Raw genomic sequence first — 57,424 nt, forward strand, 5'->3', positions numbered from 1 at the left:
GCGGGGTGCTTGATTTGTGGACCACATTGCAGTATCAGATGATTAGGCCCCCAGTTCTGGATAAAGTTTTTTATATCGACCACTGCCTGGTAAAAACGGCTGCCGGTTGGAACGGGTGGGTCGGTAGCAGGATGAGTACTGAGCGCAGAACCGGAGGCAACGGTGGACAGGAGAAAAGGTTTTAAATTGATCTGTTCATTCTTTGCAGAGGTTAGATTAATCGCTAACTGCGATATCGCAGGATGGTCAGAGCTAACAGGCGAACTCTGCACCACTGCGGTACTAAAAGAATCGATAATTGACATAAAAAGCTCCCGATTTATAACCTCAATAGACAGCTTCCTTTCTTATTGTTAGCGGAAAGCAGCCGACTATTGTTAACAATAAATAGTAATTTATCATTTAGTAGATATAAAACTCCTCTTGAATTATTTTATTGAATATAATTTTATATTTAATAAAGTCATTGAGCTATCATATTTCGCTCAGTTTTAATTAAGAGGTGGAGCAGCAACAAGAAAATGTCGATAAAAAAGCCCCTGCAAATTAACAGCCGTTAAGAAAATCAATTTGCAGGAGGAGACGACAGAGTGGCTATGAGTTAATCAATAACAGCAAGAACTCATTCAGTCGAATAATGGCATCCAGTAGACAGATTTTTTAGGCAGCGATTTTTGTGGCATATTCTGTAAACGCTTAAGCGTTTTTAGCGTATCGCCTCCCTGCTTGACCATCACCGCAGCATAGCAACAGCCGACAAAGGCACAAGAATCGCGGTAATGCTGCACTTCAAGTATGCAGGCTACCGCTTTATCCATCTGCTCTGTACGAGAAAAAAGAATCGCCAGCAGGCAATTAATAATGATGTCGCATGAACTATCGCGACCTTTCATTTCAGTCGCATAGGCAATAGCAGCAGCGGCATCTCCACTCAGAGTCAGAATCACTGCATACAAAATTTTAGCTGCGAAGAAATCAGGATTCAGAGAAAGTGCGACACCCGTCATAATCTGAGCTTTATCATATTCCTGATTCTGAACCAAACAGCAGGAGTAGTAGTAATAGACCTCGGCGCTTAAGGGCGAAAGAATAATTGCCAGTTGAAAATCTGACTCTTTCTGCTTAGTGTAATTATCGCGGCAAATCAGGGTTTTCATCGAAATAGCAAGGGCATTGCAAGGCTCCTCGACCAGCACTTTATCAGTGATAACGTTGATTATCTCCTCAGCTTTTTCATACTTCATCAGTCCCAAACTGGCCAGTGAAAAGTAGCACCCGGCAAGGTGGCACAGGGTCACAGTATCGTAGTTATCAAGCAGCAAAGAGTGTGAGTCGACGTTTTTGTACGACTCAAACAAAAAGAAAGAATAATTATTATAATTATTTTTTATCTGACAGAGTTTGTTATTGGCTGAAACTAAAGCTTTAGCAAACTCTTTCTTTTCACAATGTGATATTTTATGCAAAAGTAGAGAAATAATATTATTAAACCTGACCAGATTAAGTGAGTTATCGTCAGAAAGCACCACTGAATCACGAAAAACCACCGTCAGTAAAGCACTGTCAATCAGCTCAACTTTTATCACCGTATCTGAGCCAGTTTTGAGTTCTATCCCGGTAAGAAAATAGCGTACCCCGGTCGCTCTTAAATTATTAAAGCTATCTGTCAGATTATTGCTGTTGACCGTTAATGCCGCCGGTAAAAAGCGAAAACCTTTTTCTTCGAAAATAGCACTATGATTAATGATAAAATCAAAGATTATCATCGACAACGTTTTGTCCTGCATGACAAAGGGGAAGATAGCCAGCGTATCTTTCTGCTCAGGAGGCTCTTTAGCTGACTGCCGCGTTACCCTGGTCACATTCATGACAAAAAGATAACCTTTGCCATAGACCGTATTAATATAACGATATGTCGAACTTTCTCCCAATAATTTCCTCAACACATAAATACAGCGCGAGAGAGATTCATCTGATACCTCACCACCTTTCCACACCTCCCGAATGATATGATCTTTAGTAATCACCTCTCCCGCATGTTTAACCAATAATAGCAATACAGCCATTTCCTTGGGGGGAACAGTGACAATCCTGTCTTTGTGATACAGTACTTGATCACCGCAAAGTGTAAAGTCACTGAAACGATAATTTTCCATGTCAATTTATCCATTTTTTGTTAAACAAATTTTTCTAACAAATGTTATCAACTGTTATATACACTCTTCTTAAGAAGATGACGTGATATACAGATGCTCGACTGTAAAAAAGATAACATAACGGCATCAGTTAAAATGTGAAATCATACGGTGATTATCGATTTATGGGGGTGCCAATCAAGAACAATCTTAATATATTCAAAATATAATATTATTGAAGTATAAAAAGTAGTAAATTTATCGAATTTTAAGAAGGGAAGCAGAGAAATATTTTCAGGTAACTTCTCTGACTATTATGCAGGATTCAGAATACCGTTTCTGGCTCACAGTGCAGATAACCATTTTTCGCCTTGTGCCAAAGAATTTTAGAGCGATGATTACTCTCTGATATTTCCAGCAGCTGACAAAGTTGTTGTAATTTTTCATCATCACGCAGTGTGACATTAAGTTTATCCCAGAAAACTTTCCTTTCTTTATCGTTTAACTTGCCTAACTGTTTACGCAGTTCAGTCTGATGACGCTGTTTACTGGCAGCCCCTGGACTGGCCAAATAATCGCGCCAGGTTTGTACCCCAGCAATAGCATAATGTGATGAAGCATTCGCATAATGCTTCATTCTGATACAGTTAATCATATATTCATAGTGTCTTTCAGCCGTAATGGTACCGACAGTTTCAGGTGAGATATCAACGCACTCCCCCTTGTTGCGATCGGCCATTGCTGAAGGATTAGCTATCCCGCAGCCTGCCGTGAGAATCAGCAGCAGAGTCAATATTAACCAGTTAATAAAAAATTTATTACCGACTACCACTCGATTTTACTCTCTTCGCTTACTCCACCTTCCGATAACAGAATTTCACTGCGCCAGCGGTCTATCATTCCTTGCATCATCAAATCCATAATCGTCTGCTCTGGAGTGCTGACCGGCAGATCTTCCATTACATCAATATGACTGGTTAGATTACTGATTAAAATATCCATTTTTTTCCGTATTATTATAGTAAAAGAGATTTAAGCAGTTCACGCGAACTGGCGCTTATGTTACTAATTCTGTTGCGAATATCATCATTTTCGTAAACCAGATGTTTAATAAGAGCGGATGTAAATTCCTCTGAGTTAAATTCAATAATCTGATCGCCTGTTTTCACCTGGTAAAAATCATAAGCATGGAACGCAACTTTTGGCTCAATCAAGATCTGAGGTCGTAATCGTTCACAGAGTTGTGCTGCCAATTTTTTATGGCCCAGCGGCATAGTCAGCAATATCTCATCATGTCCCGATATTTTATTTCTTTCATACCAGTCGATAACGATACTCAGAAATAAATCATTATCTCTGAATGTTGCCTGCAACATGGAGATGATTCTTTCTGCAAGTACCGATTCGAGTCTCTTTTGCTCTTGATTTATCGCATTAAAATGGGCGACAATATGACTAATGCAGTGAATAAACCCAGCCTCGAAGCCTTGGTTAAAAGATTCCTTTTTTATTTCGTCACTTTGTTGCCATGCCTGATTGATAATTTTCTTCGCTTGTTCTCTGGCTACAGCATCAATATTATTCGTTCGTTTTCTGGCAGCAAGATAGTCACGGGTGAGTAATGTATCCTCAATCGCCGCCAGTTCAAAGTGTGACTGTAAATTTTTTTGCATGCTGAACCGCCATCAAAAACAAAACAGAATCAAACTCTGACTGTCTTTCCACTGAAACATCACTTATGCCTTCAGGAAACAATAATCTGATGCGTTTGATTAGCGCGTCAGGTAATAAGGTATTAAGAGGCGTCAGTTCTGCATAAGCCAGTTGCCATATTTTTATTTCCTCAACTTTTTCTTTGCGAGGTAAACCAGCCGGTACAATGTTGAGCATCATAAAAGATCGCGCTTTTGGCGTCAGAAAATCCTGAGCCTTATTTTGTAAAATCCATGCCCGATATCGCTGACAAGCCATACTCCATGCGGCCTCACGCAACAGATACCAGTTATCGACAACCACCTGAATGATACCCACGCCACTCTCAAGACGGTGAATTTCATCAAGTGAAAACTGACGTACTATTGTTTTATTAATAATTCCACGAGGAATACCTTCACAGCATAAATCCGGTAATCCAGTTCTTGAAGAGTGAATCCATGACACTGGATCAGAAATAATTCTTTCAGAGCAAATCGAATATTTCATAGCACACTACACTTTCTTATTTATCTTGATTTTTCTGATTAGACCATTTTTATCTAAAATATAAAAAATGATGAACATCGTTAAAATCACGCCTAAAAATAACACTACCATCTTAAATTGTACGTTATCTTTTTTCGTCTGTACCGGAGGCAGTTGATACGCATCCGGTGCCGGCGTCATCACCACCGAAATGTTATCATAATCAACATTCGAAAAACTGTTCTTTAGTAACCGAGTTGCATCGGCAATCAAATTTGCTGGCGCGTTATTAGCGGTGTCATAACGTAATAAAACGGCTACATGCATTGGTTTGCCTTTTTTCTCTGCGTCGGTGTTACTGATATCATAACTGACATGGACGCGCGATGAGACAACACCACTTATCTGGTTAAGCGTCTGCTCTAGCCGCTGCTCAATGGCAGAATAAATCCTTGCCACTTCAGCACGAGGCGAAGAGATCAATGCATCACTCGGAAACATCTCTGCTATTTCCACTCGTGGTTTTGATGGTAAATTATATATCGTTGTCAGGTCTACCGCTGCCGAAAAATCTCGTAAACCAACATAGACACTGTATCCGGACTTGGCAATATTTCGTTTTCTGGCTTCGATATTATTTTTCTGCAATAGTGCGACAACTTCATTAGCCTGGTTTTGATTCAGACCATTTAGCAAGGCTTCTTCTTTACATCCACTTATAAGCAGCAATGTGGCAAGTAAAGTCACTTTTAGCATCCTCATAATTAAGCACGAATTAACGTATCGACAGCCGTGACTGCTTTTCTTGTCAAAATTGAGTAAAGCGAAAGTTTAATATTATATTCTGATGTTTTTAGCTGATACTGATATATTTCATCAATATCTGTTGATTTAACCGGATCGTTAGCACTGGTCAGCACGGCCATTTTATCCTGATATTCCACTGCAACATGCTGGGTATAGGCTTGCCTGAGTAATCCTTCAAGTGACTCGGTTGCCACATCATTACTCAAATTTTGCGTCAATCCGACTTTTTCAAGGGCGATAGTTAGCATGATTCATTCCAGAAACTCAGATCTTATCTGAAGTTAGCAATAATCGAGGTTGCGACATCCTTGTAGCTTTTTACCACTCCGGATTGTGTTTGCCGATATACCTGATAGTCTGATGCCAGTGATTGATATTTTGCCAGAATCTTTGGATCGGATGAGTCCTTTTTCAACTCTTCCAATGCTGCTTGCAGCTCCAGGTTTAAACTTGCCACTTTTTCATCGAACTCTGCTGACATCTCGGTCAGAAATCCTTTCCAGGATTCGGTAACTTCATTATTACCAGACATAAGTTTACTCCATTAAATTTTCTCGGGAAAATACCATTGCTCGGCAGCTATTTTAATATAACCACCCGCACCATATCGATAAGACTTACCTTTTAGCCGATCCTCTTCCAGCTTGATATCAAACTGAATATATCCACTACTCCACTGACTTCTGAAGTCATTGATAAAATTCTTAATTGCGTTGAGCTCGCTATCATTAAGATTTCCCACGACTGAAAACGTGACGCTATCAATGTTATTTCTTTTATTGAAAAAAGGCGTAATACTCAGTATCCCCTGTTCAGCATTATCAGCAATGCTGCGATCGCTGAGATAACTAAATCTGAAGGTATGAGCCCAGGTAAATAATAACGAAAGCTCTGCCGAGATACTCTCCAGTTGGGATTTCGTCATCAGTTTTGCCCGTTCCTGGCTCAGAATGATTTCAGGTTTAGCGGGGTCATCAAAACGTACGTCATGAAACTTAACCTGTGGCCAGCGTGCCATTATCTCCCGGAAAATTTTCTCTTGTTCTTTTTTAGCGGAAAGAACGGTGACATCACTACCAATATTGTTCTTAATCAGCGATTGCAAAGCGCGGTTACTGCTTTTTGTCGTACGCGCAAAAATATACACTCGGCCATCACCGCCCATAAAGCTGTTAAGCTCTTGCGATTCTCCTCCTAACGCCAGGTTAACAGAAATTATCTCATCTTCTTCACGCGGGTACAGAAGACAGAAAGCACTCAATCCGATCAAACCCATCAACACTAACGGCAGCAACAGCATTTTTCTCCACGGCTTGCGTGGCGCTTTGGCTGGTGCAGAAGCGATGCTGGAGCTGACCTCCTGCGTGCTACTGACTTCATCTACTGGCTGTTGCCACTCGCTGTGCTCCGGCCGCAACACAAAGTGAACATCGTCGACGTTTATCAGTTGATGAAAGTTAACCGAACTCGTTGTAGCCTGGCTTTCGTTCTCTGTTATCAGCTGCGGCTGCGACATCGCGGCGGTAAACAGGATAACGAACCGGGTATTGATCCTGTCATCCAGCACATAAATAGTGGCAGGATCGTCGGTATGCTGTTGTTCAGACTCAAGGGTATGGCGGTCAGCAACGATATAAGTGGTTCTTTCCTCACTGATAACGTATTCGCATCCCATCAGCAATGTATTCATGAAACGTATCACATAGTGATGTCTCACATCGTCATTATACATTCCCATCATCCGTTGCTTACCAAACGTCCTTAAGATTATGACGCCAGGTTACCATGTCAAAATTATCGATACTTGACAGAATAATGATGAATTTCCATCTAATCTTTCGCCGCTAATTTTCCTGACGTCAAGGTTGATAGTGACTTTAATCGAGAGCATTTCGCAACAATTCAGTTGATTTTAAGGCTATAATTTCAACCTTACGTCATTGTTATTATTCAGATATAACTTAAACCGATTCGAATTACATTGACCGAATGAAACATGAAAAACATTACGCTTTAAATTCAACTTTTATCAAATTCATCATAGTTAACCTGCAAAAATAAACTTTCTCTGAAATTAGGATTCTGTCCTCGCTAATTTACTTTCTACCAGTCGATAAAAATCAGTGACATCTTCAACTATCGCCATCTCACTTTCTGTAATAGCGATACTAAAAGCAGATTCGGCTTCATAAACGATGTCGGTCAAAATCAGAGAGTCAATATAGAGATCCATCGCCAGTAACGATGAGTCAGTGATTAACTGACTGTCGCAATCGCTGCAACGGGCAATAATCTGTTTAATATGCTGCCGACGTGCCATCGTCAGCTGTGCAAGCTCATCATCAGTAACGTCTCCACTGCGAATCATCGCTGCCGCCCCTTACTTAAGATTTTGTATAACCATCATTCTGGACTGAGCCTCCTGCTCGGTGAACTTGCTCAGTATCAGCACTCGCTGGTCGAATGCAGAGTTGGCGTTGGTCATTTTTTGCGTTAAAAGGTTCGCGAGGGTCTGAAAACCTTCAGCATGTGAGTTAAATCCGCTTTCCCATGCATTATAAATCGCAGCATTAAGGATAATGGCTCCGTAATTACGGCTTCCCTGTAGGTTAAGCAGTGTCTGAACGATGTTGTTTAAGGGTTTCAAATCGATCTGTACCCAGAAGCCACTTTTTTCATCACCTTTCAGGCAGTCAGCTGGTAGCCCCAAATTTGCTATCCATTTTTTTGCGATATCTTCCGTGGTGGTGCCGTACTTCCCGTCGGCATCAGGCTGCGGGAAAAGCTGCCCATTCGTGCCACTGAATTTATTGATCAGCTCCTGCACCTTTTGAGCAAAATTATGTGCCTGGAAGAGTATCTGCCCCTCTTTATCACTGGGCAGCAGATGACTCGACAGCGTTGCTTTGAGCTCAACAAAAGCTTTATAAAATGCACTCATCTGATCGAACGCGTGCAGAAATACCTGCAAATATTCAGTTTCCATCTCGCCGATGGTTTCCAGATGCTTATCGATTAAATCATTGCCACTGATCACCTCACCGGGCGGTGGCGTGTCGCCAGCCGTATTCCTCTCCTGCATCGTCAGCCGAAGAAGATGGTACTCAAGCTCTTCATTGGCACCTTCAGCATTGACCAACCAATCCGCATCGCCACGGGAAAGTTTATCTTGTAACGGTGTCAGATAGCGACGAAATGCCAGCCAGGCCTGCTCGGCGCTAACGTCAGCTGACGTGCGGGTGATACCCACTTGTTGCTCATCCCGCACCAGCGAAGGGTTATCTTCAACCGGCTGCTTTGCAGCAGCCAGAGGCAGGAAGTTTTGGAGGGTGGGTAATGAACTGATATTAAATGTCATCGTTATCTCACTTTAAAAGGAAGCTATACCACGCATGGTCAGGCACGCACCGTCAGCAAACTAATGGTGGTGCTTATTCGCGCATTATTGGCGTTAATCAGATCGCCCACGATTTTAATAATCATCTCTTTAAGAGCATCAGCTTTGCGTTTGTGATCCTCTTCCGTTGCGGCCGTCTGTTGAAAAACGCGTGAATTCTCTTCAAGTAACTTTGCCTGCGCGCTGTTAGCGGCAGCCTGTCGCTGTCCTTCTGCCTCAGCGATAGCAGAAACTGGGCGTTGCATCTGAATTAGCAATGCACTTTCAGCCTGCAATTTTTGTAACTTGTGCTGTGACGTACTGAGATCGTGGTTAAGCTTCTCCAGCTGAACATGAATTTCATCATTGCTGGCATTAAGTTTGTGAATCTCTTTCTCCAGTGCTTCCCTCTGCTTATTACGCTCAATATCCATCCTGACCAGCTGTTTTATTTCTGCTTCCTTCGCCGTTATGATCTTTGTATTCTCTTTCAGCCGCGCATTCAGTTCGTCACCTTCTCTGGTTAAACCGGTAACGGAAAGACTATCGCCGTCAGCACCGGCTTTTTGTATTTCTCGCTCATTGGCTGAAAGTTTCGCCTTAATGGCATCGTTCTGGATGTTTAACGTTTTGATCTCTTCGTCTATAGCATGCTGTTTTTTGCTACTGCTTATACTGGCAGTTTCCAGCTTTTTCATTGAGGCCGTTTTATCGATGATCAGTGCCTTATTATCGCGAACTGAGTCATGTAACTTTCCTTTATCAGACACCACTGAGGCTTCAGTTTTCATATGTAGCGCGGTGCTCTTTACCGTTTTCCAGGTGCCAGCACCCGCAAAGGCCAGACCGAACATTCCTGAGTTAATTGCTCCAAGTAAACTATCTTCTCCTGCCAGTTTGGTCTTTTCAGCGCTGGCGAACGATGCTTTAAATTGATTGATGGTATTAGCTGCCCTGAGTTCATTATCTGCCTTCGAGAGCAACACTAATATTTCCACCAGTTGATCCAGCATATTCACCATTCGCGATGACCAGTTATTGTAGTTGGACCAATCTGTCTTTCCGGATTGTGGCTTATCTGTTGGGGTATCCGTTTCGATTACTTCCAATATATTGTTAAGAAAAGTACCAAGCAGCGCACTGAGATTGTCCCGTCTTTCTCTCAGCGGCGGACGCAACTCTGCCAGCATTTCAAAAGCCGTGATGAAACTGATATTGCTCATCAATTCGGTTAAGCTAACCGGCAATGTTGCCGATGTTTTTACTGCTGGCTTAAGCGATATTTCCGACAAACCATTCTCCGCCACTGTCGTTTGCCAGCAGGAAGTCAATGAAGTTAACCTTTCCATAAATTTATCCTTAGATAGCTCTTACGATAGAGACTCTGGCCTGATGACTGGATTGAATTAATTCGCTGATTTTTTCGCCGCGCGCCTTAGTTTCTGCATCATCTTTCTTCAATGTTCCCAGCAGGGCGTTAAGTTTTTTCGTCAAATGATCCAACAGCTCACGACTGATTTGATAATTAGCCAAAGCATCGTGGGCCTGTTTATTATGCTGGCCAATAATAATGCTATTAGCCAGTCTGTTGGTTGTATCACCGAGGGTGACAACTTCGCCCGCGATAGTGGCGATCCGCCCGGCCACTATCCGGTTAGCAGGAGAGAAATGCAGTTTTTCCAGTGATTTTGTTGCCAGCTCATCCAGCATTTGTTTGGTCTGCTGTGCGAAATTTTTAATCGATTTACCGGCATTTTTTAACAGCTTCGGCATCTGTTCCAGTGCCGATTTAATCGCCGTTTTAACATAGGACCCCACGGCCCTCGCCAGCGATTTACCGAGGGTTTTGTACAGCACTTTGCCGGCACTTTTCAGGATAAAAGCCGCAGCCACAATAATCGCTACCGTAGCCGCTGCCGCCACCGCGGTGTGGATAGTGTTCATCATATTGGCACCGGTTTTTTGATCGATATAGTTCAGCAGCGCGCCTATGGGGGTGTGATCGAAAATATCGCTGACCACATCTTTGATGGCATTCATCAGTGGCATAAAGACATGATCCATTAACGGCCCCATCACCTTCTCGGTGATTGAAAAACCGAACAATTTTTCAGTAACGGTATCCGCGACCAGCAAACCAAGGCCCAGTGCCATCAGTGGTGCGCCTGCACCGCCAAACACCATGGTCATGGCTCCCAGTGCCGTCGCGATGCCACCAAAAATTTTGGTGCACTTACTCATCTTTTCAGCAGCTTCTCTCGCCTTTGCCTGTTGCTCATCAAATTGTCGGGCTTTTTCTGTCAGACTGGTGCGCGTCGCCTCCATCAGCTTTGCACTTAATTCCCGGTCGTTTTTCAATTTATTCAGATTGTTTTCATGAACAATGCCCTGCATCTGCGCCATGCGCAAAGTCACCATCGCCTGAAACGATAAATTCTTCTTCTCCTCGGTAATTAACTGCTGATGATTACTCACCACTACGCCAGCAGTGTTACAGCTCAATATCGTCAGTTGCCTGATTAAATCGCCATGCTGAATAATCAGCGCCTGTGACATATCCAGTTTTTTTAGCATCTCCGCTTCAGCGGCAATTACCGTCTGTGAGGCGGAATTAATGGCATTTTTGGCCTGCTCAATTTTCTGTTTAAGCGCAATATAGCGTGGCGCGTTCTTCTCTCCGCTCTCCAGCGACAGTTCGCCCAGCTCACCCTGTAAGGCAGTATGTTGCTGCTTGAGCTCTTTTAATATGGCAGTGTTGTTATCCAGCGAGCCGATTGCCGCATCCAGCTCAAGGGTTGCGGCCTGCAACTGCCCGGTAGCCCTATCCATGGCTTGCGAGAGCTCGGTTGCTTGCTTTTGATGCTTAGCTGCGCGATTGAGCAGACTTGAAATCACTTCGCGCCGTTTTTTACGTAACTCTTCTGCGCTGCTTTGCTCAGATGCAGGGTTAGTCGCCTCTACAGCATGGTTTTCATCCGTTGCGGACAAGCGAAGCAGAATATTGCTCTCTTTATCGAACTTTGACGTTGACGCCACGTTGCGCAGCACGCGATTACTGTCCGTGCCATTATCAACGTTGTCCTCGATCACTTGCTCGGCAATATCATGAATAAAGCGAGCATTTGCTTCAGATACCTTGTTAATATCGTTAAAGCGGTTAGCAACTCTGCCAGCTGCAGCAAGATCGTTATTTTTCTGATGAAGATTATTGCTGTAAAAATTAGCAAATGTTCCATTTATTGATAAATCTGTCAGATTAGACATGACTAACTCTCCTTAGCAGACTCGGTGGTTTCTTTATCTTTATTTAGCATCTTTCGATTTTTTTTGATGGTTTCAAAATAAACCTGAGCTTTTTTTACCAGATGTTCATTCGGACATTTTTTTATCACTACTTCAAAACATTTCAGAGCTTTAATCACATCTCCCATCAGTAGCTGACATTGGCCGCTATAAAATACCGGGCTGTAATCGTCTTTCGAGAAAATATACGCCAGAGAATAGAGATCGCAGGCTTTCTGGTACTTCTTCTGCAACTGATTTACGGCTCCCAGTCCAATAAAATAATCCGGGTTATTTAAATCATACATGCAGAGCAGACTAAAATAATGTTCTGCCTCATCCAGACGCCCCTGATAATAAAAATGGTGAGCATGGGCATAAATATCTTCCATGGTATCATCCGGGATACCCTGTAAGTCCTTCAGTAATATACCTTGCTGAACATACTCCATTAGCATGGAACACATTTCAGCTTCATGGATTTTCTCGTTTTCCTGAGTCATCTCTCTTCCTTAGTTAAACCATCCATGATGAATGGTGTTATTAGAACAAAGTTGTATTTTTTTTACTCACAAAGAACGCTCATCAGCAGCAGGGTTTTCTGTGCCTTGTGAAGCGGATGTAGATTCATCGACAACGGTTTCTGACGGATTATTTTCGGCGTGTTCAGCCATCCAGTTGTTCTCAACCTGCTCAAGCCAAAAAAGAATATCCATCACTTCGGTAAACATTTTCAGGCTAACAAACGCATGTTTTTTATGGGTACGAAACAGCTCTCTTGCCAGCGGAATATTTTCAACCACCGGCACACCGACTTGTTCCGCATAGCGACGTACCGCGAGAGCACGCTGATTCTTTTCAATGAATGAAATAAACGGTATGGGTGTAATCGCCAGATTACGATAGATTCCTATCGCAATATGTTTAGGGTTGGCGATAACAACACTGGATTTTTTGATGTCTTTTTTGAATTCTTCAGAAAGTAACTCCTGATTAAGAGCCTTTCTTTTTTTCTTTATCTCGGGATTACCATTAATCTCTTTGGTTTCATTATCAACTTCTTTCTTGTCCATTTTCAGATCTTTGATATACAGCAAATACTCTGCCACGCAGTCGATAAGAATAATAATGAAAATACAGGCAATAAAGATCACCAGCAGTGAATGTACCAGCTGCCCCCACACTTTCAGCATGACACCCGGCTCTGACCAGACCAGACTGATAATCAGTGCGCGATTTTCTTGCCAGAAGAACAGAGTCGCCAGCACAAAGCAGCCGAGGTAAAGCACTGACTTAAGCAGATCCTTTAACGTTCTCAGGTTAAATATTTTTTTAATACCCTTAAGAGGATTAATTGCCGAAAGGTTTAGTTTTAATGCCTTAGTCGCCAGCTGCATACCGGTCTGCAGCAGGCCCGGTAACAGCGAGGCGGCAATGCAAATTATGGCAATTGGCAGTAATATTTTTATGCCAAACCAGACGCATTGCAGAATATATCCCTGCAATGAGTAGTCGTACTGACGCGCAACAATGCTGTGCAGAATGTCTGAAAACTCGCGCAGAGAGGTGAAATTGAGCACCATCTCGACTCCGACCAGCGTCAGGCAGGTGGTGACTAAATCCTTGCCTTTAAATGTCTGTCCTTTTTTGGCCGCATCACGCTTTTTTTTGTCGGTCGGCTTTTCAGTTTTATTGCCCGCCATGCTGGTGTTCTCCCGGCCTCCGCAGCTTAAGTCAGCTAAGTGGAAAAAAGATCTTTTCCAGTCCGATTACCTCAGAGGGCAGTACTGGAGAAAAATAGAGCAACAGCACCATAAACCCGATGAGAGTTTTGACGGTTAACGCCATGGAGAAAGCATTCATCTGGGGGGTATAGCGCGCCAACAGGCCAAGAAAAAGTTCAGTAATCAGAAAGATGGAGATCACTGGCGCAGAGAGCCTGACGGCATGCTTCATCAATTCACCGAGAAATCTAATCACATTCTCCCAGCCGGGCATCGCCGCCGACAATGGCGGCCACAGCTGATAACTCTGCTGCATTACCTGCAGAAAGGTCAGCATTCCCCCTGCCTCCAGAATAATCACCACGGCGATCAGATTGAATAAATTCGCCAGTTCAGAGGTATCAATGCCACTCAGCGGATTTAGCGTGCTGCTCAGCGTCGCTCCACGCTGGTTATCTATCAGGCTACCTGCCGCATGCAGGGTCCAGAAAGGCAGGCAAATAAAGATGGCAATAATTAGCCCGATGACGATTTCTTTGATCATTAAAGCACTAAATTCCAGCACGCCGAGTTGATATATCAGCACTCCCTGCGCATCCCACAGCGAAGCACCCAGCAAAAATGCCAATGGAAACTTAAATAATCCGGTAAGCGTTGAATTGCTGAGATAAGGCAACAGCATAAATGCCGGGAACAGACGCGCTGAGCTTAACAGCACCATAAAAAGCCAGTTATTTAACTCAAAATAGAGCTCGGTTTGTATGTTTTCCATTATCGTTTTAGTGCGAAATAAATCACTTCCTTACCGTAGGCTAATAATGTTTCGCCATACCATCCGGATAATAAAAATAAACAGATACAGACACCCAGCAGCTTGATGCCAAAAGGCAGGGTTTGTTCCTGTAATTGCGTTACCGTCTGAAACAGCCCGACCAGTAAACCAATGACGGTTGCCACCACTACCGGCACGGCAGACAAAATCAGTACCAGCCAGATGGCTTTATTTCCTGCCAGAATCACTTCATCCATCAGAAAGTTGCCCCTGAGGCGCTAAGATCCAGATACTGATTAAGTAAACCCTTTGAAATCAATGTCCAGCCATCCATCACCACAAACAGCAGCAGCTTGATCGGCACGGATATAGTCACCGGACTCATCATCATCATGCCCAGCGTCAGCAGGATGCTGGAGATCAATAAGTCGATAACCACAAAGGGCAGATAAATGTAGAAACCGATTTTAAAAGCATCTTTTATTTCGGTTAAGGCGTAAGCCGGCAGCAGGGCAAACAAAGAGGGTTCGGGCGGATTTTCAGCATCGTCTGGCTCGCCATCACGCTGTCGCTGGGCTTGCTCAAAGAACGCCGCTAAATCTCGATCGGCATACTTACGCAGGTAAGCCTTATAGCCATCAAAACCACTGTCGATCCAGGATTCGATTGCTTCGGCACTGCTTAAATCGATCGGCTGCTGTTTGAAATGGTTATATCCCTCTTTCATTACCGGCATCATGACAAATACCGACAACACAAAGGCGATACCATTCAGGGTAATATTGGAGGGAATTTGCTGTAATCCAATGGCGTTTCTGACCATCACAAACACGATGGAAAATTTGATATAGCTGGTGCCACAGGCAATCAGAAACGGAGCCAGTGATGAGAGAGCCAGCACGGCAATCAGCGAAATATCATTTTCCATACTGTGCCTCATGACACAGCGTCTGAATTTCTACTCCCAGCCGTTCATCAGCCATCACCAACTCACCCTTTGCCAACAGCGATCCATTGGCACAAATAGTGATACTGTTTTCCCCTTCGGTTCCCACGGCTATCACATCACCGATATGCAGAACCGATAATTCATCCAGCGTCAGGGTCATTTGATTAATAATAAAGGTGAGTTGCACCGGTATATTATTGATGCCAATACGCTGCGCCTGAAGATTCTGGTGCGGGTGCAGCGGCTGATAATGCTCGTGTTGTTCCTCGTCGTCGTAGATATCTTCCAGCATTAAATAGTCCTCCTGTTGCCGGTATTTAGCTAACGTTCTGTTGCCTGTCACTACCGTCTCCAGTAGCTGATTCACCAGCAGCACATCGCCCGGCTGTAACTTTTTCAGGTGGCGATAACTCAGCGCACTGCTGCCAAGCATTAAGTCCAGATGGAATGGAATCGTGCCATGCAGTAGCGACGGTAACACCTGGCATATATGGCTCCGATAATGGGTGTTCACTGCCGTGAGCCAACCAGGACCGCAGCTGGTGTTAACCCTCGGCATCGCTTTATCGCGATACTCTTCCACCGCGACAGGTGCCAACACCGTCAGTGGCTCTTCAGCTTCGCCCGGCAAATGCAGCGTAAGCAGCGCGCCGCTGTAGTGAAAGAGATCCCTGATTTCATCAGGCGTGATCAAATCGGCTCGTAATCCGCTTTTTTCCGGCAGACTTTTACCAAACCAGGCCCGCACATCGACCAGCAATTCAACGCCGGTTATTTGTGCCGTTGCCCTGGCAAGCACCGCTCCGGGCGGCGGCGTGGTCATCAGCACGGGCTGGTGATGCATTTCCAGATAGCGAAAAAACAGCTTCAACGCGCTGGATTGCGCATCGTAACGTCGTATCGCCAGCGCTTTCATTCCTCATCCACCATCGATTGCTGCTTATCACGCTGCTGCTGCCCATCACCTCGCTCTTCTCGCAGGGCAATTGCCGTAACCGGCGGGTGGGCGCTGATGGCATACTGTAAACGGTGGCTGACCAGCGCATCAGAGGGAGTCATCATCACCGCCAGCTGTTGGCTGCTGTCACGCACGGTGGTCAGCACTACCCGGTGTTCTCTGCCCCATGAGCTAAAGGAGTAGCTGATTTTATTTTGTCCCTCGGCTGACGGCGCTGATTTAGCTGGCCGGACAGAAGCCTGTGCGAAAAGCTGATGCGATTCACTTTTTGCCGCGACGGGTCGACTTTTTGCTACCGCTTCCCCATTGCCTGGCAGCGGTGGCGGCAAGGCAGGCAACGGGGCGGCACTGTTTTCTTCGCGGCGTGATTTATCCAGTGGGCGATCCGCTGGCGTGTTATCACTGAGTGCGACCGCACTACCCGGAGGCGTCAGACTCTCACGCACAACAGAGCGGTGGCTATTATGTGCTGCCGAAAGCGGGCGACTGCCGCGGGGCATTGATGGCGTGTCACGGCTGGGCGTCGTGAAAGATTTGGTAGTGGCGCTCTGCGGCAGCGATCTGTCCTCGGTCAACGGCTCAGCCGCCAGCATCGTAGTTTGAGGCGTTGCCGTCGCGTATCGCGGAGGATGTTGCCAATTACCCATCTGATAGTCGGCTTTAACCGTCAGTGCCGTATACCGGGCAAAATCCGTTACGGCAGGCGGCGGTTCCGAAAACATCCGGAGCAGTGGCGGTATCAGGCCGACCGGTGGCATCGCCTCTGCACCCTGCTCCTTTTTCGCTTTTTTCAGCCGTTCGTCCAGCTCGGTGGGGTAACCGGCATCACTGCTGCTGCCTGCCTGGGTAAAGTGGGGGGAAACGGGTCCGGTTATCTTTGCCAATTCAGCTGCTCCTCGGTTTCGGTCTCGTGCTGACGCTGTCTGCATTGCAGCTGCTGCTTTTGACGCTGTCGCAAATGAGCAGCCAATTTTTCTGACTTGCGCTGCATCTGAATGCGTTCGGCTTTCAGGCTGGCGTGCTGCTGGCACTGCTGTTGCAGTTGATGATGTTTATCCGCCAGCATCAGCTCCATTTCCGCAACTTTGCGTTGCAGCGATCCCTGCCGCGCTTTGTTATCCAGAATGGCTTCAAGGCTGGTATTACCGGCAATAATCAGTGAGGACAGGTGCCTGAGCAGCAGATCGCGTTGTTGGTCGCCGGCGGTAATTTCTGACTGGATGTGATGAATGGTGAGCTGGACTTGTTGCAGCGCACTCTCTTTGCTTACCGTGCGCTGTTCAATCCGACGAATAACAACTGGAATGTTATTTAACAAGGTATTGCATCCTTATTAGCGTGTCGGCAAGCGCGCATTGCTGCTCTACTGGCTGACAGAGAAAGCGTTGAATTTCAGCGCTGGCGTTAAAGGTCATATCATTGTCAGGGTTCACGCCCGGCTGGTACTCGCCGAAGTCGACCAGCACCTGCAATTCCTCCATTCTGGCGAGCAAATTACGCAGGTTACTGGCGTGAGCCTGGTGACTATCGCTGGTCACTCGCTGGCAGACACGACTGACGCTGCGCAATACATCAATAGCCGGGTAATGATTTTTACTGGCAAGTTTGCGACTCAGCCAGATATGGCCGTCAAGGATCGAGCGAATCTCTTCCGCGACCGGATCGGACTCCTCCTCATTTTCCAACAGGATGGTAAAAAAGGCGCTGATACTGCCACGCTGCGTTTTGCCGGGCCTTTCCAGCAGGGCGGGAAGTTTTTCGAATACCGAGGCCGGATAGCCACGACGCGCCGGCGGTTCACCGGCAGCCAATGCCACGTCGCGCAGCGCGCGGGCATAACGCGTTATCGAATCAAGAAACAGCAGAACGTTCAGCCCGCAGTCACGGAAATATTCGGCGATAGTCATCGCCACCGAGGCCGCATTGGCGCGGTCCAGCGCCGGATAGTCAGAAGTGGCGTACACCACCACACAGCGTGATCTTCGATCCATTTGCCGCAATGCCTCGACAAACTCCGTCACTTCGCGGCCACGCTCGCCAATCAACGCCACGACAAATATCTCCGCATCCGCATTGTTGATCAGCATCTGCATCAGGGTCGTTTTGCCACATCCGGCGGCGGCGAAAATACCCATTCTTTGCCCAATGCCGCAGGTCAGCAGGCCGTCTATCGCCCGAATGCCGGTGACTAACAGCTCGCTGATGCCACAGCGCTGATCCCAGGCCGGCGGTGGCGCATTGACCGGGCGGCTCTCCACCAACGCGCCTTCAGCCGCGGGCGAGAAACGCTCAGTTACCTTGCCTGAAGGAGTGAGAACCGCACCAGCCAGCATGGCTGACACTTCCATCATCAAACCGTGACCGGTAGGACTGATCACCATGTCGCGTGACAAGCCCTCGGCCGAGCCAATCAGGCTGAGTATGGTTGAATCTCTTTCAAAACCGAGCACCTGCGCTCTGGCGACCAGCGTTTTGTCGCTGTCACTTCTCAGCACATTACACACTTCGCCAATCGTGACCCCCTTCAGTCGGGCTTCAAGGATCGGGCCGGTGACACGCACAGGATGCGCCTGATAGCGCACCAGTGTCGGCCATGGCATTAGCGCAATACCTCACAATATTTGCGCAGGCTCAGATAAAAGGTTTCGAGTGCATCACCGAACATGGCTTCATTCAGGCAACTCTCTTCCAGCACACACTTCAATACCGTCGCATTATCTTCTTTGGCGATCTGCAGCTGACCGGTTACCGAATATTTTGCCGGTTCAAGCAGCAGCTCAAGTATCCGGTCGGCGACCTGAGAAAGGACATGAACGTTGTGATCGCAGAGCTGAGACCAGAGCACCACCTGTTTATCAACCACGCTGACTAAAATGCCGGGCATATCGTCAAAATCTAACAAAATGGTAGAGTGGCCATCAAAATTGTTGAGCAGCGAAGCATCGCAACCGCCAGAGCGGAGTGATTCTCGTACCAGAGAGGCAATATCAATATCCATCTGAAAGTCCCTTATTATTGAATTGATTTGATTACATCAATTGAAATGCCTTCTGAAATTTCGCCAAAAGAAAGCACCTCAAGATTTTTAAATTTATTTTCCAGAAAGCGTTTCACAAAGCGTCGGATATCGACTGACGCCAGAATGACGTAGTCCTTCTGCGACATCAGGATGTCGCTTAAGCCGAGGGTAAAAGTGTCCATTAACTTTTCAGAAGCCGCTGGTTCCAGATTAAGAAAAGTTCCGGCGGCGGTACTGCGAATTCCCTGACGCAAGGTCTCTTCCATCTCAGCGGAAATTAATACCGCCTTCAGGGAATTACCGACGGCAAATTTATGACTGATATAACGACAGAGAGAAGTGCGCACGTGTTCCACCAGGGTAATGACATCTTTTTCTCGTGGTGCCCAGACGGAGAGAGACTCCATGATCAACTTGGTGTTTCGCACCGAGATTTTCTCGCCGAGTAGTCGCTGCATCACTTCCGATGCCCGTTGCACCGTGGTGTGGCGCATCACTTCTTTAATCAGATCGGGATAGTCTTTCTCCAGCTTATCGATATGTGCTTTGGTCTCCTGCACACCAAAAAACTCACTCACATTGCGCACCAGCGAGTTAGCAATGCAGTAATAGAGCTCGTCAACCGGTGTCCGGGTGTGAAAACCCAGCTCGGTAAGCAGCGACCGCTGTTCAGCGGCAACCCACACTACACCGCCATAGTTGACCGGTTGAATACCAAGATGCTCAAGCTCATCAGAGACGTTCACCACGGTAATTTGTCCGAGCAAAATATCGAACTGTTCAGCCTGAATTTCATTAATCAGCAAAGCGACTTTGTTCTGCTGCTGATTTTCAGTCGAACGAATGACAATCGCTGGCAGATGGATGCCGTAATCGACAAAAAACTGGCTGCGAAACCGTTCGGCGGCATCCAGCTGGGTCAGATAATCACCGGCCGACGGGTTAACCCGCAGAATAAGCGGAATGGTCGTCGGGGTAACCTGGTCAAGATTTTCAATTAATCCCAGCTGGGTATCGGCATCAGCAGCAACCGGGCTCGCCTCATTCACTGCATCGTTGTTTTGCTTCACGCTACCCGGCTTGCCGCCCGCCGATTTATTGTTCGCTTCACGCCACTTTAAGAAAAACAATCCTCCAGGAATCAGCGCCAATAGCAGAAAAATAAACAGCGGAAAGCCAGGTAAAAAACCGATGGCGACGGCAATGATCGCCGCGATAATCAGGACAAACTGATTATTCATCAGCTGTGACATCATGGTGATACCCATATTGTCACCCTCGCCACTGACCCGGGTGACAATAAATCCGGCACTGATGGCAATCAGCAACGAAGGAATTTGCGCAACCAGCCCGTCACCAATGGTCAGCATGGTGTAGGTGGACAGCGCCGTGGACATATCCATGCCGTGCTGATTCACACCCACGCTGATGCCGCCAATAAAGTTGACAAAAATAACCAGAATACCGGCGATGGCATCCCCTTTAATAAACTTCATCGCGCCGTCAAAAGAGCCGTATAACTGGCTCTCTTTCTCCAGAATGCTGCGCCGCTGGGTGGCTTGTTCCGCATCAATCGAACTGGCACGCAGATCGGCATCAATACTCATCTGTTTGCCGGGCATGCCATCCAGCGAGAAGCGTGCCGCCACTTCCGCCACGCGCTCCGCACCTTTAGTGATCACCATAAATTGCACGATTGTGACAATTGAAAAAATTACGAACCCCACCACCAGATTGTCACCAATAACAAACAGACCAAAAGTGGCAATAATTTCTCCGGCATCGGCATCATTCAATATCAGCCTGCTGGTGCTAATCGATAATGCCAGTCTGAATAGCGTAGTAATCAGCAATACCGCTGGAAACGACGAAAAACTCAGAATACGATCAATATAAAAAGAAGAAAGAAACACCAGCGCCGAAATAACAATATTCAGCCCAATCAGGAAATCGACCAGATAGGTTGGTAAGGGAATAACCAACATGGCGATAATCATAACGACCAATAACAGAATAAATAATTCCGGATGCTTCCTCAAATTGATGAAAAAGTCATTAATCATGCTCAGTACCTGATATACCAACGAGGATGAATATTAATAAGTTCTGCTCTCTGCCAGTTCAGCTTGATAGCCGTGGCCGATCAACGATATAAAGTGTTGATACAACAATTGCTGCTGGTCAAAACTGTCAAAAATTCCCGATGGGAATTCGCGGACAAAGTGATATATCTTCTGGATAAAACACACTTTTTCTCTTGGTGACATCCGACTTAAGACATTGTTTCCCAACTGTCTCAACTGATCGTAGAGCAGCCCGGCATCATGTAAAATGGATAATATAAACAGTAGCCAGTCATCTTCAGAAAAATTAAAGCGTTTAAGAAAACTATCTTTACTGGCACGCTGGATAAATAAATCCTCGCTTGAACGAATCAACTTTATTTGTGTCAGACGCCCCAGTAAATTACCAAATTCAATATCGGTACATCCCGGATCGCTGGCATTCATATCTGCCAGCAACGCAGCCTCCATAAAGTTGATCAGCATGCGACGTCTGTCCCCGCCAAACATTAATACCCATCCCTGATATATTTTTCGCTCATTCTCGTTACTTTCAATAAAATTACGATAGCTTTCACGAATAACAGCCGGTGACAGTTTTAATTGCTTACTCATTAACCGCGCTTTAAGCGCAACATTAATTCCTGACTTTAGCCGCGTCGGGCAGGCATCATCTTCGGCAATCGCCAGCGCCTGCTCTATAATTTCACGTTCAATTTCTAAGATATTGCGATGTTTCAGCATCTCTCGCAGGGCAACCACCCGATTACTTTCATCGGGAAACAGACTTCTTGCCTCGTGCAGTAATAGCGCGGCAGATTTTGTTTGCTGCGTTTTTATCACCCGCCACAGTGCGGCAATCTTTGCTTCGGCATCATCATCCAGTAGCTCGTAGATCTCTGCCGCAGCAGAAAAATCACAGCGCCCGGCAATATCCCTTAGCCTGCGTACCTGGCTGATAAAAACAGAAAACTCATCAACGGATTTCAGAAAGTTTTCCGCGCTGACAATCAGACCATCGTTATCAACCGCCCCACCGGGATGACCGGCAGAATTTGCCAGCGGCTTGCTCAACTGGTCACTCAGTATTGTGCGCGGTTCTGGCAACAATTGCCCAGACAGCAGCGGTCGGGTCAGCGCAGCAATTGGGCTGGTCACCGTTGCGCATCCAGAAAATTGTTCATCCAGTCAAATAGCGGAGCCTCAGCAGGCTTATTGCGTAGCCCGGCAACCAGCCGCGTACTGTCGCGTGATTCACGGCCATCGATCTCTTTAGGCTGAATCAGAAAGACGCGTACCATATTGGCATTGCGGCTCTGACGATAACTGAACAGGCCGCCAATCAGCGGCAAATCTCTTAGCCACGGAATTCCCTGGCGTAAATTACTGTTTTCATCGCGGGTATAGCCCCCGATCAGCAGGCTTTTGCCTTTCGGCACGCGGGCCACCGTGCTGATATTGGTTCGGCCAACTTCCGGCAGGCTGCTCTCTTTATCATTTTCCTGACGATACTGATTGCCATCTTCAACGCTCAGCATCATTTCTATTTCTTCCGCATCGGTAAATCGCGGTAAAACACTGAGCGATGTTCCATAGGTCACATGCTCAAGGCTGGTGCTGCGTTCGCCAATCAGTTTGGTATAGAACGTGCGGCTGTTGTCGAAAATTGCCGGGACGTTCTCCTGCGTCAGCAACATTGGGCGTGAAACCACATTGGCGCGATTTTGCTGCGACAGAGCCATAATCGCCGTCATAAAGCTGGCTCCATCAACAGTGCTGGAGATACCCCCATTAAACGAGGCGCCAAACTGATCGGTTAAATTAAGCGTACCGCGCCAGGTCACGCCCAACTGCTCCAGTTCATCTTTCTGCAGATCGATAATCCACACCGACATTTCTATATGCCGTTTTGGTACATCCAGCAAATTCACCAGCCGCTTAATATTACTCAGCTGCTCAGCGGATCCTTTAATTAGCAGGCTGTTGTTATCGGGATTAGCAATGACCACCATCTCGCTTTCAATCGCAGTGCGCACTGCCGGTTGCAGCGCTTTTTCTGCCACTTCATCACCGAGGGCTGGTGCTTCTGTATCCTCTTCCGCGCCGCTCTGCAGTTCGGTTGTTGGTCGGTTTTCTACCTGAGTGGTCGCGATACCGTTAAAAGTTAACGCCCGAATCACCGAAGCCACGCCGGGAATGGTAATCACTTCATCACGAAATTTATATTTTCGATCTTCCACGAAACTGTTGTACAACGGGATCGCCGACAGGCTGGTTGCTTCAACATCTGTTACCGCCAGCTGATCAAGATAAGCAGCCGTCTGCATGACCAGCATAAAATAGACCGGCGGCCCGGCGAGATAAAAAGTCTGGCTGCCGGGTTCAGTTCGCAGCGGATAGCGATCATCATAAAGATCGGAAGCCAGCAGAAACTTTTGCAGTTCCGCTACCGAGCTGTTTTTCAGCCGAACAACGCCATTTTTTAATTCGCTGGCGTCATAAATATAAATAGTATTCCCGTCGTAATACCAGACCAATCCCATATTGTTGGTGATATTATCCAGCAATGCCTGCGGAGCGGAAAAATCAAAGTTACCGCTGATTCTTTTCTTTGCCGCCAGGTTACTGACAATAAAGGGTGTTTTCATTCTGGCGGAAAGCGCATCAAAAAACTGTTTAACACCGTCTTTTGCGGTAACGTAGCCTTGGGCAGGCATTTTTTCTTCAACCGGTGTAACGGCAATTGCCAGACAGCAGTACATAAAAGAAACCGCCAAAAAAAGTAGCATAAGCGATGACCGTTTCATTTAAGTAACTCACAATTGATCATTTTTTTTAAATCCCGTGGCGGAATACCGAATCTGTTTTTAACATCTCCGGAGAAATGCGATAACGAGGCATAACCATGCTTCATCGCGATGGCCGTCAGATTGTGCTCATCATCCATAATATCGAGAATGGCACGAATCAGACGCCAGTCACACATTTCCACTTTTGCCGTATTTCCCAACGCTGATTTACTTAAACGACGAAAATGTGAAACGGAAAGTCCGTAACGACCACCAATTTCCCGCAAAGATTTATATTCGTCCGATCGGGTCAGTAAATAATTAACTATCCAGTAGCATTCATTATCTCGAATCAACTGGACGATATTATCCATACCCTGACACTGCTTAACACTCTGGCTAATTAACCAGTATTCAAACTTTTTACGCGACAGCTCTTCAGGACGTCGGTAGCGGCTGAAACCAAATAACGTCTCCTTTTTTTTGGTCTGCCCGGCCGTGCGGCTGCCGGCATCAATAAAAGCCTGCAATTTTGCCATTGCAATAACCTTTAATTCGACTCCCTGCACGCTACCGGATTCGATCAGCACTTTTCTACTTTTTACCGCAAACATGCCCGCTTCACCGGCAGCCAGATGTAAACGAGCACAGCAATCATTCTGGCTGACGATGATTTCGCACCCTTCCATTACTCCGGCTTCAAACCAGAATAAACGCGTCGCGATAGCTGAAAGTTCATCGCCTGCGGCATAACTCACCGGAGATAAGAAATCGCCCGCATACATCGTATTTAAGTCCTTTTAGTCTGACGTCCGCTGAGAATCGACCGTTCACTCACCGCGAGAAAAGTGAATGGCGCATCTGCGCACCGATTTTACTCTGGCGCTGATTATGTCTGGTTAGTACAGGGCAAGCCTGATGAATGTTTGATTAAATATCGGCTAAGCGGGCTGGAGCGGAAGAGAAAAGGGCCAGCAAGTGTGGCCCTGAAGAGTCAATTGTGGAGTAGTGCAGGCCGTTACGAGATAGATTTACGAATATAGCACCACCAGGTAATCACGCCGCAAATCGCATAGAACAGCAGAAACAGTTTTAAAGCCCCTTCTGCCGATCCGCTCAGCGCCAGTGAAGTACCAAACGCTTTTGGAATAAAGAAGCCCCCGGCGGCACCAATAGCAGAAATAAATCCCAGCGCGGCCGAAGAGTCTGTGGCGGCTTCCTGCGCTGCCTGTTTTTCGCTGCCTCCGGCCTGTTTAACCCGACGCAGCGTATCGGCGCGAATAATCACCGAGATCATCTGGAAGGTGGAACCACTGCCCAATCCGGCGGTAAGGAACAGACCAAGGAATACCACAAAGAAAGCGCCAAATGTGCCCTGATGTCCTTCACCCGGCAGCGTAAAGAAAATCAGCGTGGCGAAAATCACCATCATCACAAAATTGATTAAGGTGACTTTCGAACCACCAAAGCGATCGGAAAGCGCGCCACCGACCGGACGAGCCAGCGCGCCAATTAATGGCCCCCAGAAGGCGTAATGCAGAATGACCACATTTGGAAATTGAGTCTTGGTCAGCATGGCGAAACCGGCAGAGAAGCCGATAAAAGAGCCAAACGTAGCCAGATACAATAACGCCATAATCCACATGTGCGGACGTTTCAATACCGGCAGCTGTTGAGCCAGTGACGCTTTCGCAGTGGCGATATCATTCATCAGAAACCAGGCGGCAACGGCGAAAATCACCAGCGGCGGCACCCAGATAAATGCCGCATGTTCAATCCAGCGTACATCACCGGACGGGCTAACCTGACCGGCACCGGAAAACGAGCCAAAAATCGCAACGCTCATCACCAACGGCGCAACCAGTTGCATCACGCTGACGCCAAGATTGCCGAGGCCGCCATTTAGTCCCAGTGCGCCACCCTGCAAATGTTTTGGATAGAAAAAGCTGATATTTCCCATACTGGATGCAAAATTACCGCCAGCCACGCCACATAATAAAGCGATAATGACAAATACCCAATAAGGGGTAGTTGGTTGTTGCACCGCAAAACCTAACCAGATAGCTGGCACCACCAGAATAATAGTGCTGAAAGCTGTCCAGCGGCGACCGCCAAATATAGGAATTACAAAGGAATAGGGCACGCGCATAATTGCGCCTGCCAGCGCAGGAAGCGCCGTCAGCATAAATAACTGGTCGGTGGTGAAACTAAATCCGGCTCCGGGTAAGTAAAGCGCAACGGTACTGAATAACATCCAGACGCAGAACGACAGGAGTAAACAGGGAATTGAAATCCAGAGATTTCTGGCGGCAATTTTCTTTCCACTTCGCTCCCAAAAATTTTTATCTTCGGGGGTCCATGTAGCCAGCACACCGCGGGTGCTTTCGGCTTTAATGTCATTTTTATACGACACAGATCAATATCCTCTCAATGTTTTCTGACATGCTATTGGGAAAATTTGACCAGCTTTGAGACATCACTTTTGCCGAGTGAATTGAATTCTGGTTGATCGCAGGTGAGTTTGTAAAGTGTTCTGTGAAATTAATTTCTACTCACTTCGGGTTAGAGAGACAGTAATTTCATTATGTCGCCGACCCTTATTGAATAGTCAGCTTACGAACTGAAATTTTATTAACTGATCATGCCAAAAAAACGCGTTTTATTCGCGAATGATAATAAATCGTTTTTGCAGTTATTTGATCTGTGAGGAGTGTGTCGAATGAGTAAGTTTCTGGATCGGTTCCGATATTTCAAGGAACTGGCAGAACCCTTTGCCGATGGTTATGGTCAGACGCTGGCAACCAACCGGGACTGGGAAGACAGTTATCGTCAACGCTGGCAGCATGACAAAATCGTTCGCTCCACACACGGTGTGAACTGTACGGGATCATGCAGCTGGAAGATTTATGTTAAAAACGGCCTGGTCACCTGGGAAACTCAGCAAACCGATTATCCAGAAACTCGCCCCGACCTGCCGAATCACGAACCGCGTGGCTGCCCGCGTGGTGCCAGTTATTCATGGTATATCTACAGCGCCAACCGCCTGAAATATCCTCAAATTCGCCAGCAGCTGCTGGAAATGTGGCGTGAAGCACGCCAGCAGCATCAGGATCCGGTAGATGCCTGGGCAAGCATTATTAACGATCCTGAAAAATCAAAACGTTACAAACAAGCGCGCGGGCGCGGCGGGCTGGTGCGCTCCAGCTGGGCGGAAATGAACGAGCTGATCGCCGCCGCTAACGTCTATACCGCGAAAACCTTCGGCCCTGACCGCATTGCCGGCTTTTCGCCGATTCCGGCGATGTCGATGGTTTCTTATGCCGCCGGTGCGCGCTATCTGTCATTAATCGGTGCCACCTGCCTGAGCTTCTATGACTGGTACTGCGATTTGCCGCCAGCATCACCGATGACCTGGGGTGAGCAGACCGACGTGCCGGAATCCGCCGACTGGTATAACTCGTCTTATCTGATTGCCTGGGGTTCAAACGTCGCGCAGACCCGTACTCCGGATGCCCATTTCTTTACCGAAGTGCGCTACAAAGGCACCAAAACCGTCGCAGTGACGCCTGATTATGCCGATGTCGTGAAGCTGTGCGATCAGTGGCTGGCACCAAAACAGGGTACCGACAGCGCAATGGCACTTGCGATGGGCCACGTGATTCTGAAAGAGTTTTATCTGCAAAAGCCGAGCAGTTATTTCCTGGATTACGCCCGCCGCTACAGTGATTTACCGATGCTGGTCATGCTGGATCAACGCGAGGATGGCTTTTATGTCGCCGGACGTCAGCTGCGCGCCGCCGATCTGCTCGGCGCTCTCGGTGAAAACAACAATCCGGAATGGAAAACTATCGCCGTCGATCAACAAGGCGATCTGGTTGCGCCACAAGGCTCAATTGGATTCCGCTGGGGTGAGCAAGGCAAATGGAATCTTGAACAGCGCGCGGGCAATGATGGCCGTGACGTCACGCTGCAACTGTCGCTGCTCGGCCAGCATGACGAAATCGCCAATACGCTGTTCCCTTACTTTGGCGGAATTGAAAGCGAACACTTCCGCCCGGTGGCACTGTCAGATGTCATTTCACATCCGATCGCCGCGAAACGTATAACGCTGGCTGATGGCAGCAGCGCGCTGGTTGCCAGCGTATTTGATTTAACGCTGGCAAATTACGGTATTGCCCGCGACTGGGGCGATGCAAAAGTCGACGACAGCCAGAGCGCCAGCGATTACAGTGAAATTAAAGCCTATACGCCAGGTTGGGCAGAAAAAATTACCGGTGTGCCGCAGCAGGATATGATCCGCATTGCGCGCGAGTTTGCCGATAATGCTGATAAAACCCATGGTCGTTCGATGATTATCGTCGGTGCCGGTATCAACCACTGGTTCCATATGGATATGAACTACCGTGGCATCATCAACCTGCTGGTGTTCTGTGGCTGCGTCGGTCAAACCGGCGGTGGCTGGGCGCACTATGTCGGCCAGGAAAAACTGCGTCCGCAGACCGGCTGGCTGCCACTGGCGTTCGCCCTTGACTGGACGCGTCCGCCGCGCCAGATGAACGGCACCTCATTTTTCTACAATCACTCCAGTCAGTGGCGCTATGAGACCCTGAGTACGGAAGAGATCCTTTCCCCGCTGGCGGATAAAAAACGCTACAGCGGCAGCCTGATTGACTTCAACGTGCGCGCCGAGCGTATGGGCTGGCTGCCTTCGGCACCGCAGCTGGATACTAACCCGCTTGGGCTGGCGAAAGCCGCCGCCGCCGCCGGTCAGACGCCGAAAGAATATCTGGTGAATGCACTGAAATCCGGCGATATCCGCTTTGCCGCTGAACAACCGGACGCGCCGCAGAACTCACCGCGTAACCTGTTTGTCTGGCGATCAAACGTGCTTGGCTCTTCCGGTAAAGGCCATGAATACATGCTGAAATACCTGTTGGGTACCGAGCATGGCATTCAGCAAACCGACCTCGGTGAACAAGGGCGTCAGCGTCCGGAAGAGGTCGAGTGGCTGGAACAAGGCCGCGAAGGCAAGCTGGATCTGGTGGTTACACTGGATTTCCGTATGTCGACCACCTGTCTCTATTCCGACATCGTGCTGCCTACCGCCACCTGGTATGAAAAAGACGATATGAATACCTCGGATATGCATCCGTTTATTCACCCACTGTCGGCGGCAGTTGATCCCTGCTGGGATTCACGCAGCGACTGGGAAATTTATAAAGGGATAGCGAAAGCCTTCTCGCAAGTTTGCGTCGGCCATTTGGGAGTGGAAACCGATGTGGTTACCGTTCCGTTGCAGCACGATTCCGCCGAAGAGCTGGGGCAAACCGGTGATATTAAAGAGTGGAAAAAAGGCGAGTGCGATCTGATTCCAGGTAAAACCGCGCCGAATATCGCGGTAGTCGAGCGTAATTATCCGGAAACCTATGAGCGCTTTACCTCGCTTGGTCCGCTGATGGATAAGCTTGGCAACGGCAGCAAAGGCATTTTCTGGAATACCGAAGAAGAAGTGGAGCTGCTGGGCCGGCTGAATCGCCGCCATGAAAGCGGCAGCGCGCAAGGACGTCCGGTGATCAACACCGCCAAAGATGCGGCTGAAGTGATTCTGACGCTGGCACCGGAAACCAATGGTGAAGTCGCGGTAAAAGCCTGGCAGTCACTGGGCAAATTTACCGGCCGCGACCATGCCCATCTGGCACTGCCAAAGCGTGAAGTAAAAATTCGCTTCCGCGATTTACAGGCGCAACCGCGCAAAATCATCTCCAGCCCGACCTGGTCAGGCCTTGAAGATGAACACGTTTCTTATAACGCCGGTTATACCAACGTGCACGAGCTAATTCCGTGGCGCACCCTGAGTGGCCGTCAGCAGCTGTATCAGGATCACCCGTGGATGCTGGCGTTTGGTGAAAACCTGATGGTGTATCGCCCACCAATCGATACCCGCAGCGCGCAGCCGTTGCTTAACCGTAAGTCGAATGGCAACCCGGAAAAAGCGCTGAACTTTATCACCCCGCACCAGAAATGGGGTATTCACTCTACCTACAGCGACAACCTGTTGATGCTGACGCTGGCGCGCGGCGGCCCGATTGTCTGGCTGAGTGAAGACGACGCCCGCGATTTGGGGATTGAAGATAACGACTGGATCGAAGCGTTTAATACCCACGGTGCGCTGTCGGCACGCGCCATCGTCAGCCAGCGCATTAAACCTGGCATGGTGATGATGTATCACGCGCAGGAACGACTGGTGAATATTCCTGGCTCCGAAATTACCGGCCAGCGCGGGGGAATTCACAACTCGGTGACCCGTATCAGTCCGAAACCGACCCATATGATTGGCGGTTATGCCCAGCAAGCCTACGGCTTTAACTACTACGGCACCGTCGGTTCAAACCGCGATGAGTTTGTCGTGGTGCGCAAAATGCGCCGTGTCGACTGGCTGGATGATGAAAACAGTGACAGTGAACAAGCGGCAGTGGCCAAGGGGACAGTGAAATGAAAATCCGCTCACAAGTTGGCATGGTGATGAATCTGGATAAGTGCATTGGCTGCCACACTTGCTCAGTCACCTGTAAAAACGTCTGGACCAGCCGCGAAGGCATGGAATATGCCTGGTTTAATAACGTCGAGACCAAACCCGGCCTCGGCTACCCGATTGACTGGGAAAATCAGGAAAAATGGAAAGGTGGCTGGATTCGCAAGATCAGCGGCAAATTGCAGCCGCGTCAGGGCGGACGACTCAGCATTTTGGCCAATCTGTTTGCTAACCCGCATATGCCGCAGATCGATGATTACTACGAGCCATTCGATTTCGATTATCAGCATCTGCACACCGCGAAGCCCGGTAAAGCACAGCCGATTGCGCGGCCGCGCTCGCTGCTGACCGGCAAACGGATGGATAAAATCCATCGCAGCGCTAACTGGGAAGACGATCTCGGCGGCGAGTTTGCCAAACGCTCAAAGGATCAAAACTTTGAGCATATCCAGAAAGAGATGTACGGCCAGTTTGAAAGCACTTTTATGATGTATCTGCCGCGTCTGTGCGAGCACTGTCTGAACCCAGCCTGTGCCGCCAGCTGCCCAAGTGGTGCCATCTATAAACGTGAAGAAGATGGCATCGTGCTGATCGATGAGGATAAATGCCGTGGCTGGCGCATGTGCGTCAGCGGCTGCCCGTACAAAAAAATCTACTTCAACTGGAAGAGCGGCAAGTCTGAGAAGTGCATTTTCTGTTACCCGCGCATTGAATCAGGCATGCCAACCGTCTGTTCCGAAACCTGTGTCGGACGTATTCGCTACCTCGGTGTGGTGCTGTACGATGCCGATGCCATCGAGCAAGCCGCCTCGACTGAGAATACGCAGGATCTGTATGAGCGCCAGCTGTCGGTATTCCTCAACCCTCATGATCCGGCGGTGATTGCACAGGCAGAGAAAGATGGTGTTCCGATGAGCGTTATTGAAGCTGCACAGCGCTCGCCGGTGTACAAAATGGCGATGGAATGGAAGCTGGCACTGCCGCTCCATCCGGAATATCGCACCCTGCCGATGGTATGGTATGTGCCGCCGCTGTCGCCAATTCAGTCTGCCGCCGATGCTGGCGTGCTGGAACAAAACGGCGTGCTGCCGGATATCGATTCGCTGCGCATCCCACTGCAATATCTGGCGAATCTGCTGACGGCCGGGGATACCAAACCGGTAGCACTGGCGCTGAAACGTATTCTGGCGATGCGCCACTATAAACGCATGGAAACCGTTGAAGGCAAGCACGATATCAGTGCGCTGGAAGAGGTCGGCCTGACTGAACAGCAAGCGAAAGAGATGTATCGCTATCTGGCGATTGCAAACTACGAAGATCGTTTTGTGGTGCCTTCCAGCCACCGTGAACTGGCGCGCGATGCCTTCCCGGAACGCAACGGTTGCGGCTTTAGCTTTGGCGATGGCTGCCACGGCAGCAACAGCAAATTCGACTTGTTCAACGCTAAACGTATTGATGCGATTAACGTTGATGCCAAAACCACGGGAGGCCGCTAATGAGATCGTTACTGATACTTTCCCGATTACTCGACTATCCCGATGAGTCTCTCTGGCAGGCAAAAAGCGAACTGCTGGAAGCCGTGGATGAGCTAACAGAACTTAACGCCAGCCAGCAGGCAGTGCTGAAGCGCGTGATTGAGTGGCGTATCTCTGGCCGCCTGTTAGATGCACAGGCCGACTACGGTAGCCTGTTCGATCGTGGCCGATCGCTGTCGCTGTTGCTGTTTGAACATGTACATGGCGAATCACGCGATCGCGGCCAGGCAATGGTCGATCTGCTGGATCACTATCGCAAGGCCGGATTCGATCTGAACAGCAATGAGCTGCCGGATCATCTGCCGCTGTTTCTCGAATTTCTCGCGCAGCTCAGCAGCGAAGAAGCCATCAGCTGGCTGGAAAGCATTGCGCCGATTCTGGCGCTGCTGGCAGCACGCCTGCATCAACGCGACAGTCATTACGCACTGCTGCTGGATCTGTTAACCCAGCTCTCCGGCAGCGACGCCAGCAGTGAAAACCTGCAACACCAGGTCGGGCAAGAGGCACGTGATGATACCCCCGCCGCGCTGGACGCGGTGTGGGAAGAAGAACAGGTACGTTTTATGGCAACCCAGCAGGGTGATTGTGGCGAGACGCGTCAGCATCAGCAGCGTTTTTCCGGCGCTGTGGCTCCGCAGTATCTCAATATTGAGCAAGCACAGCCGAAGAATCGGGAGAGAAAATAATGTCGTTCTTTAACCTGTTTTTCTTTGATATCTATCCGTATATCGTCGGTACTGTCTTCCTGCTCGGTAGCCTGCTCCGCTACGACTACGGTCAGTACAGCTGGCGCGCCGGTTCGAGCCAGATTCTCGATAAACGCTGGATGCGCCTGGCGTCGAATCTGTTTCACATCGGCGTGATCGGAATTTTTTTCGGTCACATAGTGGGCATGCTGACACCGCACTGGATGTATCAGTCGTTCCTGTCATTGCCCGCTAAACAGTGGATGGCGATGGTGCTGGGCGGCATCTGCGGCGTAACCATGTGGATTGGCGGCATGATGCTGCTGTATCGCCGCCTGTTTGTTGCCCGAGTGCGTGCCTCATCCAGCGTCGCTGATATTTTGATTCTGGCGCTGTTAATGGTGCAGGTGACACTTGGACTCGCCACCATACCTTTTTCGGCGCAGCATATGGACGGCAGCGAAATGATGAAGCTGGTGAACTGGGCGCAGCACATCGTGACCTTCCGCTTTGGTGCGTCACAATACCTTGATGGCGTGGCGCCGATCTTCCGCGTGCATCTGATCACCGGTATGACGCTGTTTCTGCTGTTTCCTTTTACGCGTCTGGTGCATATCTGGAGCGTGCCGCTGGAATTTATTACCCGCCGCACTCAGCTGGTGCGTAAAAGAGGCTAACCGCACAAAATTAACGGCATCCCCGGCGGGGGATGCCGTTTTTTTTGACTATTTCTTCCGCAGACGTACGATTAATAGCAGCAATAACAACGCGATAAACACTCCAGCCGCAATCAGATAATCAACATAGCGCACGATAAATGGCGCTTCGCCACCGCTACGCAGAGTTTTAACCTGTTCCGCCGAGATATCCTCATTGATATTGCCAAACTGCTGACGCACGTAGTGGGTGACGGCAGCAATCTGCGCATCATTCAACTGCTGACCGAAAGCCGGCATCCCGACATCGCTGTCACTGCTTTTGCGATGGATACCGTCGACAATGGTCATCACCAAATTTTGCGCCGTCGGGCCAGAGACCGCGCTATTTTTAGTCAGTGAAGGATAGAAATTGTCCGCTGTGCCCTGCCCTTCGCGCCCATGACAGCTGGCGCAAGCACCGTTATACAATTCAGCACCATCGGTTGAACTGCTGTCGGCCAGCGAGGATTGATCCCCCTGTCCTTTCACCAGTTGATTTATATCCCGCGGCTCTGCTGCCTGTGCTGACGGCGTCGCCACTGGCGTTTTGATCGCCGGAATCTGTTGAATCCAGGCCGCAATGGCATGCAGATCGTCATCACCGAGATAACGGAAGCTGTGCTCCACCGCTTCAGCCATCGGCCCCGCCGCCTGCGCTTTTCCAGCCAGATGACCGGTTTTCAGGTAGCTGACAATATCATCCTGACTCCAGTCACCAATTCCGCTGCTATCCGGCGTGATATTCGGCGCATACCAGCCGCCCAGCGGGCTACCGGCCAGATACTGGCTACTGTCTTCAGCCATCATCATATTGCGCGGCGTATGGCAGGTGCTACAGTGCGCCAGCACATCAACCAGGTATTTACCCCGATTCAGCTGTTCTGATAAATCAGGCTGTTTTTCAAACGGTTTATCACTGCGGTACAGCAGATTCCAGCCCCACATGATCTGGCGGATATTAAACGGAAAGCTCAGATCGGTATGCTCATCCGGCGCAATATCAACCGGTTTTACCGCCAGCATAAAGTAGCTGTACAGCGCATGAATATCTTCGTCAGTCAGCCCCTGGTAAGCGGTGTAAGGCATCGCCGGATAGAGATTGCTGCCGTCAGCGGCCACCCCTTTACGCAGCGCATCGGCAAACTGCTGCTCACTGTAATCACCAATGCCATATTGCTTTGAAGGGGTGATATTGCTGGCAATAATTCGCCCCATCGGCGAATCAATGGCGTAACCACCGGCAAACGGCGCGCCGTCTTCAGCGGTCTGACGGTGGCAAGCGCCGCAGTCTGCCGCAACGGCAAGATACTCACCGCGTTTTATCAGCGCCGCATCGGCAGAAGATGGCGCAGCGCTTACTGCTGCTGTGCTGCCGAGGCCAGCCAACAGCGCGGCGGCGGCGAAAAATTTACCCGTAATCTGCATCATTAAATCTCCCGATCGATGATTTCAGCCGCACGAATACTCAGTGCAACACCGGTCAGAGTCGGGTTAATCACACCGGATGCCGGAATAACGCCAGTCGTCGCGAGGAAAAGATTGCTGTGATCCCAGCTGCGGCACTCATGGTTAACCACGGAATCTTTCGCGTTATCACCCATTATCACCGTCCCCATCAAATGGTCACGGTTCTGCCAGCCGGTATTGTCCTCGACCACCGTACCGCCCATCAGGCTGACAAACTGTTTATAGTCAGCGTCGACCACCACTTTGGCGGTTTTCACATAGTCATCCACTTCATAGTTAACCGTCAGCATCGGGATACCGAGCGCATCCTTACGGGTAGTGCTGGGACGCACGGTATTGCTGGCATGCGGCAGGATTTCAAACACCGTGGAGATATCCACCCAGCGTGCAGCCTGGTGTCGAATCTGCTTATCCAGCTCATGCCCCAACACGCCATCAGCGATCAGCCGTTGCGCGATTGTCATATTGGGCACGTTATTAGAAATAGCATGCTTAATCGCGGCGTGTTTTTTGCGGAATTCGCCATCGCGGAAGTTGAAAATACCGCCCTGCTGTACCGCACCACGCCCCGGCCAGACCGGCTCATCCGCGAGGAATTGTAGCCCCATGCCGGTGTGGTCCATCAGATTGCGCCCCACCTGATCGGAACTGTTAGCGACATCAGAAATTAGCAGCAGCTTAGGGGTTTCCAGCCCGTGGGCCGCGACAATAAAGTACTTTGCCGTCAGCCGTTTATCTTCGCCTTTTGAACTCCGAACGTGCACCGCTACGATTTTGCCATCCGCACCTTTTTCCAGCTTCCAGGCGGTAGCATCAGTCATCAGCTGCGCACCGGCATCTTCCGCATGCTGGGCATGTTTATCGCCGCTGTACATCGAGCCAATCGGGCAGACCGGCATACAGTTGTTGTTGCCGCTGCAAGCCGGACGACCGTCATAAGGGCGGGTCGCACGCGCGTTGGGCTCATGAATAAAGTGGTAACCTGCCGGGCTGATGCGGCTTTTCAGGCGCTGGAACAGATAAGTTTCACCTTCAGGCTCCATCGGATACGGCTGCGAACGCGGTGGAAAGGCGCTGCCTCCTTGCCCGCTCTGGTCGTCGGTATCACTACCGCATACGCCCATCGCCAGCTCGGCTTTGACATACCACGGTTCTAACTCGCTGTACTCCATCGGCCAGTCGCGACCCACGCCATACAGCGTTTTCAATTTCATATCATTAGGCAGATAACGCCAGCAGGCCGAGGCCCAGTGCCAGGTGGTGCCGCCCACCAGTTTCAGCATGCCGGGACGAAAATCAAACGAGCCGGTGTTTTCGATATATTGTTCGTCGTAAGAGTGGTGCGCCCACGGCTGGTTAGGATACGGCGAGTTATAGTTGGCTTTTTTCGAGGAGTTACGGAAATTTTCGACAATTTTCCAGCGCGGGATTTTCTCTCCGGCTTCCAGAATAATCACAGATTTGCCTTTACGGGCAAGGGTGGCGGCGGCATTGCTACCCAATGCACCCGAACCGATGACAATCACATCGGCATCATAGTGTTTGCTCATGGTGTTGCTCACAAAAGAATGAAAAGATTAATCGTTTTTTATCGTGGCTGGCGGCTGCGTCCAGTAATTGGTGTGCCCACGCGAATAGGTCGGAATAACCGTGGCATCCAGCGTTGGTGCATACATCAGGGCATCGGTATAAGTGACAAAGCGGGTATTATCGACCGCCCGCAGTGACACCGGCGTGCCGGTAAAGCCGAGATACCAGGCAGAAACAATTTTTTTAACCGTCTCGCTGGCGAGGTGATTTTGCATAATGGGATGACCATTAAGCTGGTCGGCGGCGCTAATATTTGCCGTGTTTAACGCGTCCACCAGCGCATGCATTTTTATCAGGAAATCGGCATCTTCGGACACCAGACAATGCAGTGCGCGGGCAGACACCACCTGACTTAATGCCGTACGACCGGTGAGTAATTTTGATAATGTATGGAACATCCCCTGGTCAGAAGCAGCGGCGGGCTGAGAAGCCCAGGACAAAACCGGATTCAGTGCCGCAAACCCGCCCAAAGCCGCACCAGAAATGAGAATCTGCCTACGTGTTATCATCGAAACCTACAATTCTGAAACATGAGAAGGTGATATATCTCACGCTCTTGTTATAGTTTTGTAAAGATTTATTAACTTTTAAAGTGTTGCAAAAAATAAGGGAAATGCGAGATTAACCAGTTGATAGTTAATGATTTTTAATTAATTACTGACAGTAATTAATCATCAGGTAACGGCAGCAGTGGTTATAACAACGGCAATTCGGTGGTCTGTTTATAACACTGCATCGGGATATCGGTTTTAATACTGGAGACGCCACGAATGCGCGTCAGGTGATTAATTTGTAGCTGGCGATAATCATCCAGGCTGGCGGTAATCACCCGCAGCAGATAATCACACTCCCCGGCCATCAGATGGCACTCGACCACCTCCGGCAGCTTCATAATTTCAGCAGCAAAATGATCCACCGTTTCAGCATCCTGCCGGGTCAGCCAGACACGGGTGAAAATGGTGACGTTGCGTTGCACTTTGGCACCGTCAATCAGCGCCACATAGCCTTTTATCACGCCACTTTGCTCCAGTTGCTTAACCCGCCGCAGACAGGGTGACGGTGATAAACCGACCTCGCGAGCCAGGTCAATATTTTGCATGCGGCCATCGCGTTGCAGTGCATTAAGGATTTTACGATCGGTGAGATCAAGGTTCATGGCATCAGATTCCATTTTAAGCAAAAAATTAGCATTCAACTGCCAATTGATAACGAAATATTGGCATAATAGCAACCCAATTTCACAGCAAAACGCTTATAATTCAGCTCCTTCAGGAGGTGATATGAGCGATACAGATTCTGTCTGGCCGGCTGCCAGCAACATAACAAAAAAATCAGAGTTCTGGCGTGGTGTCAGAGCCAGCTTACCGGTGCTGCTGGGCGTGATTCCGTTGGCACTGGTGCTTGGCGCGCAGGCGGCGAAGAAAGGATTTAGCGCCATAGAGTTGCCGCTGATGACCGGCCTGAATTTCGCTGGCGGTTCGGAACTCGCCGCCATCGAACTGTGGACGCATCCGCCCCATATTCTGGTGATTATGATGATTACCTTCCTGATTAACAGCCGCCATATTTTGATGGGTGCCGCCATTGAACCGCATCTGCGCCATCTGCCGAAGCGTAAAGCGTTCGCCGCGCTGTTTGTGATGACCGATGAGAGCTGGGCGATGGGAATGGCCGATGCGGCTAAACGCCGTCAGGCGGGCATCGTAAATAGCTTCAGCATTCCTTACTACGCTGGCGTATCGGCTTCGCTTTATGTCATCTGGGTAGTGTTCACCACCTCCGGCGTGCTGCTTGGCCCGCTGATGGGCGATATCAGCCAGTGGGGCTTTGATATGGCGTTTCCGGCGATCTTTCTGGTGCTGCTGCGCGGCATGTGGCGCGGTTTCCGCGCGGCGCGTCCGTGGATGGTCAGCCTGGTGATGGCCGCTACAACCTATTATCTGATTCCAGGGGCCTGGTACGTTCCGGTGGGTGCGCTATCAGGAATGCTGACTGCACTGTTTTTTGTCGGGAAAAAATCATGATTAGCGGCATCACGGTACTGACAATTTTGTTAATGGCCAGCGTAACCTGGCTAACGCGGGTGATTGGCTATATTGGTTTACGTAACCGCGAGCTGGGGCCGCGCGCCAGAGCGGTGATGGACGCCGCTCCGGGTTGCGTACTGATTTCAGTTATTGCGCCCTATTTTGTCACCGATCGCCCAGCCGATCTGCTGGCCATCGTGATTACCCTGATTGCCGCCAGCCGCCTGTCACTGTTTTCTACCGTCGCCGTTGGCATTGTTGCGGCGGCGCTGCTAAGACACTGGCTGTAAACGCCTGCTGCCCGGTGGCGTTAATCCACCGGGCAATTCACCAGCCAGATTGCCATCCGCCATCAGTACTATTGTCTTGCTGACCGCGAGCCTGAATCCGCTCCATACGCCGGTCTCTCTTCATCCCACCCTTGCCGTCGGGCACATAGATTACCGGCCTGTTCTCACTCCAGACCGGTTTTTTGGCGCTATTGGCTTCGTATTGGTAAGGGCTACAGGATATGACAAGAAAACATGCGGGAAAAATCAATAAACACTTTTGCATAGGCACAGAACCTCCCTGTTTATAAGGAAGTTTATAAATAAATTGTCGCGGTCACGCCGTCAATGCTTCAGGGCGAGCGACGAGACAGAACTGCCAGGCGGTTTAGAGTAGGTTGACAGTCGACGGGGCGAAAGCGGCATTATCACGAATAATTGCCTGTCATCTCGCTAAGCGAGCGGGTGATTTTCCCGATACTGACCGGGGGTAACACCAAACTGGCGCTTAAACGCTTTATGAAAAGTTTCATGGGATGGAAAACCATGTAACAGCGCCACGGTAAGGATAGGACCGGGCTGGCTGCACAGCATTTTCGCCGCCGCAGCCAGCCTTTTTTGGCGACAGTAGGAGGCTAACGGCTGACCGGTCGCCTCACGAAACATACGCTGAATATGCCATTTTGAATAGCCTGATTTCTCAACAAAATCATCAATTTTCAGGCGATTATCGATATTTTCATCAATCCAGATGATTAAATCAGACACGATATTTTTCCTGAACATTATGTACTCCCGTTGCTAATACCGCCGTTAACTGGCAGCCAGAGTCATGGCAATCAGCCGTGTTTCCATATGTGGAAACATTTCGCTGGTGCCGACACGATGCAGCATGCAGGCAAACCAAAGCCCGTCAGATGCTAACCTCGCCACTTCCAGCTGTGGGTCGCTGTCGGTTTGCTGATGTTGTTTCAGCCGGTTCTTCAGCCAGCTGTCCCATTTGCACGTCAGCTGGCTATCGCTGCCAAGGGTAAAACTGAGTACTGCCCAGCTATTCTCGGTGTGGCTATCAAGAAAAACCGTTCTGATATAGGCGCGACTAAAGCAGCCATACTGCTGCGGGTCGGCGGCAATAAACTGGTCAATATCGCGATCCAGCTGATTAATAATTTCATCAAACAGGCCTTCAATCAGCGCCTGTTTACTGGGAAAGTGGTGAAAAAAACCGCCCTTAGTGACGCCTGCCGCCTCTGCCACCGCGCTGACGGTAACACTGGCTGGCCCCTGTTCTACCGCCAGCCGCGCGGCGCTGATCAGCAATTGCTGACGGACATATTCCGGCTGTCGTTTGCGCGATTGCGACTTATCACTCATCAGTGCGCGACCATTTTAGAAAATCCATTGACCACCACCACCCCGGTAACTATCAGCGCAATACCGATAATCGCGGGCAGATCCAACCGCTGCTTAAACACCACCACACTAATTGCTGCGGTTAAAACAATCCCCAGCCCGCCCCATGAGGCATACGCCACCGCCAGCGGCAGGGTTTTCAGCACCTGTGACAGCAAATAAAACGACAGGCCATATAACAGCACCGTCATCAGGGACGGATAGAGACGTGAAAATTGCTCTGACTTGCCGAGAAACATGGTGCCAGCCACTTCCATGACGATGGCACCCGCAAGGGCCGTCCAGGCGAGAAAAAGATTCATAAGATTGATTTCCGATAACAGGGCAGGAAAGTTCCTGCCGGAATTTTACATACCTACCGGTCGGTATGTAAAATGCTTTTTGCTTGCCGCAATAAATTTTGACGTGAAATGATTCAGGCGTCAGCGCGGATTTTTATTCGCGCGCAGCCTGATGGAGGCTGGCAACCAGCGCTGCAGCGGTTCGGGCGAGCGCTGTTTAATCAGGTTGGTAACCATCTCAAAACAGTTCCATGCCAGCAGCCGCTCATCCTGCGCCACGGTATCAATTGGCACACAGAGGGAATCATATAAATAGTGATCGTCAAAACTGCACAGGCGAATATCACTTTCCAGCAAGCCATGCTGGCTGAGATAGCGCAGCACTCCCTCCTGCAACCCACAAGCGGCACAAAACAGGGCTTGCGGCACGCGTCCCAGGCGCGAGCAGAGATCGGCAAACAGTTCATAGCCTGAGCTGGAATGGTAATGACCATAAATCACCCACTCCGGTTGCAGTTCTACCCCGGCACGTTGCAGGCCGCGCTTATATCCTTCCAGCCGATCGCGGGTAGGTGAGATGCGCGGTTGGCCGCCGAAAAAATACAGCTCGTCGTAGCCTTCACTGGCGACATGCTCAATCAGCTTCGCGGTAGGTTCAATCGCATCGGTAATTACCAGCGGCAGCGACGATTCGCCAAGATGGCGGTCAAATAAGATCACCGGCAGCTGCTGATTTATTTTCTGGTATTCACCGTCGCTCAGCATGCTGGAGGCAACAATCAGCCCGTCGACCTGACGCTGAATCAGATTGTTAACCGCCAGAATTTCCTGGCTGGCATTCTCATCGGTACAGGCGATCAACAGCTGCAAACCATCATCACGACAAAGCTTTTCCAGCTCATGTGAAAACACCGCAAAGCCGTGGTTGGTCATTTCCGGAACCACCAGACCAATGGTATTACTGTGCGACGAGTTCAGCGCACGGGCGTGGATGCTGGGCTGGTAATGCTCCTGCTTTGCCACTTCCAGCACCCGCAAACGGGTGCTTTCGGCCACTCGCAGCTCTTTACCTCGCCCATTAAGAACCAGACTGGCGGTGGATTTGGAGACGCCGGCCAGTCGTGCAATATCATTGATGGTGACACGTTTGCTTTTATTCACATTCTGCTTAGTGATGGTGGCTCAGTACCGTCATTCTATCACGCATCTTTTCAAGCTCCAGTGATGCAAGGCCAGCGTGCTGCTCCCCTGTAACCGCAGCTGCGGCTGGCTGCCAGGGAAATAGCGTGCTGACATTACCGCTTCGCCGTGATTAATAAAAATTTCCACGCTTGAGCAATCGCACAGAATTTGTAAATGCGTCACGCTTCCGCGCCAGTAGCGATGCTCGGTGTCACCCGTGCGACGATTGTTGCGCGTCAGGGTCAGACCCTGCCGATCGCAGTTCAGTTGCAAAATTCCGCCAAAGCTGGCGCTAACGTCACCGGTCACCGCAAAATCGATCTCAGCGCTGGCGATATCCATCGCCGGCAGTGAAGCCGCCACGCCGCTAAAAGTGCGGCCGGTATCGCGCAGCTGGCGCAGCTCGCGCGCCGGTTGCTGAAACAGTTTTCCCGCCTGCCAGCTCAGTTCACGCGGGCAGGTCAGGGTATGAATCCATCCATGCTCAACGGTTGGCTGATAAAACTCATCCTGATCCGGCACGCCCATCCAGCCAATCAGCAGGCGACGACCATCGTCACTGGCGGTGGTCTGCGGCGCATAAAATTCAAAGCCGTGGTCCAGCTCGTGAAACTCACCGTGATGATAGTGGCCTGCCTGATAATCCAGTTCACCGCTAAAATAGCCGCTCTGAAAGGTATTCAGATAGCGGTACGGCTCCGCCGCCAGACCCTGCGGGCAAACCAGCAGAATATCCTGGTCGGCCAGCCGGAACAGATCCGGACACTCCCACATATAACCAAACGGCCCCAGCCCGCCCAGCCCGCTGCCGGCAATTTCGCCCTTTAGCGTCCAGCTTTGCAGATCGGGAGACTGCAACAACAGCACTTTGCCCTGTAAGTCGACATCCTGCGCGCCGAGCACCATCCACCAGCTATCCTGATAAAGCCAGACTTTAGGATCGCGCACATGGCCGCTGTAGCCTGCCGGTAACGCCAGTACCGGCCCCTGCTTGTCAAATTCGCCCTGTGGATTAAGCCGCGCCAGGCATTGCCAGGCGGTGCGGCCATTTTCAAATTTAACATTGCCGGTATAGATCAGCGTCAGCACGCCGTGGTCATCAACCGCAGAGCCGGAGTAGCAGCCGTGGCTTTCATACGCTTCAACCGGCGCCAGCGCCAGCGGTTCATGCTGCCAGTTCACCAGGTCGGCAGAACTCCAGTGGCCCCAGAATTTAGCGCCGTGGGCGCAGGCCAGCGGGTTCCACTGATAGCACAGGTGATAACGCTGATTAAACTGAATAAAGCCATTCGGGTCGTTCATCAGCCCGACCGGCGGCGCAAGATGCCACATCGGCCGATGCGGATCGGCTGCCGCACGCTGCTGGCCCGCCATTACCGCACGCAGAGTTTGCTTCAGCAGATGTTGCTCGTTCATCACCTGGCCTCAATTTTGTATTTCAGTAACAGCGAAACGGTAAACGCCACGCCAAAGGCGATCAGCATCCCAATCAGGTAGTTAACAATGGAGCTGGCTTGCACAATCGCCATCCCCGGCAGCGCCGTCAGGCCGACCGCCGTCATATTGACATGCATCGCCACTACCCATGCCCCACCCAGCGCCCCGCCGATAATTCCGGCAATAAATGGCTTAATAAAGCGCAGGTTAACGCCAAAAATTGCCGCTTCGGTAATGCCCAACATAGCGGAAAACGCGGATGGCAGCACGATACTGCGCGTTTTAACATCGCGGGTTTTAAACCATACCGCCAGACACGCACCGCCCTGCGCCACGTTAGCCATTGACCAGATTGGCAGCAGGAAGTTAACGCCAATCGACGGATTGCCCAACAACCCGGCCTCAATGGCGTGGAAACTGTGATGCACACCGGTAATCACAATTACCGAATACAGGCCGCCAAATATTCCACCCGCCAGCCAGCCGGCGTGAGCAATTAGGGTACTGAGCACCAGCGAAATGCCGTCGCCAAGCATCCGGCCTGCCGGGCCGATAATCAGCAAGGCGACAAAGCCGGAAATAATCACCGTCAGGAACGGCGTCAAAATAATATCCAGTGCATCCGGCACTATCCGGCGCAGGCGCTTTTCAATCAGGCTCATAAACCACACCGCCAGCAGCACCGGGAACACCGTGCCCTGGTAGCCGATCATGGCGATTTCCAGCCCGAAGAAATTCATGGTGTGGAAGCCGCTGGCGACGCCCCAGGCATTAGTCAGCGCCGGATGAGTCAGAATACCGCCAAGCGTTGCACCCAGATAAGGGTTACCGCCAAACTCACGCGCCGCGGTAAAGCCAATCAGAATCGGCAGAATGATAAACGCCGCCGAACTGCACATATCCAGCATCACAAACAGCGCGCTGTCGGCATTGACCCAGCCATAGGTTTTCACCATGCCAAGCAGGCCCATTAACAGGCCGGAGGCGACTATCGCCGGGATAATCGGTACAAAAATATTCGACAGCAGCCGCGCCAGCCGCTGGAAAGGATTGAGTTTTCTTGCCGCTATATCGGCCGCTTCACTTTTACTCGACTCGCTAATCCCCGCCGCCTGAATAAAGGCCGCATGCACCTTATTGACGATGCCGCTGCCGAAGATAATCTGAATTTGTCCGGCGTTGCTAAAGCAGCCCTTTACACCGTCCAGCGCTTCAATCGCCTCTTTTTGCACCAGCGAATCGTCCACCAGCACCAGCCGTAAACGCGTTGCACAGTGCGCCGCCGTTGCGATATTTTCTTTACCACCCAGCAGCGGTACCAGCTGCCTGGCTACCTGATTCACATCCATACCTTTCCCCTTTGTTCACAGCGGTGACCTGAGTTCGATCAGAACCACGTCTCCATTTGTACGCCGAAGTTCCACTCACCACCGGAAGTAAATCCACTGCTGCCGAAAGCGTCATTGCTGGCGTAGTTGTCCAGCGACTTATCCCAGTCCATCCAGCTGGCAAAAAAGCGAATTTCCGGGCGGGTAAAGAAGTCACCGATATCTGCCACTTTAAAGGTCGGCGCAAAGGTTAATTTGTAGTAGCTGCCGTTGACCGCCTGACGATTTTTATAGCCCAGCGGCGAGAGATCCATGTACTGGTAACTGCCTTCGTAAGCCAGCGCAAAGTTTTGAGTGATTTCCTGAATCAGGCGGGCATTGAAGGTGACCCAGCGATACTCATCGCCTTTGACATAACGATCTTTACTCTGCTGAGCGAGCACCGCCGGGGCAAAACTCCATGTTGAGTTCAGCGGCGTGACGCCATAGGTTGCCAGACGCCAGGTATTGGCATCCTGCGTCAGGTTACCGTCAGAACCCAGTCCCTTCACTTCAGCACCGAGGCCGTGACCATATAACAGCGCAGTTTTCGACTGCCCTTCGCGCAGGCCATAGAAACTGTCGTTATGCAGCGCCAGCATGCTGTGAATCCCGCTGTCACCAGCCTTATCATTACGCTGCGCAACATTGATGCGCCGATCGTTATCTTTGGCGCGCAGCCCACTCAGCATAAACTGCCAGGGTCCGGCAAAGTTGTTGGCGCTGACGATATAGCTTTGAATAGTATTATCGATCGCTTCAATATCGCCGAAGTTACGTCCATAAATCGAGAAGTTACTCTTAAGCGATTCGTTCCACTGCACATCGTAGATACCGCCGCCGGTCCCGGCGAGGAACAGCACGTCAGAGTCCAGCCAGTGAATATCAAAGTTATCGCGGTCAAAGCGTTTACCGGCCCACAAGGTACTATTTTTAAATACGCCGTTAAACGTTGGCAGGCTGCCCAGTTCTACAAACGCCTGACGAATATTGAGATCGCTGGTGTCGCCGGTCCAGTCGTTGTAGCTCTCCTGCCCATCCGCCAGCATCACTTTAAAGCGCGTGGTGGCACCGCTCTCCAGCCGCTGTTTGTGCTCAAGATTCAGCTCAACATAGGTGTTGTTTTCATTGCCCAGTCGCCCGACCGAACCGCCGGTTTCTCCGGCGGGAGTCAGGTAGGGGCCACTTTTGGTCGCCGAGGCTGCATCATTCATGATCAGCCCGGAACGGGCATAGCCATGAAATTCAAAGCCATCCGCCACATTGGTCTTATTTTCAATGGCGGCGGTGCGTTCGGTAACCTGCTGCGTCGCCAGCTGATTCTGCTGTGCCTGCTGATTCAATGCGGCAACGTTTTGCTGATTTTTTTCGGCCTGCTGGCGAAGCATCACCACATTTTGCTCGGCGTCGCTGGCGCGCTGCTCTGCCGCAGCGGTACGTTTTTCCGCCATCTGCAAGCGCTTTTCCATCGCCGCTAATCGCGCTTCAAGGCTGCTTAATGAGGTTTCGGCATAAGAGGTATTGCCTGCAAGTGTTAACCCTATGGCGATGGCCAGATGGCTTTTTCTTATCATTGTCTGTTCAGTTCCATGATGATGTAGCGGAATGGCTAAACCGGTTCGATAAGAAGATTATTGGAATCAATAAGAGGAAGGCAACGAGATTTGCTAACCCGGTTAGCTAATTGTGACCGGGTTGGCATTTTTACCATCAGCTATTAAGCCGGCAGAAGATCTTTGGCGTAGGGTAGCGCGGTCATCGCCCCTTTCGCAGTTGTGGCTAATGCGCCGCAGCGTTGTGCCTGCGCAATGGCAGCAGGAAGATCGTCGGGATCAAGCGGATCGGGCTGTTGCGCCAGCGCCGCCAGCAATCCGGCCACAAAGGCATCACCCGCGCCAGTGGTGTCAACCACCTGTACTTCAGGAGCAGAAAAATGCTGCAACTGATTGTTTTTCCATAGCGTCACACCATTTTTTCCCTGCGTAACCAGCAGTAAAGCGGGCTGATATTTTTCGCCGAAATGGCAGATCGCCGCTTCCGACTGCTGACCTTCACTCAGCAGTGCCAGCTCTTCCAGCGACAGCTTAATGATGTCTGCCTGGCGGAAAGCGCGGTCGAGCAAGCTCATCATCAGCTGTTTATCTGGCCACAGATCGTCACGCAGATTAGGATCAAAGCTCACCCAGCCGCCGGCCTGTTTTATCGCGTTAATCGCCTGAAAGGCCGCAGTGCGCGACGGCTCAGCAGAGAGTGCGATAGAACAGAGATGCAACCCTTCTGCTGCCTGGAATGACGGCAGATGATCGACAGTGAGGAACAGATCGGCACTCGGACGCACCATAAAGGTAAAGTGACGTTCACCCTGAGCATCGAGGCTTACCAGCACCGTCGAGGTACGTTGTTGATTAAGCTGATGTAAATAAACACTGTCTACCCCTTCAGCACTCAGCACCTGCTGCATAAAATCGCCGAAGGGATCGCCGCCGACACAGCCGATAAAAGCACTGTTTCCCGCCAGGCGGGCAATGCCGACCGCGACATTAGCAGGGGCGCCACCCGGGCACTGCAACAGACGGAGAGACTCCTCAGGCAACAGATCGACTACCGCATCGCCAAGTACCCAGACTCGTTTTGTCATTTTTAACTCACCTTTTTACGCATTCAGTCAAACAAAGCTAAACCGTTTTAGCTTTTTTTCGAAAGAATAGCCAGCGTATCGTGCAGGGGGCTAAAACGACAAAAGCAGCCACGGCCTTTGCAACCTGGTGTGAAAATCACAACAAATTGCTGCAAGGCCGCAGGCTTCTGTCAACTCAGGCATACATAATAAAACTCGACGGTGGGTAGTTGAGTTCCGGGAGATTTTGCGAGATCACTACCACCAGGCCACGCAACATCCATTTCATATAACGTAGTAAGCGCATAGATTCATCCTGTCTGAAAGTCATCGGCTACTGAATAGTCTGCTCACTGATGCATTAGCGCAGCATTAATACAGCAATTACTTGCTGCTGGCACTCAATAACATCGCCAGCGCTTCACGTAATACTTGTTGCTCGGCCGCATCTGATTCTGTTTCCAGCCGTTCAACAATTACTGCCAGCAGATTTTTACGCGTCACATTACTGGCTGATGCGCTGATCTGATGATTAACCGCGTGCAGAATATCAGCGGTGCTGCCTGGCGTATGCGTTGACTGCGAATTCATCAGATGAAGACGTAGCTCTTCATCCGTTGTGAGCTGAGTACTCATCGTTCTCTCCATGGTATAAAAAAATCCGCTCCGGACAGGGAAGCGGATAGCAAAACTGGCAATGTGTAGCACAAGGAATGGACCTCATCGGCGGTATTCTTCAGCACGCCAGATGATTGTTGCTTAAATCTAGTCGCAAACGCTCGATACGCCAGTATCAATTGACAATTTTAGCGATTTTTATCGACAGGAAGGGTGTTGAAAGCGTCAGATGCGTCATCTGCCGGGGTAAACCAGATTTTTTTCGGCGGTGCTTTGGCTACTTTTGCTGCCGGTCCGGCGAGGAAAACATACAAACCACTTTTCAGCCAACTGTCGTATTGCTGCTGCTGGCTGGGCGTCAGCGCACTGTCGCTCCAGATCATAATATGCTCGGCCTGCACCCGACTGAGATCGGGTTTAGCTACCGCTCCACTCAAAACCTCGACGCGAAAACCATCACCGGCATAGCGTATCGCCTCCAGCCACAGATCCAGCGGATCTTTCAGGCTGAAAGCCATAATCATCAGGCTCGCCGCCGGGCGTTTGCGCATGCTGCTTAACAGAAAGGTGGCGTATTCGGTCAGCGCGGTATCCAGCAACAGTCGCGGCATATCCAGCTCTGGTTGCTTACCCACGTTCAGCCACTGACGCAGCGGACGGATCACTTCATCAACAAAAATTGCCGGCGGAATTTCGCGGCCGTAGCGCCAGATAAGCCCCCGCAGCTTTAACGGCCTGAGCGCCTCGCAATGGGTAAGAAGCTGCTGCTGGCAGGTCATCCAGCCCGACGTCTCACGCAAGATTTCACCATTGATTAGCGCCAGCATGTCGCTCAGTGCCACCCCTTTTTGCAGCCAGGAAACAATAGTGGCGATACGGGCAATGTGGCTGCTTTCAAAAAAACGGTGACCCTGCTCATCGCGCAGCGGTGTCAGCAACCCATAACGCTGCCAGCTGCGGATATTGGCCGGCGTCACGCCGCACTGGTCGGCAAGCACATCAATCGTGAAGTGAGGCATGAAATGTCCTGAACCCGCGGAAATCCGCGAGAATAGTTAAAGTTTAAAAGCCCGAGGCTGACCGACAAAATGCGGCGCAGACCAACAACGGCAAGGCTTTCACTGTTTGAACATTCAAGGAAAAAAATAATTGATGGTTTAACGTGTGGGATCACACTTCGGCAGGGCGAATCCCCACTCTGCAGCTAAGCTTATCACAGGCTAACCAGCCTCAGCCATCTCACCAGACCGGCGAGATCACATCCCAGGAGATCACCATGAACGAAGATCGAATCAGCGGCAACTGGAAGCAGTTCAAAGGGAAAATAAAGGAAAAGTGGGGCGATTTAACCGACGACGATATGACGGTGGTGGAAGGTAAACGCGAGCAGCTACTGGGTAAAATCCAGGAGCGCTATGGCTACGGTAAAGATCAGGCCGAGAAAGAGCTGAAAGAGTGGGAAGACTCCAATAAGTATCGCTGGTAAACCTGCGCCAACAACACGCTGGCTTCTCAGCCAGCGTGATACGCTTTACGCGCTAATCGCCGCGATTGTGTTCGTCAGAACGCCCGTTGCGCCCGCGCCACTGGTGGTAGCTGTCCTGAGTCGAAGCACCATCATTATCATTGTCGGCATGGTTACCGCGTGCAGCATACGATGGCAGGGTAAAACCGGTTGCGGACTGCCGGATATAACCCAGCAGCTTGCGCGCATTCCAGTAAACCAGCACCCGGCGATCATCAGTTTCGACTTCGCCCAGTTGCTGTAATTTCGCCATCACCGCATTCTTGCTCAAAACTTGCCGGTCGTCGGCCAGCAGAATCGCAGCTTCGCCAATCGCATGCTGAATATTTTTTTTTTCATAATCAGTAGTCAAATCAGTTCCTCCGAATTAATAAAAAGTCGGTCGGGCAGTTCTGATACTGTTCCCAATCTTTAAAGCAGGCCGCCGTAACGGCCAGTGAATTTACAACGTGCCAGTACCGCCATCAGAACACCATACCTGGCCTGAAGTGTAGCTGCTTTCCGTTGAGGCCAGCGTGACATACAGCGGCGCGATTTCAGCAGGCTGACCAGGACGCCCCAGCGGAGCAGATTCACCAAACTGTTGCACTTTCTCCTGTGGCTGCCCGCCGCTGGACTGCAATGGCGTCCAGTATGGTCCAGGCGCAACGGCATTTACCCTGATGCCCTCTTTCCCCAGCTGCTTCGCCAGCGATTTGGTAAAGGCCACGATGCTGGCTTTGGTCTGCGCGTAATCCAGCAGAATTTCGCTCGGTTTAAACGCCTGAACCGAAGAGGTGTTGATAATCGATGCCCCGCGCGGCAGATAGTCGAGCGCCGCTTTGGTTATCCAGAACATCGCATAGACGTTGGTTTTAAAAGTGGCATCGAAGGCTTCGGTGGTGAGATCGCGAATCGACTCGGCAAACTGCTGGCGTCCGGCGTTGTTAACCAGAATATCGAGACCACCGAGCTGTTCAGCGGCCTGGTGAACCAGACTTTTGCAGAAACTTTCGGAAGTGATGTCACCGGGAATCGCAATCGCTTTACGCCCCTCGGCTTTAATCAGCGCAATCACTTCTGCCGCATCGGACTCTTCTTCTGGCAGATAGTTTATCGCCACATCAGCACCTTCGCGTGCATAGGCAATCGCTACCGCGCGGCCAATACCGGAATCACCGCCGGTAATCAGCGCTTTTCTGCCGGCCAGACGACCCGAGCCGCGATAGCTTTTTTCACCATGATCCGGCACCGGGATCATTTTGCTGGCGAGTCCTGGAATCGGCTGCGGCTGGCGCTCAAAAGGCGGAGCCGGGTAGTCAGTGGTCAGTAGCGATTTAGCTGATGTCTTGTGGTGATCACTCATGGTGCGCTCCTTCATCGTTATGCTTAACGTACTATTAAGCGTAGCAGATGTGATCAATCTCACACTGAGCGGGGCGACATGTCGTGGCGGCGGCCTTGTTAAGTGGGGTATCAGGTGGGAATAAAAATGACGTTAATTCAAATGGATACTGAAGAGGAGCCGTTTTCGGCTCCTCTCATGATATTAGGCAGGATACAAATCTGCGACCCGACAAAAATGACCGGTTTCAGAGTGACTTTTTGGCATCCTTGCGTGACAAATTGTCGAGATAGCCCATGACAAATGCCGAAAGCACAAAGGTCAGATGGATAATCACGTACCACATCAGCTTATTGTCGGGAATGTTTCGCGCATCCATAAACACCCGCAGTAAGTGAATTGAAGAGATGGCGACAATCGACGCGGCGACCTTATTTTTAAGCGAACCGGAGTCCATTTTGCCTAGCCAGCTTAACTTCTCTTTGCCCTCATCAATATCCAGTTTGGAAACGAAGTTTTCGTAACCGGATAACATCACCATGACCAGCAAACCGCCCACCAGCGTCATATCAATTAACGACAGCAGCACTAATACCAAATCATTCTCAGCAATGGTCAGTACATGCGGCAACAGGTGGAAAACTTCCTGAAAAAACTTGATCGCCAGCGCCAGCAGGCCAAGGGATAAGCCGATGTAGACCGGTGCCAACAGCCAGCGAGAGGCATACATAAGATTTTCTGCGAAACGTTCCATAGCATCCACTTAGAAATTAAACAGCGCACAGTATAACTGATGATTTCTCATCTCTTTCAACAGCAACGACGGTGTGAAGCAGGAAATTTACCTCACTTTACCTCCACAGCGTACCAGGACCGATCGTTACGCAATGAAATAGCGACTTATCCACAATATGCCAGGCTTAGTGTGCCGTTTTTCCGCTTTAACTCTTGTAGAAAGGAAATAATCACTATGGATTTTCTGGGCTGGACCGCCGCGGTTGGCGGTCTGCTACTTTTAATGTCTTTAGCATCAGGGTGGATCCTTCGCGGTCCGGTCACCTCCTTTGGCCTGTATCTGGCGGCCGGTATTATTTGCGGCCCGTGGGTACTGGATCTGTTACGCATCGATATCGTCAAACACGCCACGCTGGCCTCACATATCACCGAAATTGCGATGGCGGCCTCGCTGTTTATTACCGGTCTTAAGCTGCGTTTGCCGCTGCGAGCGCCAGACTGGCGCGTTGGCATGCGGCTGGCTTTTCCGGCGATGTTATTGACGGTAGCGGGCGTGGCGGTAGTGGCGCACTTTCTCGCCCATTTTGACTGGCCGCTGTCGCTGGCGTTCGGTGCGATTGTCGCGCCGACCGATCCGGTACTGGCCAGCCTGATTTCGGTTAATGACGCACGCGATAATGACTCGCTACGCGTGGCGCTCTCCAGTGAGGCCGGCATGAATGACGGCTCTGCGCTGCCACTGCTGATGCTGGCGATGATGATGATAGTTAGTGAGCAGCCACTCTCGTTCGGTGACTTTGCCCATTGGGCTGCGGTCGATGTCATCTGGGCGCTGGCCGGGGGAATTGCCATCGGCTTTGGTATAGGCCGGTTGATTGGCGTACTGACAACTCATCTGCGCAGCGCACATCAGGATATTGCGCCAAATGACTTTCTGGCGCTGGCGTTGATCGCCCTCAGCTATGCGGCGGCGCAGGCGGTAGATGCCTCCGGATTTCTGGCTACTTTTGCCGCAGGCGTCGGCCTGCGGCGCGCGGAACTGCGGGTGATGATGCGCCATCCGCCGGAAAATATGCCGGAAGACGATCGCTATCCGCCAGCGGAAATGCTGGTCGATATCAATCAGCGCCAGCGTCACACCGGTGCCGGATTGACCAAGTCTGTCGGTCTGGTGGTTGGCGATGCGTTATCATTTGGCGATACCATTGAGCGGCTACTGGCGGCGGGCGTGGTGCTGATTCTCGGCGTCACTCTTGCCCTGCACTGGAATCTGACCGGTTTACTGATTGCGGCCATACTGTTTCTGTTGATTCGTCCGGCGGCGGTATACCTGATGACTATCGGCACCGGCATGCCGCGCATGCGGCGATTGCTGATTGGCTGGCTGGGCATTCGCGGCATTGGCAGTATCAACTATATCGCTTTTGCCTCAATGCACGGGCTGGCAGGCGCGGATGCGCAACGGATGATCGATATGGCGTTTACGCTGGTCGTTGCCAGTATTGTGGTACACGGTATTACCGTCACGCCGCTGGAGAATCGCCGTCAGGCATGGCTGCTGGCAAGCCGCGAACGGCAAGACGCCGAATAATTAAGTTTGATAATACTGACGATTACTCCAGCGATAATTACCGATCCCCTGCCCGTGCAGCCGATGCGCTGAACGGGCGTTTAAACCCTATAATGCAGAATTATCTTCCTGTCCCTTCCCCGCAGACGCTCTACACTTAACGTTCAAAAGAGGGAAGATATCTATGTTCAGACTGGCTCGCTCACTGTTTTCCAGCCCGGAAAAGTTATTGCAGGTATTAAATCGTAGCGATATTGAAGAGTCGATTGCCGATGGCGAACGTATCATTATCGACGAAGATGGCAACGCTACGGTGAATATCCTTAGCGAAGAGGTGCAACGTGATTTTGACGAGCACGTTAACACGTTGAAGAGGGCTTGAGATGGGTACCGCGATATTTATGGTGCTGATGGTGTGCGGCTACTGGTACACCAGCCGCGACCTCTCTACCCGGTTTAAAATCAAACGCTCCTTCGGCTGGGACGTCTACTTTCTGGTGGCGCTTTACGGCTGCATCTTTGTACTGCAAGGTGTGATCGCGACCGGCCTGACCTGGCTGATATTGCTGACGGTGTCGGCCACGCTTAACACGCTGCCACAGTTCTCCGGCTTTGAACATCACCATTACCAGATTGAATTTATGAACTGGAGTTTTCTCGGCATTCAGGCCCCGGTGGTGGTGATGCTGTCATTTGCGATACTGTTCTGTTTATATCGCTCAAACTGGGCGCCCAGTGCACGGCTGAGCAGCAGCGGCAGGCAACGACTGTATAAGCGCCTGACTCGCGCCAATGGCGTGGAAGGAATACTGTATCAGTGTATGGAAGAGGGTGAGCTGGCGTGGATAACGCTGAAGTCCCGGCGTATTTACATCGGCATGATCCATACAGCTTCTTTTGACAACTCAACCGCCAATAATTTGGTGCTGATCCCCATGCTGAGCGGTTATCGCAACAGTAAATCACTGGAACTCTGCGTCGAGCATAATTACAGTGCCTGGTATGCAAAACATGATATTACGCTGATCTCAGAGCCTAAATCGGCGATGGCGTTTCGTAAGGTTATCCTGCTCGATCAGATTGAGAGCCTGTCGTTATTTGATCCGGCCAGCGCCATGGCATTACAGATGCAGGCTGATGAGAACTAACGGCCAGCAGAATGCTCTGCTGGCCGCAACTGGTTACTGTTTGTCGATATAACTTTGCATATTCTCTTTGGTCACCAGCTCAAACGGAATCCAGTAGTAAGGCTCGAGTTTTTCGCCTTTAATCAGACGCTGGGCAACATCCACTGAGACTTTACCCTGACCAACCGCGTCCTGAAATACCGTCACCTGCATTTTGCCGGAAGCCAGCGCCTTCAGGCCATCCGGCGTGGCGTCGATGCCGCCAACCAAAATTTTAGCGTCGGTCTTTTTCGCCTGTTGCAACGCCATAATCGCGCCAATCGCCATTTCATCATTGTTGGCGGCCACAATATCGATCTGCTCACCGTTGGTCAGCCAGTTAAGCATTAGATCCATGCCTTCGTTACGCGAATAGTTGGCGGTTTGTTTTAGCACCACCTTCATTTTCGGGTACTTCGCCACGACCTGCTCAACATCTTTGGTGCGCTGCACCGCTCCGGCGTCGGTCAGATTGCCGATCATAATCGCCACGTTGCCCTGATAATTTGCCAGCTTCGCCAGCGCTTCCATCTGCATTTTGCCGGACTCTTTCTCATCCGAACCGACAAACACGACACCGGCAGGGAGTTTCACATCACCGGGCGTGCGGTTGACATACACCAGGGGAATATTTGCCTGCTGTACCAGTTTGGTTATCGCTGGCGTACCCGCCGAATTCACCGGATCGACAATAATCGCGTCAACCCCAGCACTGATAAAACTCTGCACCTGATCGGTCTGGCGACCGACATCGCCGCGCGCATCCTCAAACTGCACCTCCAGCCCGCGCGCTTTTGCTTCTTTATCAATCGACTGGCGAATAATAGTCAGGAAGTTCTGATCAAAATAGGCCATAGAGACACCGATGGTTTCGGCAACGGCCGAACCGGAACAACTGAGTGCAGCAGCCAGCAGTAATTTTTGGGCAAATTTCATTATGATTCTCCGCGAGGCAGATGAAAATCTATCGTAATCACTATTTTTGGAACTTACGTTTCATTTATATCGGGAGTGTCGGCAGAGAAACACCCGGCTACTCTTGCGCTGAGAGTAGAATCAAACCCGACAAATAAGCAACTTAACAAGTTAATAGCCGGAATGAATGTCACAAATTACAAGTGACTTAAATATTTCAATTATGGACTTTATGGACTGAGGGCTTGTTTTTAACCCCTTCCGGGCGCTGATTATCCCGGACAGCCACTGCCGACTTGCATTACACTCGACTTTTCACGCCCACGGAGCCTGTTGATGTCTGTCACTCGCCTGACCTCATTGTCAGCACTGCCCGCCGCCGAATGGGACGCGCTGCTGCCGGATGATAATCCGTTTCTGCGCCACGCTTTTCTCTCGACGCTGGAAGAAAGCGGTTGCCTGAATCAGCACAGCGGCTGGCAGCCTGAACATCTGCTGTGGTATCAGCAGGGCTCGCTGCGCGCGGCGATTCCCGGCTATCGTAAAAGCCACTCGCGCGGTGAATACGTTTTCGATCATGGCTGGGCCGACGCCTGCCACCGTGCTGGTATTGCTTACTATCCGAAATGGCTGGGAGCGATTCCGTTCAGTCCGGTGACAGGAGCCAGAGTTCTGGGTGATGCGGGGGCGGCCAGCCAGCTGCTGGCGCAGCTGCCCGACTATCTGTTACGCCACGGTCTGTCAGGCGCACATATCAATTTTACCGATGCGCAAGCTGACGGCCTGTTGGCGGCCCAGCCAGACTGGCTGGAACGCCATGGCTGCCAGTATCACTGGCATAATCGCGGTTACCGCGACTTCCAGGATTTCCTCGACAGTTTACTGTCGCGCAAACGTAAACAACTGCGTAAAGAGCGCCAGCAGGTGGCGGCATCCGGCATTGAATTTATCTGGCTGGAAGGTGCGCAGGTGACGGAAAATCAATGGGATTTTATCTACACCTGCTATGCCAATACTTATGCGGTGCGCGGGCAACGTCCCTATCTGACGCGAGAATTTTTCAGCCTGCTGGCGCAGCGGATGCCGGAGAATATCCGCGTGGTGCTGGCACAACTGCGCGGACAACCGCTGGCAATGGCCTTCAGCCTGGTCAGCGGCAGCACTTTTTATGGCCGCTACTGGGGATCGATAGCCGAGTTCGATCGGCTACATTTTGAGACCTGTTTTTATCAGGGGATGGAATATGCCATCGCCGCCGGGCTCAGCCATTTTGACGCCGGTGCGCAGGGCGAGCATAAGCTAATCAGAGGATTTGAGCCCACGTTAACCCGCTCATGGCATCATCTGTGTCATCCCGGTTTACGTGCGGCGGTGGATGATTTTCTCCGGCAGGAGCGTGCCGGGGTTGCCGACTGGATCGTTGAGGCGCGCGACGCTCTGCCTTATCGTAAAGCGGATTAATCGCCGCTGGCGCTGTCAGTTGATCTGGACGATGAACGGCGTAATTATGTTGAGTCACTGACTTCTTCTTCAAGCGTGAAGTGAAGAAATTCGTATTCAGGAGTAGAGATGGAAAGAAGTTTAATCATTATGCTGCACGGTGTCGGCAGTAACGGCGACGATCTGGCGGGTTTAGGCAACCACTGGTCACCGGCATTACCCGGCGCGATCTTTGCTTCACCTGATGCACCGTTTCACTTTGAGCATGGTGGCGGTTACCAATGGTTTAGCCTGAACGGCATTACCGAACAGAATCGTCCGGCGCGGGTGGCTGAGGCGCGTGAAGCCTTTGACGCTAAACTACAGAGCATTCTTGAAGCCCATCAGATGAGTGAGCAACTGCACCGCGTAGTGCTGGTCGGTTTTTCACAGGGATCGATTATGGCGCTGGATGCGCTGGTAACCGGACGCTGGCCGGTCGCCGCCGTGGTGGCATTTTCCGGGCGACTGGCTTCACCTGAACCCTTGACGCCGACGAAGCAGACGCCAGCACTACTGATTCACGGTCAGGCTGATACGGTGATTCCATGGGCGGAAAGTGAATCTGCCGCGCTACGGCTGATCGCTGCAGGCGTGCAGGTGAAAACCCAGATTGAACCAACAACCGGCCACTCTATTTCCGCCGAGGGCGCACAAACCGCCGCTCAGTTTATTGCTGACTGTCTGAAATAAATCTGAAATGACGGGCGGCGAGAACGTCGCCCCATTAAAACGGCTATTTAAAGCATCGTGATCACTGCAAACCCGGCAAACGCCATCAGCACCGAACCAATGACATGGGTCATAACACTGAGCATTGCCCACAGATAATTACCGCTTTGCAACAGCGTCATAATTTCTGCCGAAAAGCTTGAAAAAGTGGTCATGCCGCCGCATAAGCCGGTCACGATTAATAATTTCCATGCCGGATCAAGC

60 protein-coding genes (2 of these 60 only partly in view) are annotated in these 57,424 nt (G+C 50.3%); 12 read left to right on the forward strand and 48 right to left on the reverse strand.

All coding sequences use genetic code 11. From position 1 onward, the window contains the following. From ACP3TC_RS20690 to ACP3TC_RS20830, 29 genes are all read right to left on the reverse strand, one after another. On the reverse strand, positions 1 to 305 hold the 5' portion of the coding sequence (locus ACP3TC_RS20690) for a hypothetical protein (protein ID WP_426817155.1). 1,207 nt of this gene lie to the left of the window's left edge; 305 of the gene's 1,512 nt are visible here — the first part of the coding sequence; it begins with the start codon at positions 303 to 305; the stop codon falls past the left edge of the window. A gap of 321 nt (positions 306 to 626) precedes the next feature. Continuing rightward, entirely contained in the window at positions 627 to 2,156 is a 1,530-nt protein-coding gene (locus tag ACP3TC_RS20695; protein ID WP_313854965.1) for a winged helix-turn-helix domain-containing protein, read from the reverse strand. A 304-nt stretch (positions 2,157 to 2,460) separates the two neighbouring features. Then, complete coding sequence (locus ACP3TC_RS20700; RefSeq protein ID WP_426817156.1) at positions 2,461 to 2,967, reverse strand: hypothetical protein; 507 nt, start codon at positions 2,965 to 2,967, stop codon at positions 2,461 to 2,463. Next, entirely contained in the window at positions 2,961 to 3,137 is a 177-nt protein-coding gene (locus ACP3TC_RS20705) for a hypothetical protein (RefSeq protein WP_313854962.1), read from the reverse strand. Before ACP3TC_RS20705 ends, ACP3TC_RS20700 begins: the two co-directional genes overlap by 7 nt. 14 nt (positions 3,138 to 3,151) lie before the next feature. Then, positions 3,152 to 3,808, reverse strand: a complete 657-nt coding sequence (locus ACP3TC_RS20710) for a hypothetical protein (RefSeq protein ID WP_426817157.1) — start codon at positions 3,806 to 3,808, stop codon at positions 3,152 to 3,154. Next, complete coding sequence (locus ACP3TC_RS20715; protein WP_426817158.1) at positions 3,780 to 4,337, reverse strand: hypothetical protein; 558 nt, start codon at positions 4,335 to 4,337, stop codon at positions 3,780 to 3,782. The genes ACP3TC_RS20710 and ACP3TC_RS20715 overlap by 29 nt, the downstream gene beginning before the upstream one ends. A 6-nt stretch (positions 4,338 to 4,343) precedes the next feature. After that, positions 4,344 to 5,063, reverse strand: coding sequence for a type III secretion system inner membrane ring lipoprotein SctJ (sctJ, locus tag ACP3TC_RS20720; RefSeq protein ID WP_426817159.1), 720 nt, complete (start codon positions 5,061 to 5,063; stop codon positions 4,344 to 4,346). Between the two features lie 17 nt (positions 5,064 to 5,080). Next, positions 5,081 to 5,371 (reverse strand): type III secretion system inner rod subunit SctI, encoded by a 291-nt coding sequence (sctI, locus tag ACP3TC_RS20725; RefSeq protein WP_426817160.1) that lies wholly within the window; start codon positions 5,369 to 5,371, stop codon positions 5,081 to 5,083. 23 nt (positions 5,372 to 5,394) lie between these two features. Continuing rightward, positions 5,395 to 5,655 (reverse strand): type III secretion system needle filament subunit SctF, encoded by a 261-nt coding sequence (gene sctF / locus ACP3TC_RS20730; RefSeq protein WP_426817161.1) that lies wholly within the window; start codon positions 5,653 to 5,655, stop codon positions 5,395 to 5,397. A 12-nt stretch (positions 5,656 to 5,667) separates the two neighbouring features. Beyond that, entirely contained in the window at positions 5,668 to 6,864 is a 1,197-nt protein-coding gene (locus tag ACP3TC_RS20735) for a PrgH/EprH family type III secretion apparatus protein (protein WP_426817162.1), read from the reverse strand. Between the two features lie 333 nt (positions 6,865 to 7,197). Beyond that, a complete protein-coding gene (locus ACP3TC_RS20740; RefSeq protein WP_313854954.1) occupies positions 7,198 to 7,491 on the reverse strand; it encodes an acyl carrier protein in 294 nt (97 codons plus the stop codon). Between the two features lie 12 nt (positions 7,492 to 7,503). Continuing rightward, positions 7,504 to 8,481, reverse strand: a complete 978-nt coding sequence (locus ACP3TC_RS20745) for an IpaD/SipD/SspD family type III secretion system needle tip protein (RefSeq protein WP_426817163.1) — start codon at positions 8,479 to 8,481, stop codon at positions 7,504 to 7,506. Positions 8,482 to 8,519: 38 nt separating this feature from the next. Then, positions 8,520 to 9,848: a hypothetical protein gene (locus ACP3TC_RS20750; RefSeq protein WP_313854952.1), complete on the reverse strand. Its 1,329-nt coding sequence runs from the start codon at positions 9,846 to 9,848 to the stop codon at positions 8,520 to 8,522. A gap of 10 nt (positions 9,849 to 9,858) precedes the next feature. Next, positions 9,859 to 11,763 carry a type III secretion system translocon subunit SctE gene (gene sctE / locus ACP3TC_RS20755; protein ID WP_426817164.1) on the reverse strand — a complete coding sequence of 635 codons (1,905 nt, stop codon included), beginning with the start codon at positions 11,761 to 11,763 and terminating at the stop codon, positions 9,859 to 9,861. Between the two features lie 2 nt (positions 11,764 to 11,765). Then, entirely contained in the window at positions 11,766 to 12,284 is a 519-nt protein-coding gene (gene sicA / locus ACP3TC_RS20760) for a type III secretion system translocator chaperone SicA (protein ID WP_426817165.1), read from the reverse strand. Positions 12,285 to 12,350: 66 nt separating this feature from the next. Continuing rightward, complete coding sequence (locus tag ACP3TC_RS20765) at positions 12,351 to 13,484, reverse strand: EscU/YscU/HrcU family type III secretion system export apparatus switch protein (protein ID WP_313854947.1); 1,134 nt, start codon at positions 13,482 to 13,484, stop codon at positions 12,351 to 12,353. A gap of 31 nt (positions 13,485 to 13,515) precedes the next feature. After that, a complete protein-coding gene (gene sctT / locus ACP3TC_RS20770) occupies positions 13,516 to 14,277 on the reverse strand; it encodes a type III secretion system export apparatus subunit SctT (protein WP_313854945.1) in 762 nt (253 codons plus the stop codon). Further along, entirely contained in the window at positions 14,277 to 14,534 is a 258-nt protein-coding gene (locus tag ACP3TC_RS20775; protein ID WP_313854944.1) for an EscS/YscS/HrcS family type III secretion system export apparatus protein, read from the reverse strand. Before ACP3TC_RS20775 ends, sctT begins: the two co-directional genes overlap by 1 nt. Beyond that, the gene (locus tag ACP3TC_RS20780; RefSeq protein WP_313854942.1) at positions 14,534 to 15,205 is read right to left on the reverse strand and encodes an EscR/YscR/HrcR family type III secretion system export apparatus protein; all 672 of its coding nucleotides are present in this window, start codon (positions 15,203 to 15,205) and stop codon (positions 14,534 to 14,536) included. The genes ACP3TC_RS20775 and ACP3TC_RS20780 overlap by 1 nt, the downstream gene beginning before the upstream one ends. After that, complete coding sequence (locus tag ACP3TC_RS20785; RefSeq protein WP_313854941.1) at positions 15,195 to 16,142, reverse strand: FliM/FliN family flagellar motor switch protein; 948 nt, start codon at positions 16,140 to 16,142, stop codon at positions 15,195 to 15,197. The genes ACP3TC_RS20780 and ACP3TC_RS20785 overlap by 11 nt, the downstream gene beginning before the upstream one ends. After that, positions 16,139 to 17,068, reverse strand: a complete 930-nt coding sequence (locus ACP3TC_RS20790) for a hypothetical protein (RefSeq protein WP_426817166.1) — start codon at positions 17,066 to 17,068, stop codon at positions 16,139 to 16,141. The genes ACP3TC_RS20785 and ACP3TC_RS20790 overlap by 4 nt, the downstream gene beginning before the upstream one ends. Further along, a complete protein-coding gene (locus tag ACP3TC_RS20795) occupies positions 17,056 to 17,502 on the reverse strand; it encodes a hypothetical protein (protein ID WP_426817167.1) in 447 nt (148 codons plus the stop codon). The genes ACP3TC_RS20790 and ACP3TC_RS20795 overlap by 13 nt, the downstream gene beginning before the upstream one ends. Further along, positions 17,492 to 18,784, reverse strand: a complete 1,293-nt coding sequence (gene sctN / locus ACP3TC_RS20800) for a type III secretion system ATPase SctN (protein ID WP_426817168.1) — start codon at positions 18,782 to 18,784, stop codon at positions 17,492 to 17,494. Before sctN ends, ACP3TC_RS20795 begins: the two co-directional genes overlap by 11 nt. After that, positions 18,784 to 19,182 (reverse strand): SPI-1 type III secretion system chaperone SpaK, encoded by a 399-nt coding sequence (gene spaK / locus ACP3TC_RS20805; protein ID WP_313854936.1) that lies wholly within the window; start codon positions 19,180 to 19,182, stop codon positions 18,784 to 18,786. Before spaK ends, sctN begins: the two co-directional genes overlap by 1 nt. 14 nt (positions 19,183 to 19,196) lie before the next feature. Continuing rightward, positions 19,197 to 21,266, reverse strand: a complete 2,070-nt coding sequence (locus ACP3TC_RS20810) for an EscV/YscV/HrcV family type III secretion system export apparatus protein (protein WP_426817169.1) — start codon at positions 21,264 to 21,266, stop codon at positions 19,197 to 19,199. 33 nt (positions 21,267 to 21,299) lie between these two features. Next, on the reverse strand, positions 21,300 to 22,424 hold the full coding sequence (gene sctW, locus ACP3TC_RS20815) for a type III secretion system gatekeeper subunit SctW (RefSeq protein WP_426817170.1): 1,125 nt from the start codon (positions 22,422 to 22,424) through the stop codon (positions 21,300 to 21,302). Next, positions 22,421 to 24,055: a type III secretion system outer membrane ring subunit SctC gene (gene sctC, locus ACP3TC_RS20820; protein WP_426817171.1), complete on the reverse strand. Its 1,635-nt coding sequence runs from the start codon at positions 24,053 to 24,055 to the stop codon at positions 22,421 to 22,423. The genes sctW and sctC overlap by 4 nt, the downstream gene beginning before the upstream one ends. Positions 24,056 to 24,069: 14 nt before the next feature. Further along, the gene (locus ACP3TC_RS20825; RefSeq protein WP_426817172.1) at positions 24,070 to 24,840 is read right to left on the reverse strand and encodes a helix-turn-helix domain-containing protein; all 771 of its coding nucleotides are present in this window, start codon (positions 24,838 to 24,840) and stop codon (positions 24,070 to 24,072) included. Between the two features lie 233 nt (positions 24,841 to 25,073). After that, a complete protein-coding gene (locus tag ACP3TC_RS20830; protein WP_426817173.1) occupies positions 25,074 to 26,468 on the reverse strand; it encodes a NarK family nitrate/nitrite MFS transporter in 1,395 nt (464 codons plus the stop codon). Between the two features lie 306 nt (positions 26,469 to 26,774). On the opposite strand from ACP3TC_RS20830, the gene ACP3TC_RS20835 reads away from it, so the two are divergent. From ACP3TC_RS20835 to narI, 4 genes are read left to right on the forward strand one after another with little or no spacing between them, the layout of a single operon-like run. Next, positions 26,775 to 30,551: a nitrate reductase subunit alpha gene (locus ACP3TC_RS20835; RefSeq protein WP_426817174.1), complete on the forward strand. Its 3,777-nt coding sequence runs from the start codon at positions 26,775 to 26,777 to the stop codon at positions 30,549 to 30,551. Further along, a complete protein-coding gene (gene narH / locus ACP3TC_RS20840) occupies positions 30,548 to 32,083 on the forward strand; it encodes a nitrate reductase subunit beta (RefSeq protein WP_426817175.1) in 1,536 nt (511 codons plus the stop codon). The genes ACP3TC_RS20835 and narH overlap by 4 nt, the downstream gene beginning before the upstream one ends. After that, entirely contained in the window at positions 32,083 to 32,808 is a 726-nt protein-coding gene (gene narJ, locus ACP3TC_RS20845) for a nitrate reductase molybdenum cofactor assembly chaperone (RefSeq protein WP_426817176.1), read from the forward strand. Before narH ends, narJ begins: the two co-directional genes overlap by 1 nt. Beyond that, positions 32,808 to 33,485 carry a respiratory nitrate reductase subunit gamma gene (narI, locus tag ACP3TC_RS20850; RefSeq protein ID WP_313854926.1) on the forward strand — a complete coding sequence of 226 codons (678 nt, stop codon included), beginning with the start codon at positions 32,808 to 32,810 and terminating at the stop codon, positions 33,483 to 33,485. The genes narJ and narI overlap by 1 nt, the downstream gene beginning before the upstream one ends. A gap of 48 nt (positions 33,486 to 33,533) precedes the next feature. On the opposite strand, the gene ACP3TC_RS20855 is transcribed toward narI, so the two are convergent. From ACP3TC_RS20855 to ACP3TC_RS20870, 4 genes are all read right to left on the reverse strand, one after another. Then, positions 33,534 to 34,931, reverse strand: a complete 1,398-nt coding sequence (locus tag ACP3TC_RS20855) for a c-type cytochrome (protein ID WP_426818307.1) — start codon at positions 34,929 to 34,931, stop codon at positions 33,534 to 33,536. A 2-nt stretch (positions 34,932 to 34,933) separates the two neighbouring features. Continuing rightward, a complete protein-coding gene (locus tag ACP3TC_RS20860) occupies positions 34,934 to 36,523 on the reverse strand; it encodes a GMC family oxidoreductase (RefSeq protein WP_426817177.1) in 1,590 nt (529 codons plus the stop codon). Between the two features lie 27 nt (positions 36,524 to 36,550). Then, positions 36,551 to 37,072 carry a sugar dehydrogenase complex small subunit gene (locus tag ACP3TC_RS20865; protein ID WP_313854921.1) on the reverse strand — a complete coding sequence of 174 codons (522 nt, stop codon included), beginning with the start codon at positions 37,070 to 37,072 and terminating at the stop codon, positions 36,551 to 36,553. A gap of 185 nt (positions 37,073 to 37,257) precedes the next feature. Continuing rightward, positions 37,258 to 37,719: an Lrp/AsnC family transcriptional regulator gene (locus ACP3TC_RS20870; protein ID WP_052898203.1), complete on the reverse strand. Its 462-nt coding sequence runs from the start codon at positions 37,717 to 37,719 to the stop codon at positions 37,258 to 37,260. A 124-nt stretch (positions 37,720 to 37,843) separates the two neighbouring features. Here ACP3TC_RS20870 and ACP3TC_RS20875 point away from each other — a divergent pair, with 124 nt between their 5' ends. Next, positions 37,844 to 38,587: an AzlC family ABC transporter permease gene (locus ACP3TC_RS20875; protein ID WP_313854919.1), complete on the forward strand. Its 744-nt coding sequence runs from the start codon at positions 37,844 to 37,846 to the stop codon at positions 38,585 to 38,587. Then, positions 38,584 to 38,880 carry an AzlD family protein gene (locus tag ACP3TC_RS20880; protein ID WP_313854917.1) on the forward strand — a complete coding sequence of 99 codons (297 nt, stop codon included), beginning with the start codon at positions 38,584 to 38,586 and terminating at the stop codon, positions 38,878 to 38,880. The genes ACP3TC_RS20875 and ACP3TC_RS20880 overlap by 4 nt, the downstream gene beginning before the upstream one ends. Before the next feature lie 432 nt (positions 38,881 to 39,312). Here ACP3TC_RS20880 and ACP3TC_RS20885 read toward each other — a convergent pair whose 3' ends face one another. The 10 genes from ACP3TC_RS20885 to ACP3TC_RS20930 form a co-directional block, all read right to left on the reverse strand. Beyond that, the gene (locus ACP3TC_RS20885; protein WP_313854915.1) at positions 39,313 to 39,627 is read right to left on the reverse strand and encodes a helix-turn-helix domain-containing protein; all 315 of its coding nucleotides are present in this window, start codon (positions 39,625 to 39,627) and stop codon (positions 39,313 to 39,315) included. Positions 39,628 to 39,672: 45 nt separating this feature from the next. After that, the gene (locus ACP3TC_RS20890; RefSeq protein ID WP_313854914.1) at positions 39,673 to 40,233 is read right to left on the reverse strand and encodes a TetR/AcrR family transcriptional regulator; all 561 of its coding nucleotides are present in this window, start codon (positions 40,231 to 40,233) and stop codon (positions 39,673 to 39,675) included. After that, positions 40,233 to 40,574 carry a DMT family transporter gene (locus ACP3TC_RS20895; protein ID WP_313854913.1) on the reverse strand — a complete coding sequence of 114 codons (342 nt, stop codon included), beginning with the start codon at positions 40,572 to 40,574 and terminating at the stop codon, positions 40,233 to 40,235. Before ACP3TC_RS20895 ends, ACP3TC_RS20890 begins: the two co-directional genes overlap by 1 nt. 120 nt (positions 40,575 to 40,694) lie before the next feature. Continuing rightward, positions 40,695 to 41,714: a substrate-binding domain-containing protein gene (locus ACP3TC_RS20900; RefSeq protein WP_426817178.1), complete on the reverse strand. Its 1,020-nt coding sequence runs from the start codon at positions 41,712 to 41,714 to the stop codon at positions 40,695 to 40,697. A gap of 30 nt (positions 41,715 to 41,744) precedes the next feature. After that, positions 41,745 to 43,151, reverse strand: coding sequence for a sucrose-6-phosphate hydrolase (locus ACP3TC_RS20905; protein ID WP_426817179.1), 1,407 nt, complete (start codon positions 43,149 to 43,151; stop codon positions 41,745 to 41,747). Further along, on the reverse strand, positions 43,151 to 44,521 hold the full coding sequence (locus tag ACP3TC_RS20910; RefSeq protein WP_426817180.1) for a sucrose-specific PTS transporter subunit IIBC: 1,371 nt from the start codon (positions 44,519 to 44,521) through the stop codon (positions 43,151 to 43,153). The genes ACP3TC_RS20905 and ACP3TC_RS20910 overlap by 1 nt, the downstream gene beginning before the upstream one ends. 38 nt (positions 44,522 to 44,559) lie before the next feature. Further along, positions 44,560 to 46,113, reverse strand: a complete 1,554-nt coding sequence (locus ACP3TC_RS20915; RefSeq protein WP_426817181.1) for a carbohydrate porin — start codon at positions 46,111 to 46,113, stop codon at positions 44,560 to 44,562. Between the two features lie 143 nt (positions 46,114 to 46,256). Beyond that, positions 46,257 to 47,177 carry an aminoimidazole riboside kinase gene (locus tag ACP3TC_RS20920; protein ID WP_426817182.1) on the reverse strand — a complete coding sequence of 307 codons (921 nt, stop codon included), beginning with the start codon at positions 47,175 to 47,177 and terminating at the stop codon, positions 46,257 to 46,259. 363 nt (positions 47,178 to 47,540) lie between these two features. Then, the gene (locus ACP3TC_RS20925; RefSeq protein WP_313854905.1) at positions 47,541 to 47,792 is read right to left on the reverse strand and encodes a biofilm development regulator YmgB/AriR family protein; all 252 of its coding nucleotides are present in this window, start codon (positions 47,790 to 47,792) and stop codon (positions 47,541 to 47,543) included. A 170-nt stretch (positions 47,793 to 47,962) separates the two neighbouring features. Next, positions 47,963 to 48,793, reverse strand: coding sequence for a MerR family transcriptional regulator (locus tag ACP3TC_RS20930; protein ID WP_426817183.1), 831 nt, complete (start codon positions 48,791 to 48,793; stop codon positions 47,963 to 47,965). 257 nt (positions 48,794 to 49,050) lie between these two features. Between ACP3TC_RS20930 and ACP3TC_RS20935 the strand changes: the two genes are divergently transcribed. Beyond that, the gene (locus ACP3TC_RS20935; RefSeq protein ID WP_313854903.1) at positions 49,051 to 49,260 is read left to right on the forward strand and encodes a CsbD family protein; all 210 of its coding nucleotides are present in this window, start codon (positions 49,051 to 49,053) and stop codon (positions 49,258 to 49,260) included. Between the two features lie 52 nt (positions 49,261 to 49,312). On the opposite strand, the gene ACP3TC_RS20940 is transcribed toward ACP3TC_RS20935, so the two are convergent. The 3 genes from ACP3TC_RS20940 to ACP3TC_RS20950 form a co-directional block, all read right to left on the reverse strand. After that, positions 49,313 to 49,651, reverse strand: coding sequence for a hypothetical protein (locus ACP3TC_RS20940; protein WP_426817184.1), 339 nt, complete (start codon positions 49,649 to 49,651; stop codon positions 49,313 to 49,315). 90 nt (positions 49,652 to 49,741) lie between these two features. Then, the gene (locus ACP3TC_RS20945) at positions 49,742 to 50,644 is read right to left on the reverse strand and encodes an SDR family oxidoreductase (protein WP_313854901.1); all 903 of its coding nucleotides are present in this window, start codon (positions 50,642 to 50,644) and stop codon (positions 49,742 to 49,744) included. A gap of 226 nt (positions 50,645 to 50,870) precedes the next feature. Beyond that, on the reverse strand, positions 50,871 to 51,377 hold the full coding sequence (locus ACP3TC_RS20950; protein WP_313854900.1) for a TIGR00645 family protein: 507 nt from the start codon (positions 51,375 to 51,377) through the stop codon (positions 50,871 to 50,873). Positions 51,378 to 51,593: 216 nt separating this feature from the next. Between ACP3TC_RS20950 and ACP3TC_RS20955 the strand changes: the two genes are divergently transcribed. From ACP3TC_RS20955 to ACP3TC_RS20965, 3 genes are all read left to right on the forward strand, one after another. Beyond that, on the forward strand, positions 51,594 to 52,949 hold the full coding sequence (locus ACP3TC_RS20955; RefSeq protein ID WP_426817185.1) for a cation:proton antiporter: 1,356 nt from the start codon (positions 51,594 to 51,596) through the stop codon (positions 52,947 to 52,949). Between the two features lie 163 nt (positions 52,950 to 53,112). Further along, positions 53,113 to 53,310, forward strand: a complete 198-nt coding sequence (locus ACP3TC_RS20960) for a hypothetical protein (RefSeq protein WP_313854896.1) — start codon at positions 53,113 to 53,115, stop codon at positions 53,308 to 53,310. A 1-nt stretch (position 53,311) separates the two neighbouring features. Continuing rightward, positions 53,312 to 54,076 carry a hypothetical protein gene (locus ACP3TC_RS20965; protein WP_313854895.1) on the forward strand — a complete coding sequence of 255 codons (765 nt, stop codon included), beginning with the start codon at positions 53,312 to 53,314 and terminating at the stop codon, positions 54,074 to 54,076. Between the two features lie 33 nt (positions 54,077 to 54,109). Here ACP3TC_RS20965 and ACP3TC_RS20970 read toward each other — a convergent pair whose 3' ends face one another. After that, a complete protein-coding gene (locus ACP3TC_RS20970; protein WP_426817186.1) occupies positions 54,110 to 55,030 on the reverse strand; it encodes a sugar ABC transporter substrate-binding protein in 921 nt (306 codons plus the stop codon). 315 nt (positions 55,031 to 55,345) lie between these two features. On the opposite strand from ACP3TC_RS20970, the gene ACP3TC_RS20975 reads away from it, so the two are divergent. Further along, positions 55,346 to 56,470 (forward strand): GNAT family N-acetyltransferase, encoded by a 1,125-nt coding sequence (locus ACP3TC_RS20975; RefSeq protein ID WP_426817187.1) that lies wholly within the window; start codon positions 55,346 to 55,348, stop codon positions 56,468 to 56,470. A gap of 108 nt (positions 56,471 to 56,578) precedes the next feature. Beyond that, entirely contained in the window at positions 56,579 to 57,181 is a 603-nt protein-coding gene (locus tag ACP3TC_RS20980; protein ID WP_313854892.1) for an alpha/beta hydrolase, read from the forward strand. A 47-nt stretch (positions 57,182 to 57,228) separates the two neighbouring features. Here the strand turns inward: ACP3TC_RS20980 and crcB are convergent, their stop codons facing one another. After that, positions 57,229 to 57,424, reverse strand: the 3' portion of a protein-coding gene (gene crcB / locus ACP3TC_RS20985; protein WP_426818308.1) for a fluoride efflux transporter CrcB. 179 nt of this gene lie beyond the right edge of the window; the window shows 196 of its 375 coding nt (coding positions 180–375); its start codon lies beyond the right edge, outside the window — the gene reads right to left on this strand; it ends in the stop codon at positions 57,229 to 57,231.

The organism is Winslowiella sp. 2C04, from assembly GCF_050037805.1.
GTDB lineage: Bacteria > Pseudomonadota > Gammaproteobacteria > Enterobacterales > Enterobacteriaceae > Erwinia > Erwinia toletana_A.

Coding starts and splice junctions, on each gene's coding strand:
- ACP3TC_RS20920 (WP_426817182.1), bottom strand. CDS start 47,177: ATGACAAAACGAGTCTGGGTACTTGGCGATGCGGTAGTCGATCTGTTG.
- ACP3TC_RS20960 (WP_313854896.1), top strand. CDS start 53,113: ATGTTCAGACTGGCTCGCTCACTGTTTTCCAGCCCGGAAAAGTTATTG.
- ACP3TC_RS20875 (WP_313854919.1), top strand. CDS start 37,844: ATGAGCGATACAGATTCTGTCTGGCCGGCTGCCAGCAACATAACAAAA.
- ACP3TC_RS20910 (WP_426817180.1), bottom strand. CDS start 44,521: ATGGATGTGAATCAGGTAGCCAGGCAGCTGGTACCGCTGCTGGGTGGT.
- ACP3TC_RS20970 (WP_426817186.1), bottom strand. CDS start 55,030: ATGAAATTTGCCCAAAAATTACTGCTGGCTGCTGCACTCAGTTGTTCC.
- ACP3TC_RS20935 (WP_313854903.1), top strand. CDS start 49,051: ATGAACGAAGATCGAATCAGCGGCAACTGGAAGCAGTTCAAAGGGAAA.
- ACP3TC_RS20930 (WP_426817183.1), bottom strand. CDS start 48,793: ATGCCTCACTTCACGATTGATGTGCTTGCCGACCAGTGCGGCGTGACG.
- ACP3TC_RS20865 (WP_313854921.1), bottom strand. CDS start 37,072: ATGATAACACGTAGGCAGATTCTCATTTCTGGTGCGGCTTTGGGCGGG.
- ACP3TC_RS20695 (WP_313854965.1), bottom strand. CDS start 2,156: ATGGAAAATTATCGTTTCAGTGACTTTACACTTTGCGGTGATCAAGTA.
- ACP3TC_RS20765 (WP_313854947.1), bottom strand. CDS start 13,484: ATGGCGGGCAATAAAACTGAAAAGCCGACCGACAAAAAAAAGCGTGAT.
- ACP3TC_RS20870 (WP_052898203.1), bottom strand. CDS start 37,719: ATGAACCTTGATCTCACCGATCGTAAAATCCTTAATGCACTGCAACGC.
- ACP3TC_RS20745 (WP_426817163.1), bottom strand. CDS start 8,481: ATGACATTTAATATCAGTTCATTACCCACCCTCCAAAACTTCCTGCCT.
- sctT (WP_313854945.1), bottom strand. CDS start 14,277: ATGGAAAACATACAAACCGAGCTCTATTTTGAGTTAAATAACTGGCTT.
- sctE (WP_426817164.1), bottom strand. CDS start 11,763: ATGTCTAATCTGACAGATTTATCAATAAATGGAACATTTGCTAATTTT.
- sctC (WP_426817171.1), bottom strand. CDS start 24,055: ATGCTACTTTTTTTGGCGGTTTCTTTTATGTACTGCTGTCTGGCAATT.
- narH (WP_426817175.1), top strand. CDS start 30,548: ATGAAAATCCGCTCACAAGTTGGCATGGTGATGAATCTGGATAAGTGC.
- ACP3TC_RS20980 (WP_313854892.1), top strand. CDS start 56,579: ATGGAAAGAAGTTTAATCATTATGCTGCACGGTGTCGGCAGTAACGGC.
- ACP3TC_RS20855 (WP_426818307.1), bottom strand. CDS start 34,931: ATGCAGATTACGGGTAAATTTTTCGCCGCCGCCGCGCTGTTGGCTGGC.
- sctF (WP_426817161.1), bottom strand. CDS start 5,655: ATGTCTGGTAATAATGAAGTTACCGAATCCTGGAAAGGATTTCTGACC.
- narI (WP_313854926.1), top strand. CDS start 32,808: ATGTCGTTCTTTAACCTGTTTTTCTTTGATATCTATCCGTATATCGTC.
- ACP3TC_RS20915 (WP_426817181.1), bottom strand. CDS start 46,113: ATGATAAGAAAAAGCCATCTGGCCATCGCCATAGGGTTAACACTTGCA.
- ACP3TC_RS20955 (WP_426817185.1), top strand. CDS start 51,594: ATGGATTTTCTGGGCTGGACCGCCGCGGTTGGCGGTCTGCTACTTTTA.
- ACP3TC_RS20750 (WP_313854952.1), bottom strand. CDS start 9,848: ATGGAAAGGTTAACTTCATTGACTTCCTGCTGGCAAACGACAGTGGCG.
- ACP3TC_RS20895 (WP_313854913.1), bottom strand. CDS start 40,574: ATGAATCTTTTTCTCGCCTGGACGGCCCTTGCGGGTGCCATCGTCATG.
- ACP3TC_RS20950 (WP_313854900.1), bottom strand. CDS start 51,377: ATGGAACGTTTCGCAGAAAATCTTATGTATGCCTCTCGCTGGCTGTTG.
- ACP3TC_RS20785 (WP_313854941.1), bottom strand. CDS start 16,142: ATGAAAGCGCTGGCGATACGACGTTACGATGCGCAATCCAGCGCGTTG.
- ACP3TC_RS20780 (WP_313854942.1), bottom strand. CDS start 15,205: ATGGAAAATGATATTTCGCTGATTGCCGTGCTGGCTCTCTCATCACTG.
- ACP3TC_RS20890 (WP_313854914.1), bottom strand. CDS start 40,233: ATGAGTGATAAGTCGCAATCGCGCAAACGACAGCCGGAATATGTCCGT.
- ACP3TC_RS20775 (WP_313854944.1), bottom strand. CDS start 14,534: ATGGATGAAGTGATTCTGGCAGGAAATAAAGCCATCTGGCTGGTACTG.
- spaK (WP_313854936.1), bottom strand. CDS start 19,182: ATGGATATTGATATTGCCTCTCTGGTACGAGAATCACTCCGCTCTGGC.
- sctI (WP_426817160.1), bottom strand. CDS start 5,371: ATGCTAACTATCGCCCTTGAAAAAGTCGGATTGACGCAAAATTTGAGT.
- sctN (WP_426817168.1), bottom strand. CDS start 18,784: ATGCCATGGCCGACACTGGTGCGCTATCAGGCGCATCCTGTGCGTGTC.
- ACP3TC_RS20710 (WP_426817157.1), bottom strand. CDS start 3,808: ATGCAAAAAAATTTACAGTCACACTTTGAACTGGCGGCGATTGAGGAT.
- ACP3TC_RS20740 (WP_313854954.1), bottom strand. CDS start 7,491: ATGATTCGCAGTGGAGACGTTACTGATGATGAGCTTGCACAGCTGACG.
- ACP3TC_RS20945 (WP_313854901.1), bottom strand. CDS start 50,644: ATGAGTGATCACCACAAGACATCAGCTAAATCGCTACTGACCACTGAC.
- ACP3TC_RS20715 (WP_426817158.1), bottom strand. CDS start 4,337: ATGAAATATTCGATTTGCTCTGAAAGAATTATTTCTGATCCAGTGTCA.
- ACP3TC_RS20735 (WP_426817162.1), bottom strand. CDS start 6,864: ATGATGGGAATGTATAATGACGATGTGAGACATCACTATGTGATACGT.
- ACP3TC_RS20835 (WP_426817174.1), top strand. CDS start 26,775: ATGAGTAAGTTTCTGGATCGGTTCCGATATTTCAAGGAACTGGCAGAA.
- ACP3TC_RS20965 (WP_313854895.1), top strand. CDS start 53,312: ATGGGTACCGCGATATTTATGGTGCTGATGGTGTGCGGCTACTGGTAC.
- ACP3TC_RS20860 (WP_426817177.1), bottom strand. CDS start 36,523: ATGAGCAAACACTATGATGCCGATGTGATTGTCATCGGTTCGGGTGCA.
- narJ (WP_426817176.1), top strand. CDS start 32,083: ATGAGATCGTTACTGATACTTTCCCGATTACTCGACTATCCCGATGAG.
- ACP3TC_RS20705 (WP_313854962.1), bottom strand. CDS start 3,137: ATGGATATTTTAATCAGTAATCTAACCAGTCATATTGATGTAATGGAA.
- ACP3TC_RS20810 (WP_426817169.1), bottom strand. CDS start 21,266: ATGATTAATGACTTTTTCATCAATTTGAGGAAGCATCCGGAATTATTT.
- ACP3TC_RS20975 (WP_426817187.1), top strand. CDS start 55,346: ATGTCTGTCACTCGCCTGACCTCATTGTCAGCACTGCCCGCCGCCGAA.
- ACP3TC_RS20825 (WP_426817172.1), bottom strand. CDS start 24,840: ATGTATGCGGGCGATTTCTTATCTCCGGTGAGTTATGCCGCAGGCGAT.
- sicA (WP_426817165.1), bottom strand. CDS start 12,284: ATGACTCAGGAAAACGAGAAAATCCATGAAGCTGAAATGTGTTCCATG.
- ACP3TC_RS20880 (WP_313854917.1), top strand. CDS start 38,584: ATGATTAGCGGCATCACGGTACTGACAATTTTGTTAATGGCCAGCGTA.
- ACP3TC_RS20905 (WP_426817179.1), bottom strand. CDS start 43,151: ATGAACGAGCAACATCTGCTGAAGCAAACTCTGCGTGCGGTAATGGCG.
- ACP3TC_RS20925 (WP_313854905.1), bottom strand. CDS start 47,792: ATGAGTACTCAGCTCACAACGGATGAAGAGCTACGTCTTCATCTGATG.